Origin of the sequence: Dokdonia genika (assembly GCF_042652845.1) — a bacterium.
Taxonomy (GTDB): Bacteria; Bacteroidota; Bacteroidia; order Flavobacteriales; family Flavobacteriaceae; genus Dokdonia; species Dokdonia donghaensis.
Genome location: NZ_JBHSHB010000009.1, coordinates 1 through 57671, shown reverse-complemented (window position 1 = coordinate 57671; position 57671 = coordinate 1). Strand labels below are relative to the sequence as shown.

At 39.4% G+C, this 57671-nt stretch carries 51 protein-coding genes and 1 pseudogene (1 of these 52 running past the window's edge); 17 read left to right on the top strand and 35 right to left on the bottom strand.

Annotated elements, in window-relative coordinates; all coding sequences use genetic code 11:
- Positions 1-746 carry the 5' portion of a 3-methyl-2-oxobutanoate hydroxymethyltransferase gene (gene panB / locus ACFO5T_RS06730; protein WP_035327403.1) on the bottom strand. 73 nt of this gene lie to the left of the window's left edge, so the window shows 746 of its 819 coding nt (coding positions 1-746); it begins with the start codon at positions 744-746; its stop codon lies off the left edge, out of view.
- 60 nt (positions 747-806) lie between these two features.
- Here panB and ACFO5T_RS06725 point away from each other — a divergent pair, with 60 nt between their 5' ends.
- The gene (locus ACFO5T_RS06725) at positions 807-1316 is read left to right on the top strand and encodes a nuclear transport factor 2 family protein (RefSeq protein ID WP_380033076.1); all 510 of its coding nucleotides are present in this window, start codon (positions 807-809) and stop codon (positions 1314-1316) included.
- Between the two features lie 13 nt (positions 1317-1329).
- On the opposite strand, the gene ACFO5T_RS06720 is transcribed toward ACFO5T_RS06725, so the two are convergent.
- From ACFO5T_RS06720 to gldJ, 9 genes are all read right to left on the bottom strand, one after another.
- Positions 1330-2079, bottom strand: a complete 750-nt coding sequence (locus ACFO5T_RS06720) for a hypothetical protein (RefSeq protein WP_380033074.1) — start codon at positions 2077-2079, stop codon at positions 1330-1332.
- Positions 2080-2158: 79 nt separating this feature from the next.
- Positions 2159-3595 (bottom strand): L-serine ammonia-lyase, encoded by a 1437-nt coding sequence (locus ACFO5T_RS06715; protein WP_380033072.1) that lies wholly within the window; start codon positions 3593-3595, stop codon positions 2159-2161.
- Positions 3592-4101 (bottom strand): GNAT family N-acetyltransferase, encoded by a 510-nt coding sequence (locus tag ACFO5T_RS06710; protein ID WP_380033070.1) that lies wholly within the window; start codon positions 4099-4101, stop codon positions 3592-3594. The genes ACFO5T_RS06715 and ACFO5T_RS06710 overlap by 4 nt, the downstream gene beginning before the upstream one ends.
- Positions 4102-4107: 6 nt before the next feature.
- Positions 4108-4632, bottom strand: a complete 525-nt coding sequence (locus tag ACFO5T_RS06705; RefSeq protein WP_380033068.1) for a CPBP family glutamic-type intramembrane protease — start codon at positions 4630-4632, stop codon at positions 4108-4110.
- Between the two features lie 187 nt (positions 4633-4819).
- Positions 4820-5842, bottom strand: a complete 1023-nt coding sequence (gene galE / locus ACFO5T_RS06700) for a UDP-glucose 4-epimerase GalE (RefSeq protein WP_380033066.1) — start codon at positions 5840-5842, stop codon at positions 4820-4822.
- A 50-nt stretch (positions 5843-5892) separates the two neighbouring features.
- Positions 5893-7536, bottom strand: a complete 1644-nt coding sequence (locus ACFO5T_RS06695; protein WP_380033064.1) for a solute:sodium symporter family transporter — start codon at positions 7534-7536, stop codon at positions 5893-5895.
- A 180-nt stretch (positions 7537-7716) separates the two neighbouring features.
- Entirely contained in the window at positions 7717-10896 is a 3180-nt protein-coding gene (gene glpK / locus ACFO5T_RS06690) for a glycerol kinase GlpK (protein WP_380033062.1), read from the bottom strand.
- Between the two features lie 90 nt (positions 10897-10986).
- Entirely contained in the window at positions 10987-12261 is a 1275-nt protein-coding gene (locus tag ACFO5T_RS06685; protein ID WP_380033060.1) for a UDP-N-acetylmuramoyl-tripeptide--D-alanyl-D-alanine ligase, read from the bottom strand.
- A gap of 70 nt (positions 12262-12331) precedes the next feature.
- Positions 12332-13993: a gliding motility lipoprotein GldJ gene (gene gldJ, locus ACFO5T_RS06680; RefSeq protein ID WP_380033058.1), complete on the bottom strand. Its 1662-nt coding sequence runs from the start codon at positions 13991-13993 to the stop codon at positions 12332-12334.
- Positions 13994-14206: 213 nt separating this feature from the next.
- On the opposite strand from gldJ, the gene porU reads away from it, so the two are divergent.
- The 10 genes from porU to ACFO5T_RS06630 all read left to right on the top strand — a co-directional run bounded on the left by porU (position 14207) and on the right by ACFO5T_RS06630 (position 27561).
- Positions 14207-18016, top strand: coding sequence for a type IX secretion system sortase PorU (porU, locus tag ACFO5T_RS06675; RefSeq protein WP_380033056.1), 3810 nt, complete (start codon positions 14207-14209; stop codon positions 18014-18016).
- Positions 18017-18062: 46 nt separating this feature from the next.
- Complete coding sequence (porV, locus tag ACFO5T_RS06670) at positions 18063-19253, top strand: type IX secretion system outer membrane channel protein PorV (protein WP_038599438.1); 1191 nt, start codon at positions 18063-18065, stop codon at positions 19251-19253.
- Positions 19254-19286: 33 nt separating this feature from the next.
- Complete coding sequence (locus ACFO5T_RS06665) at positions 19287-19769, top strand: cytidine deaminase (RefSeq protein WP_380033054.1); 483 nt, start codon at positions 19287-19289, stop codon at positions 19767-19769.
- 183 nt (positions 19770-19952) lie between these two features.
- Positions 19953-20951, top strand: a complete 999-nt coding sequence (pdhA, locus tag ACFO5T_RS06660; protein ID WP_038599444.1) for a pyruvate dehydrogenase (acetyl-transferring) E1 component subunit alpha — start codon at positions 19953-19955, stop codon at positions 20949-20951.
- A 3-nt stretch (positions 20952-20954) separates the two neighbouring features.
- Positions 20955-22601, top strand: a complete 1647-nt coding sequence (locus ACFO5T_RS06655) for a pyruvate dehydrogenase complex dihydrolipoamide acetyltransferase (RefSeq protein ID WP_380033051.1) — start codon at positions 20955-20957, stop codon at positions 22599-22601.
- Between the two features lie 63 nt (positions 22602-22664).
- Positions 22665-23675, top strand: a complete 1011-nt coding sequence (locus tag ACFO5T_RS06650; RefSeq protein WP_380033049.1) for a M28 family metallopeptidase — start codon at positions 22665-22667, stop codon at positions 23673-23675.
- A 22-nt stretch (positions 23676-23697) separates the two neighbouring features.
- Positions 23698-24378 carry an SDR family NAD(P)-dependent oxidoreductase gene (locus ACFO5T_RS06645; protein WP_035327439.1) on the top strand — a complete coding sequence of 227 codons (681 nt, stop codon included), beginning with the start codon at positions 23698-23700 and terminating at the stop codon, positions 24376-24378.
- A gap of 3 nt (positions 24379-24381) precedes the next feature.
- Entirely contained in the window at positions 24382-24978 is a 597-nt protein-coding gene (locus tag ACFO5T_RS06640; protein WP_380033047.1) for a SprT-like domain-containing protein, read from the top strand.
- 7 nt (positions 24979-24985) lie between these two features.
- Positions 24986-26071 (top strand): mannose-1-phosphate guanylyltransferase, encoded by a 1086-nt coding sequence (locus tag ACFO5T_RS06635; protein WP_375252421.1) that lies wholly within the window; start codon positions 24986-24988, stop codon positions 26069-26071.
- Complete coding sequence (locus ACFO5T_RS06630; RefSeq protein WP_380033044.1) at positions 26071-27561, top strand: DUF389 domain-containing protein; 1491 nt, start codon at positions 26071-26073, stop codon at positions 27559-27561. The genes ACFO5T_RS06635 and ACFO5T_RS06630 overlap by 1 nt, the downstream gene beginning before the upstream one ends.
- Positions 27562-27590: 29 nt before the next feature.
- On the opposite strand, the gene ACFO5T_RS06625 is transcribed toward ACFO5T_RS06630, so the two are convergent.
- The 8 genes from ACFO5T_RS06625 to gcvP all read right to left on the bottom strand — a co-directional run bounded on the left by ACFO5T_RS06625 (position 27591) and on the right by gcvP (position 36513).
- Positions 27591-28130 (bottom strand): hypothetical protein, encoded by a 540-nt coding sequence (locus ACFO5T_RS06625; protein WP_380033041.1) that lies wholly within the window; start codon positions 28128-28130, stop codon positions 27591-27593.
- A gap of 62 nt (positions 28131-28192) precedes the next feature.
- Complete coding sequence (locus ACFO5T_RS06620) at positions 28193-28954, bottom strand: ABC transporter ATP-binding protein (protein WP_380033039.1); 762 nt, start codon at positions 28952-28954, stop codon at positions 28193-28195.
- Complete coding sequence (locus ACFO5T_RS06615; protein ID WP_038599464.1) at positions 28955-29692, bottom strand: MlaE family ABC transporter permease; 738 nt, start codon at positions 29690-29692, stop codon at positions 28955-28957. It abuts the gene before it with no gap.
- Positions 29693-29766: 74 nt separating this feature from the next.
- On the bottom strand, positions 29767-30858 hold the full coding sequence (locus tag ACFO5T_RS06610; RefSeq protein ID WP_380033037.1) for an alkaline phosphatase: 1092 nt from the start codon (positions 30856-30858) through the stop codon (positions 29767-29769).
- Between the two features lie 64 nt (positions 30859-30922).
- Complete coding sequence (locus tag ACFO5T_RS06605; protein WP_380033035.1) at positions 30923-31774, bottom strand: glycosyltransferase family 2 protein; 852 nt, start codon at positions 31772-31774, stop codon at positions 30923-30925.
- A 1-nt stretch (position 31775) separates the two neighbouring features.
- The gene (locus ACFO5T_RS06600; protein WP_298351567.1) at positions 31776-32297 is read right to left on the bottom strand and encodes a class I SAM-dependent methyltransferase; all 522 of its coding nucleotides are present in this window, start codon (positions 32295-32297) and stop codon (positions 31776-31778) included.
- 55 nt (positions 32298-32352) lie between these two features.
- Positions 32353-33411 (bottom strand): 3-oxoacyl-ACP synthase III family protein, encoded by a 1059-nt coding sequence (locus ACFO5T_RS06595; RefSeq protein ID WP_380033032.1) that lies wholly within the window; start codon positions 33409-33411, stop codon positions 32353-32355.
- Positions 33412-33663: 252 nt separating this feature from the next.
- The gene (gene gcvP, locus ACFO5T_RS06590) at positions 33664-36513 is read right to left on the bottom strand and encodes an aminomethyl-transferring glycine dehydrogenase (RefSeq protein ID WP_380033031.1); all 2850 of its coding nucleotides are present in this window, start codon (positions 36511-36513) and stop codon (positions 33664-33666) included.
- A gap of 130 nt (positions 36514-36643) precedes the next feature.
- On the opposite strand from gcvP, the gene ACFO5T_RS06585 reads away from it, so the two are divergent.
- Positions 36644-37495 (top strand): UbiA prenyltransferase family protein, encoded by an 852-nt coding sequence (locus ACFO5T_RS06585; RefSeq protein ID WP_380033029.1) that lies wholly within the window; start codon positions 36644-36646, stop codon positions 37493-37495.
- Here ACFO5T_RS06585 and ACFO5T_RS06580 read toward each other — a convergent pair.
- From ACFO5T_RS06580 to ACFO5T_RS06550, 7 genes and pseudogenes are all read right to left on the bottom strand, one after another.
- The gene (locus ACFO5T_RS06580; protein WP_375252430.1) at positions 37476-37727 is read right to left on the bottom strand and encodes a hypothetical protein; all 252 of its coding nucleotides are present in this window, start codon (positions 37725-37727) and stop codon (positions 37476-37478) included. The genes ACFO5T_RS06585 and ACFO5T_RS06580 overlap by 20 nt on opposite strands.
- Positions 37728-37809: 82 nt before the next feature.
- Positions 37810-38361 carry a sigma-70 family RNA polymerase sigma factor gene (locus ACFO5T_RS06575; RefSeq protein ID WP_380033027.1) on the bottom strand — a complete coding sequence of 184 codons (552 nt, stop codon included), beginning with the start codon at positions 38359-38361 and terminating at the stop codon, positions 37810-37812.
- A gap of 70 nt (positions 38362-38431) precedes the next feature.
- Positions 38432-38908: an SRPBCC family protein gene (locus tag ACFO5T_RS06570; RefSeq protein WP_380033025.1), complete on the bottom strand. Its 477-nt coding sequence runs from the start codon at positions 38906-38908 to the stop codon at positions 38432-38434.
- A gap of 5 nt (positions 38909-38913) precedes the next feature.
- Positions 38914-39642, bottom strand: a pseudogene (locus ACFO5T_RS06565) (TIGR01777 family oxidoreductase); the annotation flags it as partial.
- A gap of 18 nt (positions 39643-39660) precedes the next feature.
- Positions 39661-39828 (bottom strand): hypothetical protein, encoded by a 168-nt coding sequence (locus ACFO5T_RS06560; protein ID WP_380033023.1) that lies wholly within the window; start codon positions 39826-39828, stop codon positions 39661-39663.
- Between the two features lie 3 nt (positions 39829-39831).
- On the bottom strand, positions 39832-40212 hold the full coding sequence (locus tag ACFO5T_RS06555; protein ID WP_380033021.1) for a hypothetical protein: 381 nt from the start codon (positions 40210-40212) through the stop codon (positions 39832-39834).
- 87 nt (positions 40213-40299) lie between these two features.
- A complete protein-coding gene (locus tag ACFO5T_RS06550) occupies positions 40300-40803 on the bottom strand; it encodes a GbsR/MarR family transcriptional regulator (protein ID WP_298351593.1) in 504 nt (167 codons plus the stop codon).
- 88 nt (positions 40804-40891) lie between these two features.
- Here ACFO5T_RS06550 and ACFO5T_RS06545 point away from each other — a divergent pair, with 88 nt between their 5' ends.
- Entirely contained in the window at positions 40892-42112 is a 1221-nt protein-coding gene (locus ACFO5T_RS06545) for a glycosyltransferase family 4 protein (RefSeq protein ID WP_380033018.1), read from the top strand.
- A gap of 40 nt (positions 42113-42152) precedes the next feature.
- Here ACFO5T_RS06545 and ACFO5T_RS06540 read toward each other — a convergent pair whose 3' ends face one another.
- The 3 genes from ACFO5T_RS06540 to ACFO5T_RS06530 all read right to left on the bottom strand — a co-directional run bounded on the left by ACFO5T_RS06540 (position 42153) and on the right by ACFO5T_RS06530 (position 46086).
- Positions 42153-44183, bottom strand: a complete 2031-nt coding sequence (locus ACFO5T_RS06540; RefSeq protein WP_380033016.1) for a M3 family metallopeptidase — start codon at positions 44181-44183, stop codon at positions 42153-42155.
- 258 nt (positions 44184-44441) lie between these two features.
- Positions 44442-44921 carry a 5-(carboxyamino)imidazole ribonucleotide mutase gene (gene purE / locus ACFO5T_RS06535; protein WP_380033014.1) on the bottom strand — a complete coding sequence of 160 codons (480 nt, stop codon included), beginning with the start codon at positions 44919-44921 and terminating at the stop codon, positions 44442-44444.
- A gap of 10 nt (positions 44922-44931) precedes the next feature.
- Positions 44932-46086: a 5-(carboxyamino)imidazole ribonucleotide synthase gene (locus ACFO5T_RS06530; RefSeq protein WP_380033012.1), complete on the bottom strand. Its 1155-nt coding sequence runs from the start codon at positions 46084-46086 to the stop codon at positions 44932-44934.
- A 138-nt stretch (positions 46087-46224) separates the two neighbouring features.
- Here ACFO5T_RS06530 and ACFO5T_RS06525 point away from each other — a divergent pair, with 138 nt between their 5' ends.
- From ACFO5T_RS06525 to ACFO5T_RS06510, 4 genes are all read left to right on the top strand, one after another.
- Complete coding sequence (locus tag ACFO5T_RS06525; RefSeq protein WP_081965013.1) at positions 46225-47340, top strand: adenylate kinase; 1116 nt, start codon at positions 46225-46227, stop codon at positions 47338-47340.
- Between the two features lie 49 nt (positions 47341-47389).
- Positions 47390-48388 (top strand): GTPase ObgE, encoded by a 999-nt coding sequence (gene obgE, locus ACFO5T_RS06520; protein ID WP_375252967.1) that lies wholly within the window; start codon positions 47390-47392, stop codon positions 48386-48388.
- A 65-nt stretch (positions 48389-48453) separates the two neighbouring features.
- The gene (locus tag ACFO5T_RS06515) at positions 48454-48978 is read left to right on the top strand and encodes a DUF4136 domain-containing protein (protein ID WP_380033009.1); all 525 of its coding nucleotides are present in this window, start codon (positions 48454-48456) and stop codon (positions 48976-48978) included.
- 43 nt (positions 48979-49021) lie between these two features.
- Positions 49022-49993 carry a tetratricopeptide repeat protein gene (locus tag ACFO5T_RS06510; RefSeq protein WP_380033007.1) on the top strand — a complete coding sequence of 324 codons (972 nt, stop codon included), beginning with the start codon at positions 49022-49024 and terminating at the stop codon, positions 49991-49993.
- Positions 49994-49995: 2 nt separating this feature from the next.
- Here the strand turns inward: ACFO5T_RS06510 and ACFO5T_RS06505 are convergent, their stop codons facing one another.
- The 7 genes from ACFO5T_RS06505 to ACFO5T_RS06475 form a co-directional block, all read right to left on the bottom strand.
- Entirely contained in the window at positions 49996-50733 is a 738-nt protein-coding gene (locus ACFO5T_RS06505; RefSeq protein ID WP_380033005.1) for a M15 family metallopeptidase, read from the bottom strand.
- Positions 50730-51683: a GNAT family N-acetyltransferase gene (locus ACFO5T_RS06500; RefSeq protein WP_380033003.1), complete on the bottom strand. Its 954-nt coding sequence runs from the start codon at positions 51681-51683 to the stop codon at positions 50730-50732. The genes ACFO5T_RS06505 and ACFO5T_RS06500 overlap by 4 nt, the downstream gene beginning before the upstream one ends.
- A gap of 5 nt (positions 51684-51688) precedes the next feature.
- Positions 51689-51970, bottom strand: coding sequence for a GNAT family N-acetyltransferase (locus ACFO5T_RS06495; RefSeq protein WP_035327485.1), 282 nt, complete (start codon positions 51968-51970; stop codon positions 51689-51691).
- 72 nt (positions 51971-52042) lie between these two features.
- Positions 52043-53191, bottom strand: a complete 1149-nt coding sequence (locus ACFO5T_RS06490) for a gliding motility-associated C-terminal domain-containing protein (protein WP_380033000.1) — start codon at positions 53189-53191, stop codon at positions 52043-52045.
- A gap of 4 nt (positions 53192-53195) precedes the next feature.
- A complete protein-coding gene (locus tag ACFO5T_RS06485; protein ID WP_380032998.1) occupies positions 53196-53978 on the bottom strand; it encodes a hypothetical protein in 783 nt (260 codons plus the stop codon).
- On the bottom strand, positions 53978-54706 hold the full coding sequence (locus tag ACFO5T_RS06480) for a hypothetical protein (RefSeq protein ID WP_380032996.1): 729 nt from the start codon (positions 54704-54706) through the stop codon (positions 53978-53980). The genes ACFO5T_RS06485 and ACFO5T_RS06480 overlap by 1 nt, the downstream gene beginning before the upstream one ends.
- Positions 54707-54713: 7 nt before the next feature.
- Positions 54714-56168, bottom strand: coding sequence for a hypothetical protein (locus ACFO5T_RS06475; RefSeq protein ID WP_380032994.1), 1455 nt, complete (start codon positions 56166-56168; stop codon positions 54714-54716).
- Between the last annotated feature and the right edge of the window lie 1503 nt (positions 56169-57671).

The window sequence follows — 57671 nt, the reverse complement described above, 5'->3', positions numbered from 1 at the left end:
ATCTCAGTATGCATATCTAGATAACGACGTAAAAATCGCGGGTTGAACTCGTGAGTCATACCCAGCATATCGTGTGTTACAAGTACTTGTCCATCTACTCCAGCACCAGCACCAATCCCTATAACGGGTATGGTTAAACTCTCAGCTACTTCTTGAGCAAGCTTAGCAGGTACTTTTTCTAGTACGAGAGCAAAACAACCTGCTTTTTGAAGCATAAGGGCATCTTCTTTGAGTTTTTGAGCTTCTTCTTCTTCCTTAGCTCGTACTGTATATGTACCAAATTTATAGATACTTTGAGGAGTAAGTCCTAGGTGACCCATTACTGGGATACCTGCGTTAAGGATACGCTTTATGCTTTCTTTTACTTCTTTACCACCTTCAAGTTTTATAGAGTGACCTCCAGATTCTTTCATAATACGTATGGCAGATCTTAGCGCTTCTTTAGGATCACTTTGGTAACTACCAAAAGGTAGATCAACTACTACTAACGCTCTGTTTGCCGCTCTTACAACAGAAGAGGCGTGGTAAATCATCTGGTCTAGAGTGATAGGTAATGTAGTCTCGTGGCCAGCCATTACGTTTGATGCGCTGTCACCTACAAGAATCACATCTATACCCGCACCGTCTACAATTTGAGCCATTGTATAATCATAGGCTGTGAGCATTGATATTTTCTCTCCTCGAGATTTCATCTCAGTAAGAGACTTTACGGTTACTCTTTTATATTCTTTCTTGGCTGTAGACATTTGTTTATTTTTTCTGTTACAAAAGTAGTAAATTAGATACCTATGTGTTAAACATTATAGATGCGACTCAAATATCTTTTTATTCCTATGATTGCGGTGTTCTTATTATTTGCCTTTGTTAAGGCAGATAAAGATTACTACAGGACTGCAAATCAAGATGTTTATAGCGAACAGGTAGTTAAGGAGGTGGTGCAAACTTTTTTTAAGGGATTTCACACTCAAGACTCTATTTTAATTAAAAAGGTCGTTCATCCAGATGTGATGATGCAATCTATAGGCAAGGGAGAACTAGGCGAGGTACAACTGAGTAAGCAAGATTTCAGCGGATTTTTAAAGTCTATTTGTAGTATACCTGAGACTACCACGTTTGAAGAGCGTATAGATAGCTATGAGATAAAAATGGATGGCAAGATGGCAAATGTCTGGACACCATATTCTTTTTACATAAATGGTAGTCTAAGTCATTGCGGGACGAATAGTTTCCAACTTTTTAAGCGCAACGGTGTCTGGAAGATATTTTACATAGTAGATACACGTGATCGCGAGGGTTGTGGCGAGAAGCGAGGATAGCTGCAGTAGCTCTCTAATCTAGCTTGTATATTAATCTAAAGTCCATATTAAATTCAACACCGGTAGAGAAACCCTCGATACGCTTTGGGTCTGTATCGCCGAAGAAAAAGTTATCTTCAAAATCAAATCTATTAAAGGTTGGATTTTGAATATCACTATATCTATTATCTTTAAAACGTATACCAAGTCCAAAGTTAACACGTAGCATAAGTTTATTTGATAATCTAGTGTACTCTCCAAAATTTACTAAAAATCCATTTTTCACACGTTGATAATCTGCACGCTCGTAGGATACTTGTGTAACAGTTCCATTTAAATCATTTACGGGCTCAAAAGTGTCAAAAAGTAGTGTTTCTTTACTGTTTATGTAAAACAACTCTAGCCCTATATAATTTGTATACTTTTCACCTTTGCCTATAAAGTAAAGTACCTCTGGACGTATTTCAAACAATCTATAGTTCTCAGACTCTTCACTAGTAAATGGTAGTCCTTGAAAACCTACCCCCACACTACCGCCTACAGACCAGTGAGTGTTAAGCGATGTCGTGTACCCTACATTTATTCTAGGAAAAGGTGTGATAGGACTTACTAAACTAAGACTCACATATGATTTTACAGGTATTCTTGAGATGCTATCTCTGCGCTCTATTTTTTTAATACGCTTCTCTACACGTATTGCTTTTCTTTCTTCTCTGGTAGTTTGTGATAGTGCAAAGTGAGTTGTAAATAAAAAAAGAATAAGTAGGCTTCTAGTAATTCTCATTTGTGGTAGGATTTAGTGAGGATTCTTTACCAAGATACATTCTCTATCAGAAGGTTGCGTGATAGATAGCTTTATATTTTTAACAATCTGACATTGCAACATTTATCGCAAGGCCACCTTCTGAGGTTTCTTTGTATTTTGTGTTCATATCTTGTGCTGTTTGCCACATAGTCTCTATGACTTTATCTAGTGGGACTTTAGCATTTGCAGCATCTGCATCTAGCGCCATCTCACAGGCATTAATTGCTTTTATAGCTCCCATTGCATTGCGTTCTATACAAGGTATCTGTACAAGACCGCCTATAGGGTCACAAGTAAGACCTAAGTGATGTTCCATTGCAATCTCTGCTGCCATAAGAACTTGCTCTGGAGTACCGCCCATAAGCTCTGTAAGACCCGCTGCTGCCATAGCGCTAGAGACTCCTATTTCTGCTTGACATCCACCCATTGCGGCAGAGATGGTTGCTCCTTTTTTAAAGAGACTGCCTACCTCTCCAGCTACGAGTAAGAACCTTTTAATATCTTCAAAGTTTGCATCGTGATTTTCTATAACGATGTAGTACATAAGCACAGAAGGGATTACGCCTGCGCTTCCGTTAGTAGGAGCGGTCACGACGCGGCCTAGAGATGCATTTACCTCATTTACTGCCAGGGCAAAGCAGGATACCCATTTTAATATTTCGCGAAAGCGTACTTCTTGCCCACGTATAGCTTCTATCCACTGGTATTTATCTGTGTATGCTGTGTTTTTTTGTAAGCGTAAGTGTGTGTCAAAAGCGCGTCTTCTCACATTGAGACCACCTGGGAGCGTTCCCTCGGTGTGACAACCTGTATACATAGAGTCAAGCATTACATCCCAAATCTGTCTAAAACGCTCATCAATCTCCTCTTGAGTATTGAGGTACAATTCATTTTCTAAAATAATTTCAGAAATGGACTTGCCTTCTTGCTTACAGAATTTAAGTAATTCGGTTGCTTTTTCTATAGGCCTAGGGAAACATTCAAAGGCTATCTTCTTGCGCTGTGCTCTCTTTCTTTCTTTTTGAATTACAAAACCACCGCCTATGGAGTAGTACACCTCTCTTACTTTCTTGCCATTAGTAAGTGTTGCTGTAAAGCGTATTCCGTTAGGGTGAAAAGGGAGAAATTTTCTATTAAAAATTATATCCTCTTCTGGGTCAAAACTAAAGGTGAGTGACCCATCCAGCTCTAACCTTCTAAAGAGTTTTATGTGTTCTACCGTAGTCGGGATGTCTTCTATACTGCAGGTTGTAGGGTCTGCGCCCGTAAGTCCCATAATAACGGCAACATCAGTAGCGTGCCCTTTACCGGTGAGAGATAATGAGCCGTATAGGTCTACTTTTAAATGCTCTATAAGATCAAAGTTACCTTTGATCTTAAGTTTTTCAATAAATCTAATGGCCGCTCTCCACGGTCCTAGCGTATGAGAACTAGAAGGTCCCACACCTATTTTAAGCATATCAAAAACAGAAATAGCCTCTATTTGCTTGTTCATAGATCAAGTCGCATTATATAATCGGTTTGAATCTCTGCAATCATATCATAATCGTGAGTGCCTACTATCTTAAAACCGTGTCTTTTATAAAATTTTATGGCTTCTGGATTTTCTTCCCAAACGCCCAGCCAAATGTAGTTTTTTTCTAACTCCTTTGCTTTAGAAATCGAAAATTCTATAAGCTCGCTTCCATAGCCCTTTCCTAAGTAGGGGATATCTATGTAGATACGTTCTACTTCTAATCCATTTTCTTCTTGAAATTCTGTTTGGGCGTTGCCTGTATTGAGTTTTAAATAGCCTAGAATTTCCTCCTGGTCTTTGTAAAAATACCAGTATGAATCTGGGTTAGATAATTGTTTTTTGAGGTGCGCTTTCGCGAAAGCGTCTTCATAATACCTCTCAATCACACCAGGCGCATTTTTTGAAGCAAAAGCTGCCGAGTATGTGCGCATAGCAAGATCACGTAGGGTATAAAGATCGTTTAATGTGATAGGAGTGAGGCGCATACTGACCTAGCTTGTTGTGGTACGAGAAATAATTAAAATAATGATTACAAAACCGTTATTCATCGCGTGGAGTGCCATAGGCCAAACGATGTTTTCATTTTTGATTTTAAGTAATCCCATCATAAACCCTGAAATTATTCTAGGTATAATAAGCGCAATGAGCGCTGCATTAAGCACAAAGGTGTCTACATAATTATTAATATGTACCATACCAAAAAGTAGCGAACTCACAACAAGAACAACCGTAGAATGTCGTGATAAGAAGCTGCGTATTTTGAGGGTACTTTGCTCAGGTATAAGCTGTTTAAGAATCGTAAATACGGTAAATAAGAATACGGCTATAAACCCAAGTTTTACAGCCCAGTGCACATCTGAAGGGATAAATTTATTTGAGTAAAAAAGTGGCCAAGAGCATAAAAGCAATATCACATCTGCGTGAGAAGGTTTTATAAGCGTGCGGAACATCATCTCCTCAATAATGGGAGCAAATATTACTGCGAGTACAAATAACTTAAGCGGGTTGTCTTGCAAGAGTTCCCTTAAGAAACTTTGCTCATATTGCTCTTCAAATAGATCTGGAAACTGAGTTTTTACAATGCCAAATGCTATAAAAAATAAAATGTATAACGCCCAGAGATAGAGGTAATACCTTACGAGATTTGAGGTCTTATTGATAAGCTAGTTTTTGAGTAAAGTGACTTTTATTGAGAGAATAAAGTTACTCAATACTTCGCACTTTTTGCTCCCATTTCCAAGCGCTTGCTAGCATATCATCTAGACTATTTTTTGCAGTCCAGCCTAGCTCTTGATTTGCCAGTGTGGTATCTGCATAAGCGGCAACTACGTCACCCGGTCTTCTATCTACAATTTTGTAATTTAATTTTTTACCAGAAACATTTTCAAAAGAAGTGATAACATCCATCACAGAGCTACCGGTACCAGTACCTATATTAAAGACCTCATAGTTAGATTTGTTCTTGTTATTAAGTAAACGCTCCAGAGCTACGACGTGCGCTTTTGCTAGATCTACTACGTGTATATAATCGCGTATGGCTGTGCCGTCTGGAGTAGGGTAGTCGTTACCGTAAACAGATAGCTCTTCTCTAAGTCCTATAGCCGTCTGAGTGATATAGGGAACAAGATTTGCTGGTACTCCCAGCGGTAATTCACCTATATGTGCAGAAGGATGCGCTCCTATGGGATTAAAGTATCTTAATGCTATCGCCTTTAGTTCTGGCATTATTGAGCAGGTATCTCTTATAATCTCTTCACCTATCTGCTTTGTATTTCCATATGGAGAGGCTGCTGGTTTAACGGGTGCGCTTTCGGTTATAGGTAACTCGTCTGCCTGCCCATAAACGGTACACGAAGAACTAAAAATAAATGTAGGAAGCTCAAATTTTTTAAGCTGTTGTAGTATGTATGTAAGTGTCCCTATATTATTTTCATAATACAGAAGCGGGTTTTTTACACTCTCACCCACCGCCTTTGAAGCGGCAAAATGTATTACTCCACCTATGTCTGTGTGTTTATTGAAAAAATCTTCAACAAGCTTTTTCTCACGTAGGTCAAAAATTTCTAAAGCAGGCTCTATACCCGTGATAGCAGTTATACCGGCAAGCACCTCTTGAGAAGCATTAGAACAGTCGTCTATAATAATAACATCGTAGCCTTTAGCTTGTAGCTCTACAACGGTATGAGAACCTATAAATCCTAATCCGCCGGTGACTAATATTTTCATAGTGGTGCGTGTTCTTTTTTTGCTTTCGCGAAAGCGTACTCAACCCTTTTTTAAAAAATGAAATACGTGCTTAATACAAGTAACACGATACAAAGGCCTACAATCCAAGCATATTTCCAAGGTGTAGTGTCTATGGCTTCTGTTTGTTTTGGGACGTAGATATCTTGTTTTGGCTTTATCATACCTACAACTACCATTATAAGAATATTTACTACCAATAGGATACCCATGACGTGTAAAAAGTGAGGAAAAGCCTCTGCTTCTATAATTGCCAGTTCTCCAGCGTCTGTAATTCCATTTGCAGCAGCTTCGGTAAGAGCATTTTCTTGAAAGATAGGGCGGAGGTACATACTTATTAAGTACATAATCACTCCGGCAATCATCACGATTTTTGCTCCTATTGCTGGCACTCGTTTACTCACAATACCTACTAATACTACCGAAAGTATAGGTACACTTAAACTACCTAGTGCTTGCTGTATATAATCAAATAATCCATCTGGCGCGTTTGCAATAAATGGAGCTATAATCATAGCTACAATCGCAAGGCCAAGTCCAAATATTTTACCTGCTTTTACCGCTTTATGCTCTGATGCGTCGCGGTTAAAAAACTTCTTGTATAAGTCAAAACCAAACAGTGTAGCACTACTATTTAATAAGCTATTAAATGAGCTTAATACCGCTCCAAAAAGTACGGCTGCAAAAAAGCCTACTAGGGCAGGAGGTAATACTTCTTTTACAAGTACAGGGTACGCCTTATCTGCAGATTCTAAGTTTTCACCAAAAAGGTGCCACGCAATGATACCTGGCAGTACTACTATTACAGGTATTAAGAACTTTACAAATGCTGCGAGCATCATCCCTTTTTGCCCTTCTTTAAGGCTCTTTGCGCCAAAAACACGTTGCAAAATCGCTTGGTTAGTACCCCAGTAATAAATCTGAGCAATCATCATCCCAGTAAAAATAGTTCCAAAAGGTATAGAAGAGGTTACATCACCTGTGACATCAAATTTATCTTGATTTTCTGTCCATAGCTCGTTGAGTCCATCACCTACATTACCGTCTCCTATAAGTTTAAGTCCAAAATATGGGATTAACAACCCACCTATTAAGAGGCCTATTGCATTTACAAGGTCAGATACGGCTACAGCTTTAAGCCCTCCAAATATGGCATAAACAATACCTATAAGCCCTATCGTCCATACGCATACCATTATGGTAGCAGCGTCAGACAGGCCTAGTAATTCTGGTAAGTCAAACATTGTACTAAATGCGATAGATCCAGAGTAGAGTATAGTAGGAAGGAGAACTACCCCAAAGGCTAGTAAGAATAAGATTGAGAGTATGGCTTTTGTGTTTTCGTCAAAGCGTTCTTCTATAAACTCTGGTATGGTCGTGATACCTTTGTGCATATATTTTGGTAAAAAATAAACAGCCGTCACAACCATCGCAATGGCTGCTAGCGTCTCCCACGCCATTACTAAGATACCCTCAGAAAATGCTTGACCATTGAGACCTACTATTTGCTCTGCAGAGAGGTTTGTAAGTAGTAAAGACCCTGCTATGGTAAGTGCTCCTAGGCTTCTTCCTCCCAAGTAGTATCCGTCTGCACTTTTTTCGTCTGTGCCGCGGGTTTTCCACCAGGCGTATCCTGCTACTAGTAATGTAAATCCAAGAAATGAAATGAGTCCCATATGGTTAAGTATTTATTAGTCTAGGGTCTAAAATATGACTTTTTAATAGAATATTAGCACTTCTATTGCGAACCTTGTTACTATAACGTTTGCGTGTTTTTATTACGCTTTCGCGAAAGCGGTCTCCCCATCATTGTATAATTCTCATTACTAATGGTTTTAACTATGGGGTGTAGTTTTTTAGGCAAACTCGCTTTCATAATAAGCACTTGCATCTTGTAGTAAGAGATCGAGGTACTGGTTTTCTTTTGCCACACGAGCTTCGTCCCACCCTAAGTATTGTATCATATCTTCTTGCACAAGATCACGATAAAGATGCACAGAATGGATGTCAAAATATAGTCTGCCCGTACGCCTCACAAAAAAGTCCGAAAGGCTGTTAGTCATCTCGTGGTGTACACTGTACCATACCTCTGCTCTTAAAAGTCGCTCTTCTGGATTATCATTTAAGAAGTAACTCATCTTTGAGATTATGGTATCACTTTGTTTGCCATAAGTGGTGGCGAGGTACCAACTCTGGTAGGAGTCTATGATACCCGCTGTCTCAAGTTGTTTTGCAATAGTGACTTGGTAAGCGTCTACCTCTTCGGTATTTGATAATGGAGTAGCGGTGAGGGGTATCTTATCTGTATACGAGGTGACGAGGTGACTTTTTTTCTTTTCTGGGATATCTTTAAGTACTCTATCTATTACTCGTTGAGCCATCTTGCGGTATCCAGTAAGCTTACCACCAGCAATAGATATAAGACCCGTCTCTGAGACAAAAATCTCATCCTTTCTACTTAACTCAGATGGGTCTTTGCCATCTTCGTGTATAAGAGGGCGTAAGCCTGCCCAGTTTGACTCAATATCATCTATTTTGAGTTGCAGGTCTGGAAACATATTATTTGTAGCGTCTAGTAAATATGTAGCGTCTGCCTGTGTAGCAACCACTCTGTTGAGATTGCCACTGTAATTTGTGTCTGTAGTACCTACATAGGTTGACCTTCCACGCGGAATGGCAAAAATCATACGTCCATCTGGCACGTCAAAATAGATAGATTGTGTAAGCGGGAAACGCTTCCTAGAGAAAACGATATGCACTCCCTTTGTGAGGTGCAGGTGCTTACTGTTCATAGAGTGATCCTTCTTTCTTAATAGATCTACCCAGGGACCCGCCGCAGAGACATAGTTTTGTGCTTTAAGTTTAAATGACTTATCGTTATTGTGGTCATAGCAGTGTAGGCTTTTTATTTTACCTTTTGCGTCATACTTGAAAGAGGTCATCTCACAATAATTAATTATGGTGGCGCCAAAGCTTGCAGCTTTCTTGAGAAGTTCTACCGTAAGGCGCGCATCATCTGTGCGATACTCTGCATAGTAACCACCACCTATGAGATCTTTAGTGTTAAGTAAGGGTTCTCGTGATGCAGTCTCTTCTGCGCTTAACATTTTACGTTTATCATCTCCCTCTACATTTGCAAGAAAATCATATACTTTAAGGCCTATTGCTGTCATCATCTTACCGTAAGTTCCTCCTTCTATGAGTGGTAATAACATCTTTTCTGGAACTACGAGGTGAGGAGCAAGTGTGTGCACAATAGCGCGCTCACTACCTGATTCTTTTACCAGACCTATTTCCATTTGTTTTAGGTAGCGCAAACCTCCGTGTATGAGCTTTGTAGATTTATTACTTGTTCCTGATGCAAAATCATTTTTTTCTATAAGGCATACTTTCATCCCTCGCGAGGATGCGTCTAGCGCAATACCAGCCCCAGTAACGCCACCACCTATGACGATGAGGTCAAATTTTTCTCGCTGCGCTCGTTGTAATTGTCTTTGCCTATCAAGTACAGAAAACCTAAGTGGTGTGTCTTCTTGCGTAGCTAGCATTTGGTTTGTAGTGCTCTTTGTTCTTGCGACAGCATTTTTCCAACCTGTATATTTTTTTGATCGCTCATATTGAGTGATTTTAGGTTCAAAGATGGTGTCTACTTGGCGTATCTTGGCAATGTCTTTTTTGTTCCAAATACCAGACTGTACACCTGCAAGAAAGGCTGCGCCTAGTGCTGTTACTTCAAGCATTTTTGGGCGGTCTACTTGTACGTTAAGTAAGTCAGACTGAAACTGCATTAGGTAATTATTTGCCGTAGCTCCCCCATCTACTCTAAGGGTTTTCATTTGCTTGCCAGAGTCTTCTATCATTGCGTCGAGTACATCTCTGGTTTGGTATGCAATGGCATCTACAGTAGCCTTTATTATATCATTTTTTGTGGAGTCTAATGTGAGACCATAAATGGCTCCCTTTGCATCCATATCCCAGTGCGGAGCGCCTAGCCCTGCAAATGCGGGTACGACATAGAGATCATTTGTAGCTGGGGTGTTTACACAGATGTTTTCTGTGTCTTGAGCGTGGTCTATAACATCTAGTTTGTCACGTAGCCATTGTACAGAGGCACCGCCTGCAAAGATGGATCCCTCTAATGCATATTTTACTTTGCCATCTGGTAAGCTTGCACAGAGGGTAGTGAGTAATCCATTTTTAGATTTAAATGGTTTCTTTCCCGTATTCATAAGTACAAAACAACCGGTGCCGTAGGTGTTTTTTGCTACACCAGATTTGTACCCTCCTTGACCAAAAAGTGAGGCCTGCTGGTCTCCAGCAACACCACTTATAGGAATGCTGATGCCATTTGTTGTAATCTCGCCAAAATGTGATGCAGAGTTCTGTACCTGTGGTAACATTGAGATAGGTATGGTAAGTGCATCTAGTAGTTTTTTATCCCACTCTAGATTTATGATATTGTACATCATCGTGCGGCTCGCGTTAGAGTGATCTGTAGCGTGTATTTTGCCGTTTGTAAACTTCCAAATAAGCCAAGTGTCAATCGTTCCAAAAAGGAGGTCCCCTTGCGCTGCTTTATCAGATGCGTCTGGTACGTTGTCTAAAATCCATTTTACCTTTGTGCCAGAAAAGTAAGAGTCTATGATGAGCCCAGTATTCTTACGCACATACTCGTCTAGGTTTTTTGATTTGAGTTGCTCACATATAGTTTTTGTACGTTTGTCTAGCCACACGATCGCATTATAAACAGGTTCTCCAGTATTTTTATCCCAGACTACGGTGGTCTCTCGTTGGTTTGTAATACCTATCGCAGCAATTTCTTCCGCACTAATATCAGAAGTTGATATGACTTCTTTAAACACAGCTTTTTGGGCTTCATAAATTTCGAGAGGGTCGTGTTCAACCCAGCCGTGTTGTGGGTAGTGTTGTTTGAGTTCTCTTTGAGCAATATTTTTTATAGTACCCTTATTGTCAAAAATGATAGCTCGTGTGCTGGTGGTACCTTGGTCAAAGGCAACAATATATTTTTTATCCATACTTTAAAAACCTTACGTGTACGTGGCTTTTAAAGTTAAGGTATTAACGGCAGTTCTTAAAACATCACCGCCTTATGTATGAAGCAAGAGTTAAGAGGCGAGAATATCTAAAATACGCTCCATTTTCATACCTCGTGATCCTTTTATAAGTACTGTTGTGTCTACTGGTATTTGTTTTGAGTACGCTTTCGCGAAAGCGTCATAACTCCCATAAACTTTTTGCTCAGGGTGAGGAGAAGAAGTTCCAAAATCTGGACCTATCGCATATACTTGTGAGATGTTAAGATTATGAGCAAGGTCTAAAATGGCTTGATGTTCTGCTTTTGAGGTTTCACCCACTTCAAACATATCTCCTATAAATGCAATTGCATTTGTACCTGTGGCTTGCAGGTTTTTTAATGCAGCAGCCATACTTGTCGGGTTTGCATTGTAAGCGTCTAGTATAATCTTGTAAGTGTCTTTGTCAATAATTTGTGATCTATTATTTGACGGTACATATTTTTCTATACCATTTTTGATATGGGTAAGTGGCACGTCAAAGTGATTACCCATAGCCATAGCTACAGCAATATTTGAAAAGTTATATGTGCCTATGAGATTACTTGTAATCGTGGTTCCACCCACAGTAATCTTTAAATTGCCTGAGCCATCTTCTAGATATACTGGGTACCCGCTTTTTGATGAGCCAAAGGTTTTTGAAACAATATTTGCAGACTGTCGTACTTGAATCTCATCTTGATCATTTATAAAGACGAGTTCATCGTTTTCTCGGAGGTAATTATAAAGTTCACTTTTACCTTTTATAACACCTTCAAAACCTCCAAAGCCTTCTAGATGAGCTTTGCCAAAGTTTGTGATATACCCAAAATTAGGTTGTGCAATCTCACACAGCATTTTTATCTCCCCTTGATGATTTGCGCCCATCTCTACAATACCTATTTCTGTGCTAGCATCCATAGTGAGTAGGGTGAGTGGTACCCCTATGTGATTGTTGAGATTGCCTTTTGTGGCAATAACGTTGTACTGCTCAGACAGCACGGCATAAATAAGTTCTTTTGTGGTGGTTTTTCCGTTACTACCTGTGATACCTATGATGGGTAAGTCTAGGTAGTTGCGGTGATAATTTGCAAGTTGTTGTAAAGTACTTAAAACATCATCTACAAGTACAGACCTATCTGTAACATATTCTTTTTCATCTACAATTGCTAGAGACGCTCCAGATTTGAGGGCTTGCTGGGCAAATTTATTTCCATTAAAATTTTCGCCTTTGAGCGCAAAATAAATTTGATTTTCTTCAAGGCTTCTTGTATCTGTACAAACACCATTGCTATCTAAAAAATGAAAATGCAACTCTGCTATAGTCATATCTTGTAAACTGTTGTATTAAAAAAGCCCTCACGAGAGAGGGCTTTTTGATATATGTTAATTAAGAGGGTTATCTAGCTCTCTTTCCGGTTTTTGATTTTGATCCTACACGAGACATCGCACAACGGAAACCAATATCATCTGTTGCCATACCTTGTGGTAAGAAACGGCGCTGTGCTGGGTCAAGCCAGTAAGCTCTGTCTCTCCAAGAACCTCCTTTGTAAACACGCACTTCGTCATTTATTAAAGACGTTCTATTGTTAGAGTCATCATAACGGCGCTCTATTGTTCCGGCACTATCTTGCTCAACTCTATGTTGTGGCGAGTTGTACATTTTTTTGCCAGATTCTGGATTTTCTGCATCGTCATTAAACGACTCAAAGTATCTTGTAGATCTTCTGTCACCATCTCTAAAGTTACGGTTGTCACTTGTAGAAAACTGGGTTCTTAGGTAAGTCTCATCTTCATCTACCGGTACCTGTAGTATTTCTCCAGGTAAATCTCTTGCGATAATACTTCCGTTTGCAAGTGTGTCATATACGATAGAGTCTGTAGTAACTACTTTTACCTTTCCATCTTCTCCTATTGCATTCTTTGTGTAAACGTTACCACGGTAGTAGTTAAAGTCATTAAACTCATCATCTACTATAGGTCTATAAACATCTGCTACCCACTCAGACACGTTACCAGCCATATCGTAAAGGCCAAAGTCATTAGGCTCATAGCTCTTTACTTCTGCGGTAATATCTGCATTATCATCAGACCATCCAGAGATTCCTCCGTAATCACCATCTGCTTGTTTAAAGTTTGCTAAGTGATCTCCACGAGTACGTCTACTAGAAGATCTTGTGTATGATCCATCCCAAGGATATTTTTTACGACCACGATAAACATTGTAGCTTCTTAACTCTGTAAGACCTAGAGCTGCATACTCCCACTCTGCTTCTGTAGGTAGTCTATAGTTTGGTAAAAGAACTCCGTCAGAACGTTGTACAAAAATGTTCGTACTATCATTTTGCTTCATTCTACGCGCACTAGATTTTCCCCCACGAGCAAGACTATCACTTCCTCCATAGGTTAGTGTAGGTGCGTTTAAATATGTTTCTGTATCAAAAGTAGAGCTTGCGTCTACATCAAATCTAGCACCTCTAGCCGTAAACCCTTGCTCTTCTAGAATTAACTCGTTTACACGATTAGATCTCCAGTTTGCATACTCTACAGCCTGTATCCAGCTCACACCCACCACAGGGTAGTTTGCATATGCAGGGTGACGTAGGTAATTTTCTGTCATAGTCTCGTTAAAACCAAGACGGTTTCTCCATACTAATGTATCAGGAAGTGCTCCCTTGTAAATGTTTCTGTAATTTTCTTCTTCTGGTGGAAAAACCTTTTTAAGATAATCTAAGTACTCAAGATACATACCGTTAGTAACTTCAGTCTCATCTATGTAAAAAGATTGAACGTGCTGCTGGTTTGGAGAGTTATTCCAGTCGTGCATTACGTCATCTTGTACCTTACCCATTGTAAAAGTACCTCCCTCTACAAATACGAGTCCTGGTCCCGTAGCTTGCTCTTCGTAATCTGTTTTAAGTTTAAAACCTCCGTTTTTACCGTCTACTTTCCAGCCAGTTCCTCTAGAGGAATCTTTGTAGTCGTTTGATTTACTGCAACTTGCTACTGAAAGAGATATCACAGCAAGCGCCAGCATTTTTAATGCTAAGTGTGGTTTCATAGGTATTAGGTTCATTAGATTTGGGGTTGCAATATAGTAATAACTCGTTAAAGTGCAAGCATTTTACGACGTCGAACCCAAAAAAATATTAACTAGTTATAGGTGACCCATTAGTAACGGCGTGATTTATTCTTTATTATTGTCTGTACAAAAAAAATACTGCTATTGCCTCAGCTTTAATACTAAGCCCTGCGCCACTGCGTTACCATACTAATGAGATCTACCATTACCTTATTATTTTTATTACTTACAATCACTGCTTTCTCACAAACAGAGCAATTAAGCCTTGATTGGGGTGAGATGACAAGGAGTACCAGTGCTGGCACCACATTAGAGTCTATTAATCTATCACAAGATAATGAAGGTAACTGGGAGTATCATACGCAATTTCCTACAGCTACTCGTCTGGATCCTGTTACAACACAGTTTGTAAACATACAGCTAGAGCCATTGCCATACGACCTACAGGGGCTTGTTAATAAGGATGATTTACCATCACAGGTGCGTCCTAAGATTAAGGCGGCTCGCGCTAGAGATAAAAATTATGGAGTTATTACATTTAATCCTTTTGTAAATCAAAATGGACAAATAAAGAGAGTAGTGAGCGCAGGGGTTAATTACGCTTTCGCGAAAGCGCAATCTCAACAATTCTCATCCTTGCCTATTACAAATAGTGTACTTGCAACTGGTAATTTTTATAAGTTCTATGTAGAGGAAACTGGAGTGCACCGCATAAGCCGGAACTTTTTGCAAAGCCTTGGGATGAATGTAAATAACATTGATCCTTCAAAAATAAAAGTATACGGGTATGGAGGTTCGCCATTACCATTTCTCAATAGTGATAATACAGAGTTTGATTTGAGGGAGATTGCTGTACAGATAGAAGGGGGTCAAGATGGCTCTTTTGACTCAAATGATGGTGTCTTGTTTTATGGAGAAAGCACCCGAAAATACCACGAAGAGTTAGACACACACATTAACCCCTATGCAGATAGGTCATACTATTATATTACTGTAGATGGAGATAATGGTCAGCGCATCCAGTCGTACACTGAACCTGCTGGGGCACCTGCTGTAACTTATACTATGTATAACGACTATGAATTTTATGAAGAGGATGAGGTAAGTCTAGTTAAAATAGGAAGAAGATGGTTTGGAGAGTCTTTTAGTTTTGAGAATGAGCAGTCTTTTGATTTTGAGTTTACAAACGTAGTTGCCGGTCAGACAGCACGCTTGCGGGTGGTAGCTGCAGCAACTTCAGAGAGTTCTACGTCTTTTGAAGTTTCGGTAAATGGTGCTGGTGTAGGCTCTATACCTATTTTACCTATTAATAGTATTGTGCTTGCAAGGGGAGATGAGCTTGAGGTGCAAGTTCCCATTACGAGTGAAGAAGTAACGGTTACCCTTACCTACAATAATAGTGGAAATCCTTCTAGTACCGGTTATCTAGATTTTATAAGTCTAGAGGTGCCGTCACAGTTAAGTGGTACAGGTAAGCAATTTAATTTTCGCAATGTAAATGCTGCTCTAGAGACAGGTGTAGGGGCATATACATTTTCTAATGCGCAGGGGTATTCTCAGATATGGGAGGTGACAAACCAGGCAAGTGTGCGTGCTTTGCAGATACAAGATCAGAGCGCTATTACTTTTAAAAGTAACCTTGGTACAGATAGGCGTTTTGTAGCGGTACACCCATCAGATTATTATGAGCCGCTTCGTGAGGGAGGTAGTGCCTTGGTAAGTAATCAAAATTTAAAGGGCACTATATTTTTGAATAGTAGCGGTAGCTTTCAAGATGTAGACTATCTTATGATTACTGGTAACACACTGTTGTCACAAGCCGACAGGTTAGCACAACATAATAGAGATTTTAGAGGTCTTAACGTCAAGACAGTAACGCTAGAGCAGATATATCAAGAGTTTGGTGGAGGTAAACAAGATATTGGGGCGATACGCAATTTTGTGAGATATGTTTATGAAAATGCATCGTCTGATGCAAATAGGCTTAAATACGTATGCCTCTTTGGTGATACTTCTGTAGATTATAAAAATCGTATCACAGGTAATAATAATGTAATGCCCACATATCAAACTTTTGATAGTTTTAGTCTTGTGCGTTCTTTTATGAGTGACGATTTTTATGGTTCCCTAGATCCAAATGAGGGAAGGATGCTCGCATCAGATAAATTAGATCTGGCTGTAGGGCGCATTGTGGCAGATACACCACAACTGGCAAATACAGTAGTAGATAAAATTATTAATTATGACGCAAGAGCATCTTATGGTAGGTGGCGTAATAATTTTGTCCTTGTCTCAGACGATGTAGATGAGGCATTTGAGTTTACTCAGCTTCAAGGTACGCTCGACAATCTAGGAGATCAGATAAGTGTAGAGAAGCCCTTTGTAAATGTGATAAAAATACATAGTGATGCTTTTCAGCAGCAATCTTCTGCTGGTGGGGATAGGTATCCTCAGGTAAATGAAGCTATAGAAAATGCGATAGAAGTAGGTTCACTCGTTGTGACTTACCTTGGTCACGGCGGAGAAGAACTTCTCGCAGCTGAGGCTATAGTTACTCAAAATGAAATTGACAATCTAGATAATGGTGAGCGATTACCGCTTGTGGTAACGGTTACGTGTGAGTTTGGAAAATTTGATAACCCAGAGCGACCTACCGGTGGTGAAGAGCTTTTTTGGAATGCAGAAGGGGGTGCCGTAGGACTTGTTACTACAACTCGTGAGATAACAGTAACGCTTGGAGTACAATTTAATAATGCACTTGTAGAGCAACTCTATTCTTTTGGGACTAATGAGGTACAAAGCGTCGCAGAAAATATAAGAGCTTCAAAAAATGGTATTTCTGACCCGTTAAGAAGGGTAATATTTTTTGTGGGCGATCCTGCTATGAAGCTAGCTTTTCCAAAACCAGATATACAATTGAGTGCAATAAATGACGTACCCGTTACTGAGGAGTTACCTATTCTGAAAGCACTGGATCTTGTAAAAATTAATGGACGAGTGACCACAGAATTGGGGCAAACGCTTACAAATTATACAGGCACACTTGCCGTGACTCTATATGATAAACGTATAGAGAGACAAACACTAGGTAATGACGGAGTACAAATAGGAGGAGATCTTGCAATAATGGATTTTACTACACTAGGAGCTGTACTTTATAGAGGTCAGGCCTCAGTGACTAATGGTAATTTTGAATTTACATTTAGAATGCCACGAGATACAGCAATACCACTAGGTAACGGGAGACTCAATTTTTATGCAGAACGACTGGGAGTTTTAGAAGATCAGGCAGGAGTAAATGAAACCATCATCATAGGAGGTCTTAATGAAGATGCTCCAGAAGATAACCTCGGGCCTAGGATACGTCTTTTTATGAATGATGAAAACTTTGTAAACGGTGGTATTACAAATGACTCTCCTATTATTCTGGCAAAACTCGAAGATGAGAATGGCATAAATACTGCCAGCGGTATAGGTCACGATATAGTAGCGATTATAGATGGAGATGAAACTAATCCTACTATTATGAATGACTTCTACGAGACCGAGGTTGATAATTTTATGAAAGGAACAGCTGCTAGAAAAATTAGAAATTTAGAGCCGGGCCCTCATACACTTTCCTTTAAAGCTTGGGATGTATATAATAATTCATCTACTGCAGAGCTGCAATTTGTTGTTCTTGGAGATGATGAGATAGAGCTTGAGAATGTTCTTAACTACCCTAATCCATTTGTAAATTATACAGAGTTCTGGTTTAATCATAATCGCCCGTTTGAGCCTCTTGATGTTCAGGTTCAGATATTTACGGTTACAGGTAAGGTTGTGAAGACTATAAATCAGTCTGTGATGACAGAGGGGTTTTTGTCTCGTGATATCACTTGGGATGGTCTAGATGACTTTGGCCAAGCAATAGGAAAAGGTGTGTACATCTATAAGATAACCGTAAAATCTACGTTAACAAACAAGCGAGTGGAGAAAATCGAGAAGCTTGTAATCTTATAATTATAAAAAAAATAAAAGTCTATATTTACCAAAATTACCCTTTAATATGAATAAGTTTTTATCGCTGTTAGTAGCAGCTTTTATTTTGTCTAATGTGTCAGTTCAAGCACAAGATGACACAAATACAATTACCACTGCAGTTCCTTTTCTTGCTATCGCAGGAGATGCGCGTGCTGCAGGTATGGGAGAGCAGGGAGTTGCAACGAGTCCAGATGCTTATGCGGTGCAATGGAACCCGGCAAAGCTAGCCTTTCTACCAGATCAACATAACGTGGGTATAAATTACACACCTTACTTAGGAAACCTAGTAAATGACATAGGACTACTCCAGGCAGTCTATGCAAACCGTATTGATGATCGTAGCGCATTTGCGGCTAGTCTACGTTATTTTAGTCTTGGTACAATTAATACAAGAACCGGTGCAGAAGGTCCTGGTTTAGATATCAAGCCAAATGAATTTTCTATAGACGCAACCTATGCTCTTAAGCTAGATGACCAGTTCTCTATGGCGGTATCTGGACGTTTTTTACAGAGTAACTTACGTATACAGCAACTTGATGAGTTTGCAGATGCGAGTCCAGCGAGTTCTTTTGGGGTAGATATCTCAGGTTATTACCAGTCTGAAGAGCAGGTGTATAACAACTTTGATGGTAGATGGAGAGCTGGATTTAATATCTCAAACATAGGTCCTAAAGTGAGTTATGATGATGCTGGTCAAGAAAACTTTATCCCAACTAACCTAAAGTTAGGAGGAGGTTTTGATTTCATACTAGATAGCTATAATAAAATATTTGTAGGTCTTGAGTTTAATAAATTACTCGTGCCTACACCACCTTTAAGAGGAAGAGTAGATACAAATGGAGATGGAGAAATCACATCTGAAGATGATGTTGTAATCATAGCAGGTCAAGATGATGATGTAAACTTCTTCTCAGGTATTTTTCAATCTTTTGGAGATGCGCCAGATGGATTTAGTGAAGAGCTAAAGGAGGTGACCTGGTCACTTGCAACAGAGTATACATATAATGATGTGTTTGCTTTAAGAGCGGGATACTTTAATGAGAGTGATATAAAAGGAGCACGTAAATTTGCAACACTAGGAGCTGGGTTTGAGTTTAACTCAATAGACCTAGATCTATCTTATTTATTTTCGACGGGATCTGTAAGAAGTCCTCTGGAAAACACGCTTCGTTTTGGACTTACATTTACCTTTGGTGAAGAGTACGACGAGTACTAGAATTAAGACTTTCGCTTAAAGCGAAATAACTTTATGGAAAAAATAAAAATCGAATCGTTTCTTGATGTGTATTCCTCTAAGGATGAGCTTCCAGAAGCGATTTCATCTTTAATGGATGCAGCATTTGCTGCCAGGGAACGAGCGTATGCTCCGTATTCTAACTTCTTAGTAGGCGCAGCACTTCTACTAGATAATGGAGAAGTTGTTACAGGTAATAATCAAGAGAATGCTTGTTATCCCGCTGGTCTATGTGCAGAACGTACAGCCATTTTTTATGCCTCATCGCAGTATCCAGATGCAAAGATGCTCACGATGGCAATCACAGCACGCGCCAGAGATAAAGAAACAACAGATCCTATACCACCTTGTGGCGTATGTAGACAGGCTATTGCAGAGTATGAGATCAAGCAAGAAGCGCCTATTGAGCTTTATTTTATGGGAGAAAAGGGCAAGGTGGTTAAGAGTGCATCTTTAGAAAACATACTTCCGCTGCTATTTACTTCAAAATATCTATAATTGGTTCATTAGTAAAACCTAGGTTGTGATGGGTGTGAGTACGCTTTCGCGAAAGCGTAAAAAGGCAACTATTTATTACAAAAGCGATTGCGTAATTTTTCCTCTCTTACAGTTTTTACATATTCCTTTAAATCGTTATTTTTGTTATTCGCCTAAAAATGGGTGGCATTTATACGCTTTTAAATGAAAAAAATCACGAAGGAAACCTACCTTAATTGGTACGAAGAGATGCTCTTCTGGCGCAAGTTTGAAGACAAGCTAGCTCAAGTATATATTCAGCAAAAAGTACGTGGCTTTCTACACCTGTATAATGGGCAAGAAGCAATACTAGCTGGATCACTACACGCAATGGATTTATCTAAGGATAAAATGATTACAGCATACCGTAATCACGTGCAACCTATCGGGATGGGAGTAGACCCAAAGCGAGTAATGGCAGAGCTTTATGGTAAAGGAACCGGTACCTCACAAGGTCTTGGAGGTTCTATGCACATATTTTCTAAAGAAAAAGGATTTTACGGAGGTCACGGTATCGTAGGTGGGCAAATCCCACTAGGTGCAGGAATGGCTTTTGGAGATAAGTATAATAAGACAGGTGCGGTGACGCTTTGCTATTTTGGAGACGGAGCAGCAAGACAAGGGTCATTACACGAGACATTTAATATGGCAATGCTCTGGAAACTTCCAGTAGTATTTTGTGTAGAAAATAATGGGTACGCAATGGGAACATCTGTTGCACGTACTGCAAACCACGAAGATATCTGGAAACTAGGTTTAGGATATGAGATGCCTTGTGGACCTGTAGACGCGATGAACCCAGTAGCCGTAGCCGAAGCGATGGACGAAGCTATTGAGAGAGCTCGCCGTGGTGACGGACCTACATTTTTAGAACTAAAAACATACCGTTATAGAGGTCACTCTATGTCTGATGCACAACACTATCGTACAAAAGATGAGGTAGCAGAGTATCAAAAAATAGATCCTATCACTCAAGTTAAGGAGGTTATCTTAGAAAAAGGTTATGCAACCCAAGAAGAGATAGATGAAATGGGCAAAAACGTTAAGAAACGCGTAGCAGAGTGTGAGAAGTTTGCAGAAGAAAGCCCGTTCCCAGATGTAAATGTTATGTACGACGTAGTGTACGATCAAGAAGATTATCCATTCATACCTCATAGATTATAAGTTATGGCAGAAGTAATAAATATGCCGCGTCTGAGCGACACGATGGAAGAAGGAACAGTCGCTACCTGGTTAAAAAGCGTAGGTGACAAGGTAGAAGAAGGAGACATACTAGCAGAGATTGAGACAGATAAAGCTACAATGGAGTTTGAGTCTTTTAACGAGGGTGTTTTATTACACATCGGGATAGAAGAGGGGCAAACAGCAAAGGTAGATACCCTACTTGCCATTATAGGTGAAGAAGGAGAAGATATCTCAGGACTGCTTAATGGTGACGCTTCCGCGAAAGAAGAAGATGCTTCAACTTCTGATTCTAGTGATTCAGAAGATAACGCAGAGGCAACAGCCGAAGATGATACTCAAGAAGAATCATCTAGCGATGTGCCAGAAGGAGTTATTGTAGTAACAATGCCTAGACTCTCAGACACAATGGAAGAGGGAACTGTAGCTACCTGGCTCAAAAGCGTAGGGGATATGGTAGAAGAAGGCGATATTCTTGCAGAGATAGAAACAGATAAGGCTACAATGGAGTTTGAGTCTTTTCAATCTGGAACGCTATTACATATAGGTATCAATGAAGGTGAAACTGCAAAGGTAGATGCCTTACTCGCTATTATAGGCCCAGAGGGGACAGATGTCTCTGGAGTTATAAAAAGTGGTGGAGCCCCTGCAAAATCTGCACCTAAAAAAGAAGAAAAGAAAGAGGAGAAAAAAGAAGCGCCAAAAGCTTCAAAAGAAAATACAACCAGTGCGCCTAAGGCTGCTGCTCCAGCAAAAGCAACTACAACTACTAGCACAAACGGAGGACGTATTTTTGTGTCACCTCTAGCAAAGAAAATAGCAGAAGAGAAAGGTATAAACCTTGCTCAAGTAAAAGGAACTGGAGAAAACGGTCGTATTGTAAAGAGTGATGTTGAGAACTTCACACCTTCGGCAGGCGTTTCTGTGCAGCAGTTTGTTGCAACCGGAGAAGAAAGCTATGAAGAGATAGAAAACTCTCAAATGCGTAAAGCGATTGCTCGTGGTCTTGGTAAATCTAAGTTTACAGCACCTCATTATTACCTGAACGTTGAGTTCAATATGGAGAATATGATGAGTTTCCGTAAGCAGTTTAACACACAACCAGATACAAAGGTTTCTTTTAATGATATGATCATTAAAGCAACTTCTATTGCGCTTAAGCAACATCCTCAGGTAAACTCACAATGGTTTGATGATAAGATGCGTCTTAACCACCACGTGCACATAGGTGTAGCTGTGGCTGTGCCAGATGGACTTGTTGTACCTGTAGTAGAATTTGCAAATGAGAAGTCATTACAGCAAATTAATGCAGAGGTAAAAACACTAGCTGGTAAAGCGCGTGACAAGAAGCTTACCATTCCAGAGATGGAAGGTTCTACTTTTACGATATCAAACCTTGGTATGTTTGGAATAACAGACTTTACGTCTATTATTAACCAGCCTAACTCGGCAATATTATCTGTAGGAGCTATTGTAGAGAAGCCAGTTGTAAAGAATGGTCAGCTTGCAGTAGGTCACACGATGAAGCTTACGCTTGCTTGTGATCACCGCACAGTAGATGGTGCTACAGGAGCACAGTTTTTACAAACGCTTAAAACATATATTGAAAATCCTGTACTTATGCTTGCATAGGCACACAGTAATTATAAATGTATAAACCCACGCATCTGCGTGGGTTTTTTTATCTTTAGCTTTATGAGAAAATTTGTAGTAATAAGCACAGCGGTACTACTTGCCGCTTGTAATTCAGGAGCACCATTAGTGGGTGTTAAGGGTGAGAATGTACCAGAGGTAAAGGCGTCTAGCCCTACTCAGGTAACGATGGTGATGCCAGACATCAAGAAGATGAAATCTGTTGAGAATACGATGACCTTCTTGGCGTCAGATGAGTTGCAAGGCCGTGATACCGGTAGTGAAGGTATAGAGATGGCCGCTCAGTTTATTGAGGCTCGCTTTAAAGATACAGGGGTAAAACCGTATTATAATACCTATCGAGATAATTTTGAAGTAAAGGGGCGTGATGCTTATAACATTGTAGGAGTGCTTGAGGGTACAGATCCTGCGCTTAAAGATGAGGTTATTGTTATAGGTGCTCATTACGACCACATAGGTAATAGTAAAGCTGTAGATGGTGATGTAATTGCAAATGGAGCAAATGATAATGCAGCCGGTACAACAGCTGTACTAGCTCTTGCAGATCATTTTGCTAAGACAAAGAACAATAAACGAACACTCGTATTTGCATTATTTTCGGCAGAAGAAAAAGGACTGTTGGGATCTAAGCATCTTGCTAAAGAAATGAAAGTCGCAAACACTGCTGTCTATATGGTTTTTAATATAGAGATGATAGGAGTGCCTATGGTAGGAAAAGATCACACAGTGTATGCGTCAGGTTATGAGATGTCTAATTTTCCTGAGGTGTTTAATAAGTACGCAGGATCTAAGGTGGTAGGCTTTTTACCAAAGGCTAAAGAGTTTAACTTATTTATGCGTAGTGATAACTACCCGTTTTTCTTAGAATTTGGTGTTCCTGCACACACGATTTCTTCTTTTGACTTCACAAACTTTGATCATTACCACGGTGTAAATGATGAGGTAGAAGAGATGGATATCGCTTTTATGGAAAAAGCCATAAAACAATTTATACCAGGTCTAGAGGGACTGGCAAATAGCAAGACTCAAGAAGTAAAGGTTGTAAAGCAATAGCAAAGAGTAGATAAGACAGGTTATGAAAAGAGTTATTATTACTGGTACAAGTAGAGGGATAGGTTTTGAGCTGGCAAAGCAGTTTGCAAAGGAGGGGCATCAGGTACTTGCGCTTTCGCGAAAGCATAAAAGTTGTGCAGATCTTAATCTACAGAATCTTACCGCATTTCCTTTTGACATTACAAATCAAGATGATTTTCAAAAAGTTGTAGACTTTATAGAGAGCGATTGGGAAGGTGTCGATATCTTAATTAATAATGCAGGTGCATTATTAAACAAGCCATTTGCAGAGACTACCATTGCAGATTTTGAACAAGTGTATCGTGTCAACGTTTTTGGTGTAGCAGAGATGACTCGTGTAGTGCTGCCTTATATGAGCAAAGGAAGCCACGTGGTGACTGTATCAAGTATGGGAGGAATACAAGGGAGTATGAAATTCCCGGGACTGGCGGCTTACAGCTCAAGTAAAGGAGCAGTTATCACCTGGAACGAACTTCTGGCAGAAGAGTATAAAGAAAGCGGTATCGCTTTTAATGTGCTAGCTCTAGGGGCTGTACAAACAGAGATGCTAGAAGAAGCATTTCCGGGTTATGAGGCACCACTTAGTGCAGTGCAAATGGCAGATTATCTTTATGACTTCTCTCGTAAGGGTAATGCTTTTTATAATGGTAAAACACTGCAAGTGTCTGCAAGTACACCTTAATTTATGGTTGAAACCTTAAAAAAATACATTCCGGAGCGGGCAGCACCACCTATTTTTGAGCTTATAAAAGAACACGGAGTGTATCTTAAAATTGTAAATGAGCGACTTACCAGGCACGGAGATTATAGAATATTACCAGACGGTCAACATCAGATTACCGTTAATGTAAGCCTTAATAAATACAGATTTCTCGTCACGCTAGTACACGAGATAGCACATCTCGTTGCGTTTAAAAAATACGGTAGACGTATAAAACCCCACGGAAAGGAGTGGAAGCATACCTTCCAGCACCTTATGTTACCCTTTATACGGCCAGAGATATTTCCTCAAGATTTATTGCCTTATCTGGCAAGACATTTTAAAAACCCAAAGGCAAGTAGTGATACAGATGCACATCTTTCTGTAGCTTTAAAAATGTACGACCCACCGTCTGATAAAAATTATATATTTGAAATACCTAAAGGAAGCACCTTTAGAATCCAAAATGGAAAAATTTTTCAGAAAGGAAATAAAAGAGTTAAAAGGTATGAGTGTGTGGAAGTTGCAACCGGAAAAGTGTATCTTTTTCAACCTAATGCAGAGGTAGAACATTTAAAATAACACAAGTATGAAAGACAATAAAAACTATTATGCCCTTCTTATGGCAGGAGGTGTAGGTTCTAGGTTTTGGCCTGTAAGTACGCAAGCTTTTCCAAAGCAGTTTCACGATATGCTAGGTACGGGAGAAACTTTATTGCAAAAAACATTTAAGCGTCTTTCAAAGCTTGTTCCAGAAGAGCAAATACTTGTGCTTACTAATGTTGATTATAACGATCTCGTAAAAGAGCAATTACCACAAATTGCACAAAAAAATATTGTGCTAGAGTCTGCAATGCGCAACACGGCTCCTTGTATTTTACTTTCGGCACTTAAGGTAGAAAAGGAAAACCCAGATGCAGTGATGATTGTAGCACCTAGCGATGCCTGGATTGAAGATGAAGACGCCTTTGTAAGTGATTTACAAAAAGCCTTTGATGCGGCAGAGAAGGAAGAGGCTATTGTAACTTTAGGTATACAGCCCACTTTTCCTAACACGGGGTACGGTTATATAAACTATGATAAGAGTGATAACGCTTTCGCGAAAGCGGTAAAACGTTTTACAGAAAAACCAGATTACCCTACTGCCAAAGAATTTGTAGCCAGCGGAGAGTACCTCTGGAATGCCGGAATGTTTATCTGGAGTGTAGCAACTGTGGTAAATAGTTTTAAAGAGTTTTTGCCGGAGATGTATGCGCTATTTAACAAAGGGAATGCTGTTTATAACCTACCAGAGGAGCAGGCTTTTATAGATGAAGAGTACCCTAAGGCAGAAAATATAAGTATAGATTTTGGCGTGATGGAAAAACATCAAAATGTAAAAGTCGTCCCAGCTACTTTTGACTGGAATGATTTAGGTACTTGGGGGTCGCTATATGATAAAATGCAAGGCGATTCTGGTGAAGATGCTGTAGTAAATGCACGTGTGATAGCAACAAACACATCGGGGAATATCATAAGAACTTCTAGTGATAAAGTGGTAGTTGTAGACGGACTTAAAGACTACATTATCGTCGAAAAAGAAGATGTTCTCGTTATTGTGCCAAAAAGTAAGGAGCAAGACATCAAGGAGATTCGTAATGAGGTACAATCAAAATTTGGTAATAATTTAGGATAGTGGAAAACAAAGATAATATAGGGGCAAATCCTGACCCAAAGCCTAGCGAGTTAGATATAAATCCTAAAGAAGATATGCGCGATGAAGCGCAGAGTGTCTGGAAGTCTATAAAGCAATTTTTAAACGATCTTCTTGATATACGAGAAGACACAGATCGCTCTACTACGGTAGAGGCGATACGTAAGGATATTCCCTTTAAGGGGCACAACGCGTGGATTCTTATATTTTCCATTTTTGTGGCGAGTATAGGTCTTAACGTGAGTAGTACGGCAGTAGTGATAGGAGCGATGCTTATAAGTCCGCTTATGGGACCTATTGTTGGTGTAGGACTTTCTATCGCTATAAACGATGCGCTTATGATGAAGCGCTCGTTTGTAAACCTTGCCGTTATGATTGTACTTAGTGTGCTCACGGCGACCCTATATTTTAGTTTATCACCGGTTAAGGAGGAAACACCAGAGCTTATGGCTCGCACCTGGCCTACTATACTTGATGTGTTTATAGCCATCTTTGGTGGTCTTGCACTTATTGTAGCAAAGACTAAGTCTGGTACAATTGCCAGTGTGATTTTTGGTGTAGCGATAGCAACGGCACTTATGCCGCCTTTATGTACTGTAGGGTATGGATTGTCACAATCTATTATAGGTAACAGTGAGGGGCTTTACTGGGCGCTTGGGGCGATGTATTTGTTCTCTATAAATGCTGTATTTATAGCGCTAGCAACATTTACAGTATCAAAGCTTCTCAAATTCCCGCTTGTAAAATATGCAAATCAAAAAAGAAGAAAGCGCACCACGCGTATGGCTACGCTCATAGCGGTACTTGTTTTAGTTCCTAGTGTGTGGACTTTCTTAAGACTGCTCAATCAGCAAATTTTTATCACAAAAGCAAAAGCTTTTGTGACTAATACGATTAAGTATGAAGGTGCAGAGATTGTAAAAGAAACTGATGACGCCGAGAAAAAACGTATAGATGTCTACCTTATAGGGAGTCTAGTGCCTCAAAATATTATAGATAGGTGGGAAGATGAATTTAAAAAAACAGAGGACTGTGAGAACTGTACGCTCGTAGTACATCAAGGAGCAGATCAAAGCGGAGAGCTAGCCGCTAGATTGAGTACAGAAGTGCGTTCTGGAATCTTAGAAGATCTTTATGTAAAAAATCAAGAAGCAATGAGCTCAAAAGATGAGCAAATAAGATTGCTAGAAAATGAGGTGACACAACTTAGAAGTACTACTTTGCCATTTGCATCTATGCGTAATGAGGCCAAGATTAATTATGATGGGCTCAAGCGTTTTGGGTATGCGACTGAAATTACTACAGACTTTAGTGGCGCTATAGATACACTCACCGTCGTGCGTGTGATGTGGGCAGATAGTTTATCTCAAGAGGTAAGATCAAGACAAGAGCAAAAAATGGGTCTCTGGATTAAAGAACGTTTTACGCTAGATACTGTGGTGGTAAGTGGGAATGTTGAGGTAAGAAAGTAACGGAAAGTGTGGCTTTGTTGCTTTTGCTCTTAAATGCAACCTTTTTGTGTTTTATTATTTTTCCATTGTATCCAGTACTCCTGTAATCCTTCATCAGTTTTATGTAGTTTACTTATATCTAGAGACTGGTCTTTGAGTAATAGTGGCGTAAGTTGATTTATCCTTTTCTTAAGTTCAGGTCTGTGGTTCCAGCCACCTACGTGGTCAAATGAGGTATATGCATCACAAGGTTTTTTTACTTCAATAAATGGAACTGACAGATAATAGTGAACATTTCCAGTGCCCATCCCTTCGGTAGTCATTATTATATTATGGAGGTCTACTTTCTTATAATCTTGATTGAGATAAAATTCTTTAAGTTTATCACCAACTATCTTTGACATAGTATTCGAAAACTGATGCGCTACATCGGAACCATTTACAAATTCTGGACCTATATATTTTCCAGAACATTCTTTTGTAGTACAATTTATAGGAGTACTTTCCTTAGGTTGTACAACTTCTCTCTCTTGTTGCGATATACAACTAGTAGTGGTTATTAGTAAGCTGAAAATAAAAAGCTTAAGCATAATGCTTTTTTTTTGGTGTGAAATGGGGTTTACGCTTTCGCGAAAGCGCTATAAAAACCTCTCTACTTTGCGTTTTGAGCTTCTCTCACCATTTTAAACAGGTTAGAAGAGTAAACAAAGTTTGTCACATCTTTATTGTCTGTTTTAAAAATCTCGTGACGCGTTCCTTCCCAAGCGAGATGGCCTTTTTGTAAATACACAATGTGATCACCTATCTCCATTACAGAGTTCATATCGTGGGTGTTTATAATTGTGGTAATATCATATTCTATAGTAATCTCACGTATGAGATTATCTATTACCGTTGCCGTATTTGGATCAAGACCAGAGTTGGGCTCATCACAAAAAAGATATTTAGGATTGTTTACAATAGCGCGGGCTATGGCAACACGTTTTTGCATTCCTCCAGAAATTTCTGAGGGAAGTTTATGGTTTGCATTTTCGAGATTTACACGCTTTATCACTTCATTTGCTCTGGCGATGCGTTCCTTTTTTTTCATTTTGGTAAACATCTTGAGCGGGAAAGCGATGTTCTCTTCTACCGTCATAGAGTCAAAGAGGGCGCTCCCTTGAAAAACCATCCCTATTTGCTCTCTCAGGTCACGTTGCTGCTCTTCATTAAGATCTGAGTATGCATTACCGTCATAAATGATCTGACCGCTATCTGGCTTGTGAAGACCTAGCATTGTTTTTAAGAAAACCGTTTTTCCAGATCCAGACTGACCAATGATTAGGTTAGTTTGACCTGGTTTAAATGTGGTAGAGAATCCCTTGAGAACCTCAACATCTCCAAAACCTTTGCGTATGTTTTTTACCTCTATCATCTAGCTTAGTAATAATTGAGTTACTATAAAGTTTACAAGGATAATGGCAACACTAGTCCATACAAAGGATGTTGTACTGGCCTTACCTACCTCTAGTGCTCCTCCTCTCATAAAATACCCGTGATATGAGGGTATGGTTGCAAGTAAAAAGGCAAAAAGGAATGTCTTGAAAAAGGCATAAAATAATTGAAATGGTATAAAATCTTCTTGTAGCCCAGATAAAAAGGCATCATTTGAGGTAAAGCCTCCGTAAACTGCAGCAGTATATGCGCCTATGATGCCTAAGAACATTGCTATTGCAATCACAAATGGATATACAAGCATTGCAACGATTTTAGGAAATATGAGGTAGTTAAGAGAGTTGATACCCATAACCTCTAGGGCATCTATCTGTTCTGTTACACGCATTGTACCTATACTAGATGTAATAAAAGACCCTACCTTACCTGCCATAATAATAGAGATAAATGTAGGTGCAAATTCTAGTATAACAGACTGTCTTGCTGCAAACCCTATAAGCGACTTTGGGATAAGAGGATTATTAAGGTTAAGCGCTGTCTGTATAGCAACTACACCTCCCACAAAGAAAGATATAAATGCTACAATACCAAGAGAGCCTATAATAAGGTCGTCTATTTCTTTAAATATAAGATCGCTCAATACCTTACCTTTTGTAGGTTTTACAAAGGTGTCTTTGATCATTATAAAGTACGCTCCTATAGAGTGTAGGTATGACATTGAAGTAATTTAGAAAGCTAAAGTAGGGATTTATCAGTATGTTAAAATAGTATTTAAGATACCTTTATGAATACCTACTCTTTTATAAGAGCTTTAATCTTAGTGTAAATTGCGGTATTTTCATAAATACCCATAAACTCTGTAGCGCCCGGGCCATAAGCAAAAACAGGTACCATAGTAGCACTGTGACCACCAGTAGAAAATGAAGGGTTTATTTTATTATAGTCTCCCTCATCAGACGCGAGGGTAAAGCCTCCCGTCTCGTGGTCTGCAGTTACAACTACAAGTGTATTTCCATCTTTTGCAGCATAGTCAAGTACTTGACCTATTACGGTATCAAAATCTATGAGCTCGCTCACTAGATATTCTCCATCATTATTATGACCACCCCAATCTACTTGTGAGCCTTCTACCATTAAGAAAAAACCTTCTTTGTTTTTTGAGAGTCTTTTTATTCCCAGATTTGTAGCATCATAAAGAAAAGAACCTCTGCCTTCTAGTACTTTAGGCATTCCTGAGTCTGCAAGTAAAAAGCCGTATTTTTTTGAGGCTTTCATTTTAAGTGAAGGGTCAAGACGATCTAAGTACATCTCATATCCAGAACCTTCTAGGGCAGCAACAAGGTTATTGCCATCTTCTCTGTTTTCAAAAAACTTACGTCCTCCACCGGCAAAAAAGTCTACACCAGATGAGACAAGATCTTGAGCAATCTCAAGTTCCATTTTTCTATATTTCTGGTGTGCATAAAAACTTGCAGGCGTCGCGTGTGTAATCGTTGAGGTTGCAATAACACCGGTTGCAAAATTTCTTTTTTCTAGGTCTTCAAGTATAGTAGGTACAGCTATGGTATCTGTATTTACACCTATAGCTCCATTATATGTTTTTACTCCTGCCGAAAATGCAGTTGCTCCGGCTGCAGAGTCTGTTATAAGGTCACTGGCAGATGAAGTTTTAATAAGCCCTATGTGTTTGAATCTGTCATAGTTAGACGGCTGTGAGTTGTAAAACTGACTTGAAGAGATCTGACTTAGACCAGTTCCGTCTGCTATCATAAGGATAACATTTTTTGGTTTTTTATTTTGTGCTGTAGTCTTCACAGAGGCGCAAGAAATAGTAAGCCCAATAAGGCAAAGAGATAGATATTGTGTAAAAGAGGTAAACTTCATTATGAGTCAATTTTTGTAAATGTAGTTAATGTCTACGGTACTGTTTTAAAGAAAAAGTTAAGAATTAGAGCCCTAGCTTTTTTCTTATACCAGACCAGCGGGTAGTTCTTATAAAATCACCCTCCTGTGGAGTCACGAGGTATTCTTTTTTTGCAGCTTTTGCTTTGAGATAGCCACTTAGGTAGTCTTTGAGCAATTTTATATTACCTTTTCTTTTGGCGAGTTTGCTAGAAGCTATAAGTGTGAGTATAAGCCCGTAGCGCATACCATAAAACGCTTCGCCTTGTTTGTATTGTGCACTTTTATTATAGGTATTTCCGGTAGGTTTAAGATGTTTTACGTGCAGGGTACCATCTGTGTGAATCTCCCATTTATGATATTTTGCAAGTAGCTCATCTATAGTATCCCATCCCATAGCTTTCTTTATACCGCCTATATCTTTAAAACAAGCTTTTCGGTATGCCTTGAGTGCACCTCTTATATGATCTTTATTAGTGAGGTTTTCTAGTTCCCAGTTTCCGTCTTTTTCAATGTAACAGAAACCGCCTGCCATTCCAATAGCGTTGTTTTCTGTAAAAGCATTATTTACCTTTTCTAAGTAGTTAGGCGGGAAAATGAGATCTGCATCATACTTGCAAATCACATCATACTCATCGTCTAGGCTTTCAAAACCTTTATAAAAAGCGTTTATAACTTTGCTTCCTGGTAGATGCTTGTCGCTACTTGTGATGTTGAGTAGGTGTATGTATGAGTGCGCTTTCGCGAAAGCGGAAACAATCTCGGCACTATTATCTGTGCTTTGGTCATTTACGACTACCACTTTTTTAGGAAGATGCGTTTGCGCTACCAAAGATGCAAGCGTCTGACCAATAAAAGCCGACTCATTGTGACAAGGGATGACAATATAAAAATCCATCTTACTTGCGTGTGGCGTAAATCAAATAATATCGAGGCGTAAAGAGACGTAGCAAGGGGCGGAAGCCTAGCTTTTTTACGGGATTAGTAAACTTCTCACGCTTTTGTATCTCCCATCCAGCCTTTTCAAATAACCAGTCAAACTGCCAGTCTTCAAACTCGTGATAATGTCTATCCCACATATCTGTTTTAGATCTGTAGGCTGGAGAGAACCATAATTTGAGAGGCACGCTCGCCACTATCTTATTTGCTTTTATGTCTTGCAATACGGTAAAAGGAGAGAGTAGATGTTCAAAAATTTCAAATGCCGTAACGACCTCTGCATCTGCATTTTTTACAGCTGTTGTGTCTAGATCTAGGTCTTCGCCAGTTGTGTTTTGTACGTTGTAACCTTCACGCTCCATATATGTTACAAAGGGATTGCGCACGCCCAAGTCAAGTATGCTCTGGTCTGTGCTTACCACATCTTTTAAAAAATGTAGCGTGTGCTTATAGCGCTTGTTTGGAAACGTGTTTTCGTACAAGAATAATTTATTAAATGGTTATGCTTGATAATTTATTTACAAAAGTAAAGGTTGTCTAGTAACGATAAATCATCGCATTGATATTCATCCCTGCACCTACACTTGCAAAAATAACAACATCACCTTTGTTAATCTCGTGATTTTCTAGCGCGCCTTGACGTACAAGGTCAAAAACGGTAGGTACTGTAGCAACTGAGCTGTTACCTAGTTTATTTATACTCATAGGCATAATGTGCTCTGGCATTTCTAAATCGTGTAGTTTGTAAAAACGACTCACGATAGCCTCATCCATTTTCTCATTTGCCTGATGGATAAATATTTTCTTTACCTCGTCTATGCTACATCCGCTTTTTTCTAAACAAGACTTCATAGCCTGAGGGACTTGTGTAAGGGCAAAGTTGTAGATCTTGCGACCATACATCTTAATGTATTTTGTGTCTTGGTTTGCCTCTGCGTTATATGAAGAGCCATTAAAGAGGAAGTAAGCCTCATCATAGGTAAATGTAGCCGTCTCAAAAGCAAGTATGCCTGTATCGCTGTCATCTTCTTCTATGACACTAGCTCCAGCGCCATCACTATAAATCATACTATCACGATCGTGATCATCTACCACTCGAGATAACATCTCTGTACCTATAACCAGACATTTTTTTGCCATTCCAGCCTTAATAAATGCTTGAGCTTGTATAACACCTTCAATCCATCCTGGGCAGCCAAAGAGGATATCATAAGCCACACATTTAGGGTTTTGTATACGTAAGTTGTGTTTTATACGTGATGCAAGACTAGGTACAATATCACTAAAGTTTGAACCCTTTTGTACATCACCATAATTGTGTGCACAGATGATATAGTCTAGTGTTTCTGGATCTATTCCTGCATCTTTAATCGCACGCTCTGCAGCTTTTGAACCTAAGTCTGAAGAGTTCATCTCGCTAGGTGCGTAACGTCGCTCTTCAATTCCTGTGATGGCTTTAAATTTTTCTATAATAATTCCATTTTCTGAAGTTATTGCAGAGCCGTCCATATTCAAAAATGTATGATCTTTAAACTGGTCGTTTTTTTGAATCACGTCAGGTATAAAACTGCCTAAACCTGTAATTTTAATTGCCATAAAGGGTGTTTTGTAATCGGGTAAAGTTACTAAAATGTATCGGGATAGCGGAAAGGCTTTGTTAATCTGACCTCTTTTATGAAATCTACAATTTTCAACCTATTAAACGCCATTTAAAGCGAGTTATGATACGCACTTACACTATCATTGATATATTGTTAATTTTAAATAATGTTTTATACTTTTTGTTATAATATAAATGGTCTAAAGCATACGCTTTAGACCATTTCATTAATAGATTAGATAGGAGGGTTATGCTTCCATATATTCTTCAATAGGCGCACAAGTACATATTAAATTACGGTCACCATATGCATCATCTACACGACGTACTGTAGGCCAGAATTTGTTTTCGGCAACGTAGCTTAGCGGGTATGCTGCTTGCTCTCTACTGTATGTAAAGTCCCAAGTATCTGCCGTGAGCATTGCTAGGGTGTGAGGAGCGTTTTTCATAATATGATTAGGCTCATCTGCCGTAGCTGTTTCTATCTCTTTTCTAATAGATAGCATAGCATCACAAAAACGATCTAGCTCTTCTCTGCTTTCACTTTCTGTAGGCTCTATCATAATAGTTCCTGCAACCGGAAACGATACTGTAGGTGCGTGAAAACCGTAGTCCATAAGTCGCTTTGCAATATCTGTCACTTCGATACCTTTTGCTTTAAAAGGGCGGCAGTCTATAATCATCTCGTGAGCTGCGCGACCGCGTTCTCCTACATAAAGACACTGGTAAGCGCCATCTAGTCTTTCTTTAATATAGTTTGCATTAAGGATTGCATACTCAGTAGAGTGACGCAGTCCTGGTTCACCTAGCATAGTGATATATGCATAAGAGATTAAGCAAGCTAGAGCAGACCCCCAAGGTGCAGCACTTATGGCTGTAATAGCTTTATCTCCTCCGGTTGTGATAACAGGGTTAGATGGTAAAAATGGAACTAGTTGCTTTGCCACACAAATAGGTCCTACTCCTGGACCGCCTCCTCCGTGAGGAATAGCAAAGGTTTTGTGTAGGTTAAGGTGACACACATCTGCACCTATCGCACCTGGGTTAGTAAGGGCAACTTGTGCATTCATATTTGCACCATCCATATATACCTGGCCACCGTTATCGTGTATGAGTTGCGTGATTTCTTTTACAGCACTCTCATATACACCGTGTGTAGATGGGTATGTAATCATAAGTGCGGCAAGATTGTCCTTGTGCATCTCAGCCTTCTCACGTAGGTCATCTACATCAATGTTTCCATTTTCTAATGCTTTAGTTACGACTACTTTCATACCTGCCATTACTGCACTTGCAGGATTTGTTCCGTGTGCAGAAGATGGGATGAGGCAAATGTTTCTATGGCTGTCTCCACGAGACTCGTGGTATGCTCTTATAACCATAAGACCGGCATACTCACCTTGTGCACCAGAGTTAGGTTGTAATGAAGTGCCTGCAAAACCAGTGATTTCGGTAAGTTGATCTTCTAGTTTTTTAAGCATTGTCTGGTACCCCTCTGCTTGATCTAGTGGTGCAAATGGGTGCATATTCCCCCACTGCGGATCAGAAAGTGGCAGCATTTCAGAAGCAGCGTTAAGCTTCATCGTACAAGACCCTAAAGAGATCATTGAGTGATTTAATGATAAATCTTTACGCTCAAGTTTTTTGATGTAACGCATTAACTCTGTTTCAGAGTGGTATGTGTTAAAGACTGGAAGCGTTAAAAATGATGTCTCACGTGCTACTGTTTCAGGAATCGCATTTCCTTCGGCGATTTCTGTTACTGTGATTGTTTCTTTTGAGTACGCTTTCGCGAAAGCGGAAATAATATCATTTACATCTTGAAGTGTTGTTGCCTCGTGTATAGATATGGCCACTGTCTCTGCATCTGGATAGTGGAAGTTAATCTCCATCTCTTGAGCCACTGCAGCTACCTTTGCGGCATCTGCCTTAATCTGTATTGTGTCAAAGTAACTCTCGTTTACTTGATATAATCCTAATTTTTCAAGTGCATCTGCTACAGTTGCCGCAGTATTGTGTACTTTATTTGCTATATTTTTTAATCCTTCTGGACCGTGATACACACCGTACATACCTGCCATAACTGCGAGTAGTACTTGTGCGGTACAAATGTTTGACGTTGCTTTATCACGTTTGATATGTTGCTCGCGTGTTTGAAGTGCCATACGTAGAGCACGCTTACCATCTGTGTCTTTTGTCACACCGATGATACGACCCGGGATACTTCTCTTGTAAGCTTCCTTAGTTGCAAAGTATGCGGCGTGAGGACCTCCGTACCCTAGCGGAATACCAAAGCGTTGTGTGGTTCCTACCACTACATCTACTCCAAACTCTCCTGGAGCACGTAGTTTCACTAGACTTAGTATATCTGCAGCGACGGCTACTTTAATTTCGGCGGCATTTGCTTTTTCTACAAAGGCAGCATAATCATATACTTTACCAGATACTCCTGGGTATTGTAAAATAGCCCCAAAGTATTCGCTAGAAAAGTCAAAGTCTTCGTGCTTACCTACTACAAGTTCTATTCCTATAGGAGTAGAGCGTGTTTGTAGTAATGACAGCGTTTGTGGTAATATCTCTTCAGATACAAAAAACTTGTGTACACCTTCCTTCTTTTGTGCACGACTACGTACAGAAAATAAGAGTGCCATAGCCTCTGCAGCGGCTGTTGCCTCGTCAAGTAAGGAGGCATTTGCAAGCTCCATACCGGTAAGGTCTGTAATCATAGTCTGGTAGTTGAGCAAAGCTTCAAGTCTTCCTTGTGCAATCTCTGCTTGGTATGGCGTGTATGCCGTATACCATCCCGGATTTTCTAAAATATTACGCTGTATGACTGCAGGAGTAATCGCTTGATTATACCCTAGACCTATAAATGATCTGTATACTTTGTTTTTGTTAGAAAGTGCAGTAATGTGAGCAGCAAACTCGTGCTCACTTATAGCTGGATCTAATGATAATGGATTGTCGAGTCTGATGTTATCTGGAATGGTCTCAAAAATGAGTTGTTCCATAGTCTCAACTCCTACGGTTTTAAGCATCTCTGGGAGATCACTTCTACGTGGGCCTATGTGGCGTAATGCAAACGAATCTGTATTCATCGTATTGATTTATTTAAGGATGCACAAAAATAATGCAATGAAACCGATTTTTAGTACATAATTCACAATGGGAGTACTAATGTTTTCAACCATATAGGTGGCTTATTAACAGTTGTAGTACTTTTGTCTAATGCAGCGCATAAAACGTCTTTTTGATTTTTATATAAATAGTAGTACTCACGTGAGTTTATCTGTTGTAGCACTAGGTTGGATTACCTATTTATCATTAGACATAAACGTTAATTTTGTGGTGCTAAGTTTTTTGTTTTTTAGCACAGTGACGGGATATAATTTTGTTAAATATGCCGAAATAGCTGGTTTACATCACCGTAGTCTAGCACAATCCCTAAAAACAATACAAATATACTCGGTTATATGTGGAGTAGGTATGCTGGTAACTTCCTTATTTATGTCACTAGAGGTGTGGGTTGCCTGTGGCATACTGGGGCTTGTGACGCTACTGTATGCTATTCCTTTTTTTATACCAAAAAACACAGCTTCACTCGTAAAAGGGAATTTGCGTAGTGTAGCTGGTCTCAAGATTTTTATAATAGGTGTCGTGTGGAGTGGGGTTACGGTAATCTTGCCGGTCTTGCAAGATGGAACTATTACTTGGGATGTAGGTGCTATATGTATACAGCGCATATTATTTGTGCTAGCGCTTATGATTCCTTTTGAGATACGAGATATGGTTTTTGATAATCTAGCTCTCAAAACTTTGCCTCAAATAGTGGGCATAAAAAAAGCCAAAATCATTGGAGTGACCTGGCTTTTATTATGTTGTATATTAGAATTCTTTAAAGATGAATTTAATCTTGATATCTTTTTAAGTCAGCTGTTTATTATGATGGTAACTAGTATTTGTATCTACCTATCACAAAAACGCTCTGCGGCTACCATATACTTTTCTTCCTTTTGGGTAGAAGGAATACCATTATTATGGCTGTGGCTTGTACTTGTGATTAACTATTTGAGCTATTAAGCTGTTCTTGAAGGCGTTGTTTCATAACCTCTTTTTCAGAGGTGCTTACCGTTTGCACAGTAGGATTATTTACAGCCTTCGTGAGTTTAGAATTTCTCATAGAGTATTTTCTACAAGCGCGGCAGTAAATAAGGTGTATATTGAGACGCACCTTTTCCAAAAAAGTAGCCTCTTTATACTGGTTCTTGTCGCAAATGTGGTTAGCCTCGTGACATTCTGTTTTTAATTTCATTTCTTAAAATTTAGACCCTTGAGAGGGTTTCTTTTTAACTATGTAATCATATTGATTACGATTTTTTTTATTCAGATTGGGGTTATAGCCAGTCTTTTTCCATACAACTTGCCATAGCCGTTCGGGCTCTGTGTATGATCACCCAAAAATTAGACGGAGTAATATCAAATTCATTACAAATGGCTTCAGTATCAAAGTCATCTATAGTTTTCATCTTAAAAATACGGGCTTGTTTTTCTGGCAGTTTACCTAAGCAATTAAAGATTGCCTCGCCTAGCTCTACATTTTGTATGCTATCTTCAGCCGTTTTATCAAAGGGGTCTGCTACGCGTTCTTCTAGCCAGTCGCCTTCACTTTCTTCATCCTTATAATTTATAAGTACTTCTGCCTTACCCTTTTTAGAGTTGCTCTTACGATAATGATCTATAATTTTACGTTTTAAGATAGAGATGAGCCAGGTGCGTTCTGTCGCCTCACCCTTAAAATTCTTCATAGATTTTAATCCCGCAAGAAATGTTTCGGAAATAAGATCTTGTGCCACTTCGCGATCATTTACACGGGCAATCGTATAATTAAAGAGGTAGTCAGAATATTGATCTACCCACTTTGTTGGGTCTATTTGATTAGTTGCCATAAAGTAAAGGTCGCATTTGTAGGATTTAAATAACAACTAAATATAAAGTTTTTCTTATTGCCGTGCTTTTTTACGCTTTCGCGAAAGCGGAATCTCCACCGTTTTCTAGTGTGTATTTGAGATGCGCGTTCCTTTTCTTAATAAGACGAGTTAAATAATTATAGAGGATTGTTTTATCAAAAAAGTCTCCAGCAAGACCATATGGAGTTTTATAAGTAATGATATCCTGCATTTTAGTGCTACCATTCTGGTCTATGAAAATGTGCTTGTGGTGGAATGACTTAAACCTACCTTTAATCATTTCATCTACAAAGCTCGTATAGGGTTTATACTCTGTAATAAGACTCGTGTGCGTTAACCAGAGGCCGAAATGTTTTCCTCGCCAGGTAACCGTTTCACCCTTTTTAATGCAACCAGAAGTTACACCAGCTATTGCTTTTTCTTGCGATTGATCCATAGACTGCATATGAAAGTCTATGTTGAGCGATAGTTTAAAAACAGCCGCTACCGGAGCATTAATTATAGTTTCAAGTTGTATGGTGCTCATAGTTATTAAGCTATTAAGTTATATAGTGCTTTCTTTAATTCTGGGTGTGTAAACGTAAATCCAGCTTTTATTAACCGTTCTGGTATCACATACCTGCTTTTAAGAAGTAATTCGGTTTCTGTTCTAATGATAAAAGCTCCTATCTCTAAAAGTGGTTTTGACGCAGGAAGACCAAAGGGAACTTTCAAAACAGATCTCATATACTTCATAAGTTCGCTATTAGTTGTGACCATAGGGGAGACTATATTAAATGGCCCTTTTAAAGTATCGTTTTTAATTAAAAAGTCTAAGCTTCGCACAAAGTCATCTTGATGTATCCAGCTGAATTTTTGTTTACCATCGCCTTGTTTGCCACCTAGGCCTAACTGAGTTATTTTTTTGATAGGTTGTAGTGCTCCTCCATCCTTCCCTAAAACAATAGAAGTACGTAGCGCAACTTTGCGAGTAAGTGGAGTATTGCTGTCAAAAAAAGCTTGCTCCCACGCCTTTGCAACTTCTACAGAAAAGCCAGTGCCTACCTTACCATTTACCTCTGTCATAGGTGTTTCTAGCGAGTGTCTGTATATAGTAGCTGTAGATGAGTTAAGCCACACCTGCGGCGGATTGCTGCACTGAGAGATAGCCTTACCTATAATGGTTGTCGTGTCTACTCGTGAGTTTAAAATTGCGTCTCTGTTCTTTTTGTGATAACGACAGTCTACAGATCTACCAGCCATATTTATGACTACATCTGTATTTTCAAATTCGTTTTTTCATCCTGTTACATTTTTTGCATCCCACAGTACTGTACGAACATTGTGAGAAGGTGCTTTTTGCTTTTGCGAAAGCAAAACTATTTCCTCAAATTGATTTTGAAAGTGGTTAATAAGTATACTGCCTAAAAAGCCACTACCGCCAGCGATTATTAATTTTTTCATCATTGCCTAAATTGTTTTATTTGATACGATTGATATGTCTTTTTCTTGCGAGGTAAGTGTATACTCACTCTGCTTGTATGTGAGTATTAAAAAGTAGATGCTTAGAGCAATGCCTAGTATAATTGGAAGCCAAAACAAGAAGTCAAACAATGAGAAATATTTTAAACATAAAAGAAGCGAAAGGCTCAAGACCGTTACAACTCCATATATTATAAAGTACTTCTTAAGATGGGGCGCTACGTCAGACCAGCGAAATAAGAGGTACACAAAGCAACATACTTGTATGGCTCCTGTTATGGGCAGGAAAAGTAAACCGCCATAGACTGTTATAAATAAAATCGCATTAGTAATAATAAGCGTCTTGTTAATGAGGAATAGTGTTTTCATAATATTTATATTTCAGAAATTATTGAAACTTTGAGTGAAATAAAAAGCACTTTTACAGTGCCCCTTAAATGTTGTGGTAAACAATTGTTACTTCATTAACTTCATAATTGTCTTTGTAATCCAGCTTTCTTTATAATCTGTAATTTTTTCTAGCATACTATCTGCTCTAGATACAAACTCATAGAGCTCTGCCGTTTTGGTCTTGAAGTGGGCAGCCTCTGTAGAGCCTGTTTCTTCTATACTACTTACTTCTTGCAAGACACGTAGTGTAGGTTTTATCTCTCTCTTGCTTCTTTCTTTGGCTATTTTTCTAGCAAGCTCATCTATGTTACTTTCGGCAACAAAATACTCTCGACGTTCACCCGTTTTATACTCTTTAAAGATAATTCCCCAGTCTATGAGTGCTCGCAGGTTCATACTCGCATTTCCTCTAGAGATATAAAGCTCGCCCATAATATCTTCCATACTTAACGCCTCTGGAGACACCATAAGTAAGGCGTGTATTTGAGCCATTGTCTTATTAATTCCCCATTGCGTACCTAGCGCTCCCCAAGTTTGTATAAACTTATTTTTTGCTTGATCAAATTCCATACGTCAAATATAAGAATGTTATTGTAATTTCAAAAATAAATGAAAGTTAAATTTTTACTGTCAGTTTTGTTATTCCTATTTTTGGATTATGAATGTACTTGTAATCTCAACAGTTTGGGTAGAGCCCACTTCTTCGGCAGCAGGAAGTAGGATGTTACAGCTGCTTACTATTTTTAAAGAAAAAGGCTGGGATGTCACCTATGCAAGTACAGCCGGAACTTCTCAAAATGCAATCTCACTTAGTGATTTTGATATTGAGACCGCAACGATACAGCTTAACGATGATTCTTTTAACGCTTTCGCGAAAGCGCACAACCCCACCATCGTACTCTTTGATAGATTTATGGCAGAGGAGCAATTTGGCTGGCGAATAGACGAAGCGTGCCCCAACGCTCTAAAAATACTAGACACCGAAGATCTGCACTGCCTAAGAAAAGCAAGAGCGCAAGCCGTAAAAGAAGAGCGAGTTTTTAAACACAAGGACTTAATTTCTGATATCGCCAAAAGGGAGATAGCCTCCATTTACAGATGTGATCTCACCTTGATGATCTCTACAGTAGAGATGGATTTGCTACAAACTTTTTTTAAAGTTCCTGCGTCATTATTGCACTATGTGCCCTTTCTAGTTTCTACACTTGAGACTGATTTTGTTCCTTTTAAAGAGCGGGCACATTTTATAGCCATAGGCAATTTTATACACCCGCCTAACTGGGATGCCACCCTAGAACTAAAAAAACATATTTGGCCACACATACGTCAGCAACTGCCGCAAGCAGAGATGCACATTTATGGCGCTTATGTGCCAGAGAAGGCGTTGCAGCTGCATAATCCCAAAGAAGGATTTTTGGTGAAAGGAAGAGCAGAGAGTGCTCACCAGGTGATAAGAAATGCCAGAGTTTTACTAGCGCCGCTTAGGTATGGAGCTGGCCTTAAAGGTAAATTTATAGATGCGATGCAATGTGGCACCCCATCTGTAACAACTACGATAGGAGCAGAGGGAATGAGCCAGCACCTAGACTGGCCCGGCAGTGTGAATGATGATTATGATGCATTTATAAAAGCCGCAGTCTCTTTATATAGTAACGAGTCAATATGGCAAAAAGCTCAAGAAAATGGCGTAAGGATGATTAATACCAATTTTCAAAAAGATACTTATGCCAGCCTGCTTACAGATACATTACAGGATCTAATGGATAATTTGATTATGCATCGTGCTGCAAACTTTACAGGCCAGATGTTACAACATCACACAATGCGCAGCACACTCTTTATGTCAAAATGGATAGCAGAAAAAAACAAAAAGGAGTAAGCCACGCTTACTCCTTTTTATTTTTAATAGACTTAATATATTAATCTATAAGTCCTGCTCTTTTGAGTAGTGCTTCTGGTTTAGGTTCTTGACCTCTAAAACGTTTATAGAGTGTCATAGGGTCCTCAGTTCCTCCTTTTGAGAGTACGTGGTCCTTAAACTTAGTAGCCACGTCTTTATTAAATATCCCTTGTTCTTTAAAATATTCAAAAGCATCTGCATCTAGTACTTCTGCCCATTTGTAACTATAATATCCAGATGAGTAACCACCTTGAAAAATGTGAGCAAAGGCTGTACTCATACAGGTCTCAGGAGTGTCTGGATATAAAGCTGTGTTGCCAAAGGCTTCTTTTTCAAAAGCTTTTACATCTGTTATATTACTCGGGTCTTGCCCGTGCCACGACATATCTAGCAACCCAAAGCTAAGTTGTCTCAAAGTTTGCATTCCTTCTTGAAACGTTGCTGCGTCTTTTATTTTTTGAACAAGCTCCATAGGGATTACTTCGCCAGTTTCATAATGAGTAGCAAAGAGCTCTAGAGCTTCTTTTTCATAACACCAGTTTTCTAGCACTTGGCTAGGTAACTCTACAAAGTCCCAGTACACAGAAGTTCCAGATAGGCTAGGGTAGGTGGTATTTGCTAGCATACCGTGTAACCCGTGACCAAACTCGTGAAAGAGTGTTGTAACTTCATTAAAAGTAAGTAGGGATGGCTTACTAGGTGTAGATGGTGTGAAGTTGCATACGTTAGATATATGTGGTCGCTCATTTACTCCATTCTCAATTTTTTGACCTTTAAAAGAGGTCATCCAGGCACCACCACGTTTTCCCTTTCTTGGGTGAAAATCTGCATAAAAAAGAGAGATGTACTTACCATCTACATCTGTTACTCTATAGGTTTTAACATCCTTATGATATACATCTACATCTGTTACCTGCTCAAACTGCAACCCGAAGAGACGTGTTGCTACTTCAAACACACCATTTATTACATTTTCTAATTTAAAGTAAGGTTTGAGTTGCTCGTCATCTAGGTTAAAGAGTTCTTTTTTTAGTTTTTCAGAATAGTAAGAGCCATCCCATTTTTGAAGTGCGTCTATACCGTCTTGTGTTTTTGCAAAATTTTCTAATTGTGCAAACTCTCTCTCTGCTGCAGGTTTTGCTTTTTCTAAGAGTTCGTTTAGAAAATCTTTAACCTTAGCTGGCGTTTGTGCCATACGTTCTTCAAGTACAAAATGGGCGTGCGTTTCATAACCTAGTAGCTGTGCACGCTCGTGACGTAAGTTTACAATCTCAATGACGTTTTTTTGATTATCGTACTCATTACCTTTAAAGGCTTTACTGCCAAAGGCAAGAGAAAGCTCTTTGCGTAGCTCACGATTATCTGCATATTTCATAAAGGGAATGTAACTTGGGTAGTCAAGTGTTACTACCCAGCCTTCTTTGTCTCTAGAAGCTGCCTCTGCTGCAAAGGCTTCTTTTGCACTTGCAGGGACTCCAGCAAGATCTTCTTCATTTGTGAGGTGAAGCTCGTAGCTGTTTGTTTCTGCCAAGATATTTTCGCCAAAACTGAGTTTTAATTTTGCGAGAGCTGTATCAATTTCGCGCAAGCGTGATTTTTTATCTTCAGGTAGGTTTGCCCCATTACGAGCAAAACTTTTATATTTTTTTTCTAGCAACGTTTTTTCTTCCACAGAAAGATCCAAATCATCTTTCTGGGCGTATATACTTTTAATACGCTCAAACAGTGTCTCGTTGAGAGTAACATCATTGCTAAAAGCGGTAAGAAGTGGCGATACTTCTTGTGCTATTTTTTGAATAGCCTCAGAGGTCTCTGCGCTATTAAGGTTAAAAAACACACTAGAAATACGATCTAGTTGTTGTCCAGAATAGTCGAGAGCAGCAATCGTATTTTGAAAGGTAGGTGCCTCAGTATTATTTGTAATAGCATCTATCTCATTACGATTAATTTGTATCGCTTCTATAAAGGCTGGCTTAAAGTGCTCGTCCTTAATAGTATTAAATGGAGCTTCATTAAAGTCTTGTAAAAGAGGATTAGATGTAAGTGACATATGTGCTTTGAAAATTAGAATTCGTTATAAATGAGTCATTTATCGAAAAAATAACGCATTTTGTCGATATATGCGATATTTTTTTTATGTTCGCTCTGTCTATTTGAAATAGATATATATTTGAGAAAATATGAAATTGATTTCCCCCAATCGATGTAGATATTAAAAAGGTTTGATTAATATTTAGAATGGTTAATAAATACAGTATCAATCCCCCACAACTGCATTGATAAAGACCGCTCGTAAGAGCGGTCTTTTTTATTTAATGCTTTTTGCGCCTTCTATAACTTTTTGCTTGAGGCCTTCTTTATAGGCTAGCATTTTGTCTTGTAGTGCGGTATCTCTTGCGCCTAGAATTTGTGCGGCAAGTATTCCAGCATTTTTTGCGCCGTCTAGTGCTACTGTTGCAACAGGTACTCCGCCTGGCATTTGTAATATAGAGAGCACAGAGTCCCACCCATCTATAGAGTTGCGAGACTTAACAGGCACGCCTATCACTGGTAATGGTGATAAAGAAGCAACCATACCTGGGAGGTGAGCAGCGCCACCGGCACCAGCTATAATTACATTTATGCCGCGCGTATGTGCATTTTTACTATAATCAAAAAGTTTATCTGGTGTGCGGTGTGCACTTACGATGTCTACCTCTATATCGATATCCATCTCTTTTAAGAAGTCTATAGCTTCTTGCATTACTGGGAGGTCACTCGTGCTTCCCATTATGATTCCTACTTTCATCGTGTTTGATTTATTGTGCGATTACTTTTATGCTTCCTTTTACCTTTTCGGCTACAGTTCTTGCTTTTTCTATATTGTGATCTACAATAGTTACGTGACCCATTTTTCTAAAAGGGCGCGTCTCCTTTTTACCATAAATATGAGGGGTAACCCCGTCCATACCCATTATATGCTCTATGTTTTCATATTTTACTGGGCCAGTATAGCCTTCATCTCCTACTAGATTTACCATTACAGAAGCCACTTTACTATCTGTATTGCCTAGCGGTAGATCTAAAATAGCTCTGAGGTGCTGCTCAAACTGGTTTGTAAAACTTCCTTCTATACTGTAGTGACCGCTATTGTGTGGTCTTGGAGCTACTTCATTTACAAGAATCTCATCATTTTCTGTCTGAAACATTTCTACCGCAAGTAAGCCCACGTGACCAAAAGCGTTAGAAACTTTCTCTGCAATATCTCGTGCTTTTTGAGCTACGGTCTCATCTATACGAGCTGGGCATATAACATACTCTACCTGGTTTGCCTCTGGATGAAACTCCATCTCTACCACAGGGTAGGTTTTAACCTCTCCAGATATATTGCGAGCTACTATTACGGCTAGCTCGTTTTTAAATGGGATCATCTTTTCGGCTATGCAAGGTACTTCTGGTAAAGTGTCAAGGTCACTTGCGGTGCGCACTACAGATACTCCTTTGCCATCATAGCCTCCTGTACAAGATTTCCAAATAAATGGCAGGTTGTCTAGCCATTGTGGAGATTCTTTTACCGCTTTCGCGAAAGCGTACTTCTCATAACTTGCTGTTGGGATGTTGTACTTTTTATAAAAGTCCTTTTGTACACCTTTATCTTGTATGTTGCGTAAAACTGATGGTTGAGGATACACTTGTATGCCCTCCTTTTCTAACGTCTCTAGGGCATTGATGTTTACACTCTCTATCTCAAAGGTTAATACATTTACCTTACGGCCAAATTTTACTACAGTATCATAGTCCATAAGACTACCTTGTGTAAAATGGTTGCAGGCAATCTTGCAGGGAGCCTCGTTGCTTGGGTCAAGTACGTAGGTCTGTATATCATACTTGCGGGTGTCGTAAAGCATCATTTTACCTAGTTGACCACCACCTAAGATGCCTAATTTAAATTGAGAAGAGAAATAATTTTTCATAGCATATAAGTTTTCGCGAAAGCGAAAAATAGTGGTTCAAAAATACAAAATCGTCTGAGAGTAACTCATAATTATGTATTCATATCGAGATAGCTATAAGGACTGATTTTCAAATACTATCTTTGCTCTTTATTATTTATGAAAAATACAATTACACTTCACGACTTAACGTTTGAAAAATCTATTTCAAAAACAGATGTGCAACACGCTGTAAACGGTGTGGCTGTGCGTCTTAATGAAGACTATAGAGGTAAACGACCAGTGTTTCTTACAGTGCTTAATGGTGCTTTTTTATTTAGTGCAGAGCTCATAAAAAAGTTTGACCACGAGTGCGAGATGAGCTTTATCAAGGTGGCTAGTTATGATGGAACTCAACAAAGCGATGAGATTCATACCGTAATGGGGGCAGAGCCATCACTAAAAGGACGAGATGTAATTGTAGTAGAAGATATAGTAGACTCTGGTAATACCATAGAGACTATTATAAAAATACTTGAACAAGAAGAGGTGGCGTCATATCGTATAGCCTCACTTTTATATAAACCAGAAGCCTATAAGAAGCCGTATAAGGTAGATTATATAGGCCTGGAAATTTCTAATGATTTTGTGGTAGGGTTTGGTCTAGATTATAATGGTCTAGGGCGTAACCTCACATCAATATATAAACTTAAAAAAACTCATATGACCAATCTGGTTTTATTTGGCCCTCCAGGTGCCGGTAAAGGAACACAAGCCGAAGTTTTAAAAGAGAAGTATGACCTAGTGCATATAAGTACTGGTGATGTTTTTAGATACAACATAAAAAACGCTACAGAACTTGGAACACTGGCAAAGTCTTATATAGACAAAGGACAGTTAGTGCCAGATACTGTTACGATAGATATGCTTAGTGCAGAGGTAGAGAAAAATGCAGATGCAAAAGGATTTATTTTTGACGGTTTTCCTCGTACAGAAGCTCAGGCAGATGCTCTTGCAACATTACTAGCTTCAAAAAATACGGAGGTTGCAGGTATGGTTGCATTAGAGGTAGATGATGAGGTGCTTGTACAGCGATTACTAGAACGTGGTAAAACTTCTGGTCGTGCAGATGATGCAGATGAGGATGTGATACGTAATCGTATAAAAGTATATTATGCAGAGACGGCAATCTTAAAAGGATACTACGAGAAACAAGATAAGTACCACGGAGTAGACGGGGTAGGTAGTATAGAAGAGATTACTGCAAGATTAAGTGACGTGATTGACACGTTATAGATTAGTGAAGAACTAATCATTACAATTAAATATAAAGGCTAGCTGAAAGATGACTGAAGGAAATTTTGTAGACTATGTAAAGATTCACACAACCTCTGGTAATGGGGGATCTGGATCTGCGCACTTACACCGCGAAAAGTTTATAGAAAAAGGAGGCCCAGACGGTGGTGATGGTGGTCGTGGTGGACATATTATAGTGCGAGGTAACTCAAACTTATGGACACTTATACACCTTAAATTTAAACGTCACCTGAGAGCTGGTCACGGAGGTAATGGTGCAAAGTCAAGATCTACTGGTCTAGATGGAGAAGATACCTATATAGATGTGCCTCTAGGTACTACAATAAAAGATACAGAGACAGATAAAGTCTTGTTTGAAATCACAGAGGATGGTCAAGAGTTTATCGCTGCCGAAGGTGGTATGGGAGGTCGTGGTAACTGGCATTTTAAAAGTAGCACTAACCAGACACCTAGATATGCACAACCAGGTATAGATGGCTATGAAGTCTCACTTACCTTAGAGCTTAAAGTTCTGGCAGACGTAGGTCTGGTAGGTTTTCCTAATGTAGGGAAGTCTACATTACTAGCATCTATCACAGCGGCCAAACCAAAAATCGCAAATTATGAGTTTACCACTCTTAAGCCTAATTTGGGTATTGTAGAGTACCGCGATTACAGGTCATTTGTAATGGCAGATATACCAGGTATTATAGAAGGAGCCTCAGAGGGTAGAGGGATAGGTCATCGATTTTTACGCCACATAGAGCGCAACTCTACACTGCTCTTTATGATTCCGGCAGATGCAGATAGTATCTCAGAGCAATACGAGATTTTGCTCAATGAGCTTAAAAAGTATAATCCAGAAATGCTCGACAAGAGCAGAATGATTGCTATTACAAAAAGTGATATGCTGGATGATGAGCTTAAGGCAGAGCTTTCTGAAGAGCTAGATAGAGAACTTCCTATTCCTTATTTATTTATCTCTGCAGTTGCACAACAAGGTCTTGTAGAACTTAAAGACGCCTTGTGGAAAATGATGAATGAGTAGTTAAGAACTAACAAAATATAATAATCCGTGTAAACCTTTGTTATCTTTATGCAAAACAAAGATTTATGCGGATTTTTTTATGCCTCATTATATGTGTCCTACTCACGAGTTGCGGGACAACATTTGTAGACTATGACTATGATACAAAGGTAGATTTCTCAAAGCTTACCTCTTATAACTATGACTTCTCTGAATCAACTGGGCTACTTGAATTTGACGAGCGTAGAGTGGTGAAGTATACAGATAGTATGTTGCAATCTCGCGGTTATATCAAGACTGAGACTAATGACTTTTTTATAAAAATTACATCCGAAGAGTATGAGACACGCTCTAGAAACACCTTAGGCGTAGGTGTAGGAGGCGGTGGAGGTACTGTAGGCGTAGGTGTAAGTGGCGGCATACCCATAGGCGGTCCAGAGCGACACCTCAAGATGGTTGTTACTGTTTACAAAGCATTAGGTAATCAAGCCACGGTATGGGAGGCTATAAGTGAGAGCGATATTAAAGTAAAGGCAAAACCTGATAAGCGGGATGCACATTTTAAAAAGTTAGTAGAAAAAATTTTTAACAAATTTCCGCCAGAGCAGTAATTGTACTTTGGCACCATAATGGTTTATATTTGATTAAAATAATATGATGAAAAAGTGGTTTATTATTCTATTGTTTCCTGTGGCGCTTTGTGCTCAGAATGGGAGTGATAACGCTTTCGCGAAAGCGGAAACCTATTTTAAACAATCTAAGTACAAACTTGCAAAGCCGCTCTTTTTAAATTATTTAAAAACACATCCTAAAGACCCTCAAACTCTAGAATATCTTGGAGACATAGAAGGGTATGCAAAAAACTGGGATGGAGCAATTCCTTATTACGAAGACCTAGTAGAAAAGTATCCAAACAACGCAAACTATCATTATAAATATGGGGGTGTACTGGGTATGAAAGCGCTTGCTGTAAACAAGCTGAGAGCTGCTACAATGATAGGAGATATAAAAGAACAATTTGAAACTGCAGCGACTCTCGATCCATCACATATAGAAGCACGCTGGGCACTTGTAGAATTTTATATTCAAATACCAGGTATAATAGGCGGTAGTGAGGCAAAAGCAAGAAAATATGCAGACCAGCTACTAGATATCTCAAAAGTAGATGGATATCTCGCTCACGGCTATATTGCAGAGTATAATGATAAACCTAAGCAAGCAGAGTATAATTATATAAAAGCTGTTGAGGTAGGTGGTTCTGTTACTTGTTATGCAAAATTACAAGAGCATTACGAGAAGAATAACGAACCACAAAAAGCCTTTGAAACGGCTTATGAGGCACAACAAAAACACGCCCAAGAAAACAGGTTGCAGTACCAGCTAGGTAAGGTAGCTGGGCAGTATGGTATAGGCCTCGATCAAGGTATTACAGGTTTACACCATTATATAAAATATCACTCTGCGGCAGATGGTGTGCCTAAGGATTGGGCCTATCTACGTCTTGCTCAAATCTACAAGCATAAAGGTGATAAAGAGAAAGCAGAGCAATGGATAAATAAAGCACTTGCTAGTAGGTCAGATTTTAAAGAGGCCTTACAAGAGCGCAAAGCCATTATGAATTTATAATACTAAGGCAGTAGCGCAGGATTGATATCACCTACATTTTCCTTAAGATAGCGCTCTATAAAAGAGTCTGTAAAGTACTCACTTCCTAGTAAGTTTGCAGCTTGTAATTGCGACTTTATATCAAGCGCTTGATATGCTTTAAGGTAGTCTAGAGAGAGTGCTTTGTAGCTATAATGCCAGGGTTCATATTTAAAGCCTTTCCTGTCATACGTATCTGTGTAGACAAGGTAAAAGCCAAAACTATTTGCGTGTGCATCCATCCATTCTTTAAACTTACAGAAGGGACCACTTCCGTGAAATTTTGACGGAACCAGTAATCCGCTAGTAACTCCTGGTGTGGCGTCTACAATATCTATATCTGTCCCCCAGTGATGCCTTGAGGTGCCAGGTATGGTAGAGTACTCAATAATTTTATTGATGGTTGCAAGGTGGCTTAGACCGCTTTCGCGAAAGCGTTTATACTTACGCTCCCATATTCTGTTTTGATGATTATAGTCCCTGTAGCTTGACACTACTTGAAATTTTATACCATCTTTAAGAGCAGCGGCTTTCATCTCTTCAAAAGCGATGGCGGCTTCTGGTCTAAGTCTATAAGTTGAAGTCTTGGTGAGCAGAGGTGAACCTTTGCCTAGTAGCTCATCTCTGTCTATCATCTCCAGTATTGCTGCCCTAGCCACAAGTGGGAGGGAAGCAGCAACTATACCTAGTACTGTGAGTTTTGAAAATGATCTTCTATTCATAAGAGCTGCTTTTTCATTCTATAATGAGGTCCTACTTTAGGAATATCAAACAAGGTGCCATCTACTTGATAACCTAGGTTTTTATAAAATTGCAGGGCTACGACTCGGGCATTAAACCATAGTAGTGTTTTGCCTTTTTCTTTAAGTAGCGTCTCACCTCTTTTTAATAGGAGTTCTGCAATGCCTTTTCTTCTATATTCTGGTAAAACCGCCATTCCTCTTAGTCTATATTGTGCGCCAGTAAAGCCCTCGTGACTGTCATCCATAAAACTCGCAACGCCTATAATGTCATTATTATGAAACATACCCAGGTGAAAGGTGCTTGCCTGCTCATCTGCCTCCATATAGACATCTTCTAGCGGACGCCCTTTTCTCAAAACTGGATGCCGTACGGGCCAGGTTTCTTTGGCGCTTATTTCTTTAAGTTGATAAGCCTCATTATTGAGATGATATAACCTAGTAGGCATATCGTGATGTGTAATGTTGTTTACAAAAACAAAGTTTAGCTTTTTTAAAACCTTTTGAGAAGCGGTATTGTTGTTATGAGTTCGAGCTATTACATAGGGTAGGTGAAGTTCTTTAAAAGCGTAGCTTATGCAGGCCTCACTAGCCTCGGTTGCATAGCCTTGATTCCAGTACTTTTCAAAAAACCTAAAACCTAGATCTACCTGGCGATTATCTTGATTAAACTTAAGGCCACACCAACCTAAAAAAATATTGTCACTCTTGCGTGTTACTGCATACCTGCCTAAACCTGTTTGAGTCGTAGTATGAGCTTTGTGGTAGACTGTTGTAGTATAATTTTTTATAAAGGCTTGTGCTTCTTCTATGTTTTTAAAAGGAGCATCACCTGTATATTTAATTACCTCTAGATTTGTATTAAGGGCGTAAAGGTTTTCTGCATCTTGTGATGTAAATGGTTTAAGATACAAACGTTTTGTCTCGAGCACAGTCATTATGCCAGTACATCTTTATAATCTGGGTTACGATCAAATTGAACTTCGGCAAAGGGGCAAAGTGGATTTATTTTTAACCCTCTTTCTCTTGCAAAATCAACAGTATGAGCCACAAGCCTTGATGCAAATCCTTTGCCTTCTTCTGGTATTTTGGTTTCTGTGTGGTCTATCGTTATTACTGAATCTCTATCTTTTGAGTAAGCGAGTTCTGAGATGATACCATTATCTCCCTTCATATAAAAAACACCTCTATCTTCTCTTTCTTTATGCTGGATATTCATATCTCTCCTTTTTCTGTTAAAGGTTGAAATATAGATTAAAGTGTTTTAGCAATGAGTGATTTTGGGAAAAATTTAGCGGTTTATGTAAAATGCACCGGCTTGATCTTTTTGATCTTTAAGTTTAAGTACATAGTAATAGGTTCCTACAGGCAGTTTGTTATCTTCTGCAATAGTGACTCTTCCTTGTGAAGTTCCATCAAAAGAGTTGTCATAGTTTTTCATACTAAAAACTTCTACACCCCATCTATTAAAGATAAACAGTTCATTATCTGGACTAGTTTCAAGACCTTCTATCACAAAGGTTTCATTAATTCCATCTCCGTTAGGAGAGAAGAATGTATAGACATTTATACCGCTCCCAGCTTTGAGAACAGATCCAAGTGTGTATGCCGAAAAGTCGTTAGGATCAAAAAGCTCAGAAGTAATCTCGCCATTTATCTCATTACCAGAAAAACTAGCATTTCCCAAATTCACCCATCTGTTTAAAACATTAGAAAAGCCTACAACACGCAGTGAGCTCAAGCCATCTGCAAGTACCGGCACTTGAGTATCTTCATCCCAAGTAAGTTTTGCTTGTACTGGTAGCGGCCCGTTCAAATCCCAATACTCATTAGGATCTATAACAGACAATGTGTTTTCAAACAGGTCTGTGTTAAATGATCCAGGTAATGTACTAGGAGTATCTGGATCTTCAAAAAAGTATGCAGCTTGATAGGTAGTTATGGCCGGGTTGAGAGGAATCACCGTAAGCTGGCGAATTTTAAAGTCATCTCCTATAGGAAAGTCAAATTCTAGGTTACCTTGATTTGTAACATAACCATCTACGTGATTACTATCGCTTTCACCCAGATAGATCGCATTGTTTGTGAAGTCAAGATTAATACCAAGGTCTTCACGAGGAGTGGTAATTCTACCGTTTATAAAATCTAGTAGGCTAGTGACTCCTACAGATACTTCAAAGTTGAGGTCATTTGGCACGTCAACTTCCATATTGAAGAATACAGGCTTGTTATTACCGAGTACAAAAAGTTCTTCAGTTGGATTGTAAAAGCCAGCGAGACCAAGATTGTTATCAAAATCACCGTCATTGATTAAATCCCCGTGAAAACCAATCGCGCCGTCTTGATGAATCTGGATATTTCCAAAGTTGTGTAGGGATTCTTGCGCTTTCGCGAAAGCGTTAAAAAGAACAATGAAGGCAACTATAAGTCTAATTTTCATAATATTATAGTTTTGTTATTGAGGCATTAGTAAAAACGGCATTTAAATTTTGACCTCCTGCATTGAGAACATATTGAAAATTTATAATGTCATTTGCATTAAAGCTATAGGAAATAGTTCCAGAAGAACCCCAGTAGTCTCTGCTAGGTAAGGTTACAAAACCTCTAGAAAGATAACCTATAAGATTACCATTTTGTCTAGCTGCTAAGATATATTTTGTATTTCCGGCTGGCATATTGCTGGTAGATAACGATGCAGATAAGGCATAAACGCCATCTTGCTCTATTCGTATTTCAGAATTTCCGACCACGGTAAATAAATCTTGGTCATTAGTCTGTATATGAGCGCTGGTAAGGGGCAAGTCAAAATAGGTGTTTGTTGCTGTTGGAAGAATTCCATTACCTCCATTTCTATTTAAAACGATTGTTCCTTTTTGACTACTTTGTAAAGTTTGCCACGCAACACCGTCATAAACTTTTAATCTATCTAGAGTAGTGTCATAAACAACCATCCCTTCTTTTGCCTCTGTTATAGCTTCAATATCTACTGTTGTAGCTTGATTAACACGCAGTAGGAGCTCTGCATTAGGTACTTGTGCGTTAGTAAAAGTGATAGCACATAATGTAAGCAAAACAAATAGTGCACAGTGTTTAAGAGTACCTCTTTCAGATTTTAGAATATTTAAATTTAAGCTCAAAGTGAACATCATAATTTGTTCTTTCTTAATAGAAAGTTTATTTCTTAGCATAGAAGCAGGCTGCTTGTGATATGTTGTGCTATATCTCATTACTTATAAGCTGTGTATAAAACTAGTAGCGCCTCATTATTAACATCGTCAGGTTGCACGTCTACCAATGGGTTTGTGCTGTTTGCAGTAATTGTACCATTTGTATAATTTACAGTAATAGTAAACCCATCTTCAGTAAAGGAGGTAAATGCTCCTTCTATTTTACCTAGACTACTACCATTTTGATCACCGTACCGTATACCTATACAGTTGCTACTGCTGGCATATCTAGAGTTGTCATTTATAGAATTTCCGTGTCCTCCAGAATACATCACTTGTTGTGTTATTGTGCCGTCATCATCTCTTGCAAACCCTTTCATTGACCCAAAAGAGTTGTCAATACCTCTATCATTGTTTCCTACGCCATTATCAGAATCAATATCCCGACTTTCTACATTTGCTGCCGCCGAAAAGGTTACCTGTGATGGCGTAAATGGAATGTCGCTTACTGTGACCACTCCTTCGCCAGAAATGATAAACCATCCAGTGTATATATTCTTCTCCGTAAGAAGTTCCAAAAACCCATTATTTGTATATTCAAAAATCCTATTTTCATCTGTATTATAAACGAGCATACCAATCTCTAGATCTGCGGGATCGTATGCGTCAATCTCTAACTGTGATGCCTTCTGTATATTAACTAAATATGCAGGGTCTGTGGTTTGCGCTTTCGCGAAAGCGTAAACAAACACAAGAAGTATAGTTATATATAAAGAGTTACGTTTCATAGTAATTTTATTCGTATGCTGTAAACAGAACAATTACAGATTCATCAAGTATGTCATTTTGTACTGCTGCCGAACCTGTCGTGCCTAGTGTGTACGTTACATTAAGATTAAATCCATTTGCAGTAAAGCTTGCCATAGATGCAGAGATAACACCTAGATTACTTCCGTTATTGTTAGTATATCTTAAGCCTATGCACTCTGTATTATTAGCATATCTAGATATGTTATTTATAGAGCTACCACTTCCGCCAGAAAATATAACCGCCTGTGCAATAGGGCTACCTGCACGTGCAAATCCATTCATTGCCCCAAACGTGTTTTCTAGTAAACCAGTATTATTTGCTCCTAGCGCATTGTCATCATTAATGTTAAACGAACCTATGTTAGGATGCGCCTTAAAAGTAACCTGCGACGGTTGGAATGGAATGCCGACAATAGCCTGAGTATATGTCCCAGTAGTGGTAAGTGTTGTATTATCTATTATAAAAAAACCAGTATATGTACCTGATGGCCCTACGGGTCCTTGTGGTCCTGTTGCTCCATCTGCACCTGCGGGACCTACTGGTCCTTGTGGTCCTGTTGCTCCGTCTGCACCTGCGGGACCTGCTGGTCCTTGTGGTCCTGTTGCTCCGTCTGCACCTGCGGGACCTGCTGGTCCTTGTGGTCCTGTTGCTCCGTCTGCACCTGCAGGTCCTGCTGGTCCTTGAGGTCCCGTTGCTCCGTCTGTACCTGCAGGTCCAGCCGGTCCTTGAGGTCCTGTTGCTCCGTCTGCTCCTTTAGGTCCTACTGGTCCTTGCGGTCCTGTTGCTCCATCTGCTCCTGCGGGTCCTGTTGGTCCTTGCGGTCCTGTTGCTCCGTCTGCTCCTGCCGGACCTATTGGTCCTTGTGGTCCTGTTGCTCCATCTGCTCCTGCCGGTCCTACTGGTCCTTGCGGTCCTGTTGCTCCATCTGCTCCTGCGGGTCCTGTTGGTCCTTGCGGTCCTGTTGCTCCGTCTGCTCCTGCGGGTCCTTGTGGCCCTTGAGCTCCATCTGCTCCTGCGGGTCCTGTTGGTCCTTGCGGTCCTGTTGCTCCGTCTGCTCCTGCGGGTCCTTGTGGCCCTTGAGCTCCATCTGCACCTGCCGGTCCAGCTGGTCCTTGAGGGCCAACAATACCTACAGTTACAGGAATGTTATTTTCATTTGTATATGTAGCAGTTCCATTACCATTATCTACGAGTGTGGTAACAGTTTCAGAAACATCAACTTCAGTCAGTATAGCCAAAAATCCTGAGGCGGTATATTCAAATATGCGGTTTACATCCGTATTATAGACTAACATTCCTATTTCCAGATCTGCTGGGTCATAAGCGTCTATTTCTGACTGTGATGCCTTCTGCACATTTATTAAATATGCGGGGTCTGTGGTTTGCGCTTTCGCGAAAGCGATCACAGAGATAAAAAGAATAAATAATATTTTTTTCATAATAGGGGTAGGGGATTAAAATCCTGGAATGGTTAATACTGTAAACATAAATTCTGAGTTGAAGAATGCACGGTCAGAACCACCATTGTCATTATCTCCAATGTTAACTGTAAATCCAGCTCCAGATTGTGCCGAGTATGATATACCTGGATCATCATTTCCTGCGCCTGCTCTTCCTGGCTGGCTTAACTGAATGATATAATTTGCATTAGGTAGTGCAGTGGTAAATGTTACTCTGTACGTTCCTGTACCTGTATTTACTACAGTAGCATTAAAAAGTGCTCCACCACCAGCAGCACCCACTTTTCCTACTGAATAAACCGTAGGAGCGACTGCCATAAATGCTCCACCATCTGTTCCGACAGAGAGCGCATTGTCTGCATCTGCACTTACAACCTGAGCGGTAAAGGGATTACCAGCCTCATCAGTATAGGTAATCTCTCCGGTGGCTGTGGCATCTGTAGAAGTAGGGGTGTCGTCTTGTGTAAACGTTGTAACTGTTTCTGCTGCGGCATCTGCCCATTCTGTGCCGGTTGCAGTAGCTGTTAGTACTTGTCCTACTGTTCCAGGTAAATCATTTTCGTCAAGTACAGGCCCGTCAAGGTCTAAAGTTTCATTAATTGTTACTGTTGTTGCGTTACTGGTCTCATCAATATTGATTGCTTCTATTCCTCCAACCGTTAATCCAATCTCATCTGCCGCAGGACTGTAGATTCCTGTATTTGAGTCATCTGTAAATCTATACGCAGGTTCGCCAGCATTACCATCAGAATTTAAAAAACCTGCAGAACGAATAGCTCCCGTTACTTGTAGCTTGTTATCTGGTGTATTAGTACCAACTCCCAATCTATTATTTGCAGCATCCCAAAATAACTGGTCATTGTCTTCAGTAGGAGTTTCGTCTGCTCCTGCAAAGAAAATAGAACCTTCAGTTCCTGTATGAGCTAGTGAGCTTAAATCTACTGGGTTTGGAGTGCCAGTTTCATCTATAAACTCTAACTCATTTGTAGTATCGTCAAAGGTTAGTGAAGTAACTGTCTCTTCAATAGCAAAAGGAGTTGCACCTTCATTGTTATATGTTCCAATAAGATTTGTATTTGTAGCAGTGTTTAAGTCAGTAATGTCTGTGATTGTTTCGTCAATTTCAACTGCTGTTCCATCTGCGTTTGTTACAGTTGCGATAAGNGTCTTCAGCGTTATAGGTAGCAATGGTATTTGTAACTGCCGCTGTATTTAAGTCAGTAACGTCTGTGATTGTTTCGTCAATTTCAACTGCTGTTCCATCTGCGTTTGTTACAGTTGCGATAAGGTTACCTGCAATGACATCTGTGATTGCGACACCGTTAGTATCAATAATTACATCAGACCCATCATTGTTTGTGAATGTGTATGTTCCATCTGCGTTATCTGTGATGTCAGCTTTGGCCACGGTGATTGTTGCACCTGCTTCGTTTGTGAAGGTTACGTTTCCGTCAGTTTCATCAGAGATCGTAGTAACTGTTT

Excerpts from the sequence above, each read along its gene's own strand:
- ACFO5T_RS06725 (WP_380033076.1), top strand. The coding sequence starts at position 807 with ATGCGACTCAAATATCTTTTTATTCCTATGATTGCGGTGTTCTTATTA.
- ACFO5T_RS06720 (WP_380033074.1), bottom strand. The coding sequence starts at position 2,079 with ATGAGAATTACTAGAAGCCTACTTATTCTTTTTTTATTTACAACTCAC.
- ACFO5T_RS06715 (WP_380033072.1), bottom strand. The coding sequence starts at position 3,595 with ATGAACAAGCAAATAGAGGCTATTTCTGTTTTTGATATGCTTAAAATA.
- ACFO5T_RS06710 (WP_380033070.1), bottom strand. The coding sequence starts at position 4,101 with ATGCGCCTCACTCCTATCACATTAAACGATCTTTATACCCTACGTGAT.
- galE (WP_380033066.1), bottom strand. The coding sequence starts at position 5,842 with ATGAAAATATTAGTCACCGGCGGATTAGGATTTATAGGTTCTCATACC.
- ACFO5T_RS06695 (WP_380033064.1), bottom strand. The coding sequence starts at position 7,536 with ATGGGACTCATTTCATTTCTTGGATTTACATTACTAGTAGCAGGATAC.
- glpK (WP_380033062.1), bottom strand. The coding sequence starts at position 10,896 with ATGGATAAAAAATATATTGTTGCCTTTGACCAAGGTACCACCAGCACA.
- ACFO5T_RS06685 (WP_380033060.1), bottom strand. The coding sequence starts at position 12,261 with ATGACTATAGCAGAGTTGCATTTTCATTTTTTAGATAGCAATGGTGTT.
- gldJ (WP_380033058.1), bottom strand. The coding sequence starts at position 13,993 with ATGAAACCACACTTAGCATTAAAAATGCTGGCGCTTGCTGTGATATCT.
- porU (WP_380033056.1), top strand. The coding sequence starts at position 14,207 with ATGAGATCTACCATTACCTTATTATTTTTATTACTTACAATCACTGCT.
- porV (WP_038599438.1), top strand. The coding sequence starts at position 18,063 with ATGAATAAGTTTTTATCGCTGTTAGTAGCAGCTTTTATTTTGTCTAAT.
- ACFO5T_RS06665 (WP_380033054.1), top strand. The coding sequence starts at position 19,287 with ATGGAAAAAATAAAAATCGAATCGTTTCTTGATGTGTATTCCTCTAAG.
- pdhA (WP_038599444.1), top strand. The coding sequence starts at position 19,953 with ATGAAAAAAATCACGAAGGAAACCTACCTTAATTGGTACGAAGAGATG.
- ACFO5T_RS06655 (WP_380033051.1), top strand. The coding sequence starts at position 20,955 with ATGGCAGAAGTAATAAATATGCCGCGTCTGAGCGACACGATGGAAGAA.
- ACFO5T_RS06650 (WP_380033049.1), top strand. The coding sequence starts at position 22,665 with ATGAGAAAATTTGTAGTAATAAGCACAGCGGTACTACTTGCCGCTTGT.
- ACFO5T_RS06645 (WP_035327439.1), top strand. The coding sequence starts at position 23,698 with ATGAAAAGAGTTATTATTACTGGTACAAGTAGAGGGATAGGTTTTGAG.
- ACFO5T_RS06640 (WP_380033047.1), top strand. The coding sequence starts at position 24,382 with ATGGTTGAAACCTTAAAAAAATACATTCCGGAGCGGGCAGCACCACCT.
- ACFO5T_RS06635 (WP_375252421.1), top strand. The coding sequence starts at position 24,986 with ATGAAAGACAATAAAAACTATTATGCCCTTCTTATGGCAGGAGGTGTA.
- ACFO5T_RS06625 (WP_380033041.1), bottom strand. The coding sequence starts at position 28,130 with ATGCTTAAGCTTTTTATTTTCAGCTTACTAATAACCACTACTAGTTGT.
- ACFO5T_RS06620 (WP_380033039.1), bottom strand. The coding sequence starts at position 28,954 with ATGATAGAGGTAAAAAACATACGCAAAGGTTTTGGAGATGTTGAGGTT.
- ACFO5T_RS06615 (WP_038599464.1), bottom strand. The coding sequence starts at position 29,692 with ATGTCATACCTACACTCTATAGGAGCGTACTTTATAATGATCAAAGAC.
- ACFO5T_RS06610 (WP_380033037.1), bottom strand. The coding sequence starts at position 30,858 with ATGAAGTTTACCTCTTTTACACAATATCTATCTCTTTGCCTTATTGGG.
- ACFO5T_RS06605 (WP_380033035.1), bottom strand. The coding sequence starts at position 31,774 with ATGGATTTTTATATTGTCATCCCTTGTCACAATGAGTCGGCTTTTATT.
- ACFO5T_RS06595 (WP_380033032.1), bottom strand. The coding sequence starts at position 33,411 with ATGGCAATTAAAATTACAGGTTTAGGCAGTTTTATACCTGACGTGATT.
- gcvP (WP_380033031.1), bottom strand. The coding sequence starts at position 36,513 with ATGAATACAGATTCGTTTGCATTACGCCACATAGGCCCACGTAGAAGT.
- ACFO5T_RS06585 (WP_380033029.1), top strand. The coding sequence starts at position 36,644 with ATGCAGCGCATAAAACGTCTTTTTGATTTTTATATAAATAGTAGTACT.
- ACFO5T_RS06580 (WP_375252430.1), bottom strand. The coding sequence starts at position 37,727 with ATGAAATTAAAAACAGAATGTCACGAGGCTAACCACATTTGCGACAAG.
- ACFO5T_RS06575 (WP_380033027.1), bottom strand. The coding sequence starts at position 38,361 with ATGGCAACTAATCAAATAGACCCAACAAAGTGGGTAGATCAATATTCT.
- ACFO5T_RS06570 (WP_380033025.1), bottom strand. The coding sequence starts at position 38,908 with ATGAGCACCATACAACTTGAAACTATAATTAATGCTCCGGTAGCGGCT.
- ACFO5T_RS06560 (WP_380033023.1), bottom strand. The coding sequence starts at position 39,828 with ATGATGAAAAAATTAATAATCGCTGGCGGTAGTGGCTTTTTAGGCAGT.
- ACFO5T_RS06555 (WP_380033021.1), bottom strand. The coding sequence starts at position 40,212 with ATGAAAACACTATTCCTCATTAACAAGACGCTTATTATTACTAATGCG.
- ACFO5T_RS06550 (WP_298351593.1), bottom strand. The coding sequence starts at position 40,803 with ATGGAATTTGATCAAGCAAAAAATAAGTTTATACAAACTTGGGGAGCG.
- ACFO5T_RS06545 (WP_380033018.1), top strand. The coding sequence starts at position 40,892 with ATGAATGTACTTGTAATCTCAACAGTTTGGGTAGAGCCCACTTCTTCG.
- ACFO5T_RS06540 (WP_380033016.1), bottom strand. The coding sequence starts at position 44,183 with ATGTCACTTACATCTAATCCTCTTTTACAAGACTTTAATGAAGCTCCA.
- purE (WP_380033014.1), bottom strand. The coding sequence starts at position 44,921 with ATGAAAGTAGGAATCATAATGGGAAGCACGAGTGACCTCCCAGTAATG.
- ACFO5T_RS06530 (WP_380033012.1), bottom strand. The coding sequence starts at position 46,086 with ATGAAAAATTATTTCTCTTCTCAATTTAAATTAGGCATCTTAGGTGGT.
- ACFO5T_RS06525 (WP_081965013.1), top strand. The coding sequence starts at position 46,225 with ATGAAAAATACAATTACACTTCACGACTTAACGTTTGAAAAATCTATT.
- obgE (WP_375252967.1), top strand. The coding sequence starts at position 47,390 with ATGACTGAAGGAAATTTTGTAGACTATGTAAAGATTCACACAACCTCT.
- ACFO5T_RS06515 (WP_380033009.1), top strand. The coding sequence starts at position 48,454 with ATGCGGATTTTTTTATGCCTCATTATATGTGTCCTACTCACGAGTTGC.
- ACFO5T_RS06510 (WP_380033007.1), top strand. The coding sequence starts at position 49,022 with ATGATGAAAAAGTGGTTTATTATTCTATTGTTTCCTGTGGCGCTTTGT.
- ACFO5T_RS06505 (WP_380033005.1), bottom strand. The coding sequence starts at position 50,733 with ATGAATAGAAGATCATTTTCAAAACTCACAGTACTAGGTATAGTTGCT.
- ACFO5T_RS06495 (WP_035327485.1), bottom strand. The coding sequence starts at position 51,970 with ATGAATATCCAGCATAAAGAAAGAGAAGATAGAGGTGTTTTTTATATG.
- ACFO5T_RS06490 (WP_380033000.1), bottom strand. The coding sequence starts at position 53,191 with ATGAAAATTAGACTTATAGTTGCCTTCATTGTTCTTTTTAACGCTTTC.
- ACFO5T_RS06485 (WP_380032998.1), bottom strand. The coding sequence starts at position 53,978 with ATGAGATATAGCACAACATATCACAAGCAGCCTGCTTCTATGCTAAGA.
- ACFO5T_RS06480 (WP_380032996.1), bottom strand. The coding sequence starts at position 54,706 with ATGAAACGTAACTCTTTATATATAACTATACTTCTTGTGTTTGTTTAC.
- ACFO5T_RS06475 (WP_380032994.1), bottom strand. The coding sequence starts at position 56,168 with ATGAAAAAAATATTATTTATTCTTTTTATCTCTGTGATCGCTTTCGCG.